Source organism: Ruegeria sp. CH5, from assembly GCF_056537025.1.
The window spans coordinates 1-54,159 of the sequence record NZ_JBQFQT010000006.1; the positions used below are offsets into that span (position 1 = coordinate 1).

The 54,159-nt window shown below is 62.5% G+C and carries 64 protein-coding genes (1 of these 64 only partly in view); 27 read left to right on the forward strand and 37 right to left on the reverse strand.

The features are described 5' to 3' along the window. From ACR0JC_RS16835 to ACR0JC_RS16845, 3 genes are all read right to left on the reverse strand, one after another. Positions 1-91 (reverse strand): GTP-binding protein (locus tag ACR0JC_RS16835; protein ID WP_215675807.1); only part of this gene is annotated, 91 nt, incomplete at its 3' end. 116 nt (positions 92-207) lie between these two features. Beyond that, a complete protein-coding gene (locus ACR0JC_RS16840) occupies positions 208-798 on the reverse strand; it encodes a hypothetical protein (RefSeq protein WP_170343448.1) in 591 nt (196 codons plus the stop codon). A 97-nt stretch (positions 799-895) separates the two neighbouring features. Next, positions 896-3,244, reverse strand: a complete 2,349-nt coding sequence (locus ACR0JC_RS16845; protein WP_170343447.1) for a DNA topoisomerase IV subunit A — start codon at positions 3,242-3,244, stop codon at positions 896-898. Positions 3,245-3,443: 199 nt separating this feature from the next. On the opposite strand from ACR0JC_RS16845, the gene ACR0JC_RS16850 reads away from it, so the two are divergent. The 6 genes from ACR0JC_RS16850 to ACR0JC_RS16875 all read left to right on the forward strand — a co-directional run bounded on the left by ACR0JC_RS16850 (position 3,444) and on the right by ACR0JC_RS16875 (position 7,822). Next, positions 3,444-4,070, forward strand: a complete 627-nt coding sequence (locus ACR0JC_RS16850; RefSeq protein ID WP_244952481.1) for an SH3 domain-containing protein — start codon at positions 3,444-3,446, stop codon at positions 4,068-4,070. A gap of 68 nt (positions 4,071-4,138) precedes the next feature. Beyond that, entirely contained in the window at positions 4,139-4,966 is an 828-nt protein-coding gene (locus ACR0JC_RS16855; RefSeq protein ID WP_170343446.1) for an SDR family NAD(P)-dependent oxidoreductase, read from the forward strand. 80 nt (positions 4,967-5,046) lie between these two features. Beyond that, positions 5,047-5,250 (forward strand): twin transmembrane helix small protein, encoded by a 204-nt coding sequence (locus ACR0JC_RS16860; protein ID WP_093965306.1) that lies wholly within the window; start codon positions 5,047-5,049, stop codon positions 5,248-5,250. Then, positions 5,251-5,823 (forward strand): cob(I)yrinic acid a,c-diamide adenosyltransferase, encoded by a 573-nt coding sequence (locus tag ACR0JC_RS16865; RefSeq protein ID WP_170343445.1) that lies wholly within the window; start codon positions 5,251-5,253, stop codon positions 5,821-5,823. It abuts the gene before it with no gap. 311 nt (positions 5,824-6,134) lie between these two features. Further along, positions 6,135-6,893 (forward strand): electron transfer flavoprotein subunit beta/FixA family protein, encoded by a 759-nt coding sequence (locus tag ACR0JC_RS16870; RefSeq protein ID WP_170342626.1) that lies wholly within the window; start codon positions 6,135-6,137, stop codon positions 6,891-6,893. Next, entirely contained in the window at positions 6,893-7,822 is a 930-nt protein-coding gene (locus ACR0JC_RS16875) for an electron transfer flavoprotein subunit alpha/FixB family protein (protein ID WP_170343444.1), read from the forward strand. The genes ACR0JC_RS16870 and ACR0JC_RS16875 overlap by 1 nt, the downstream gene beginning before the upstream one ends. 49 nt (positions 7,823-7,871) lie before the next feature. Here ACR0JC_RS16875 and ACR0JC_RS16880 read toward each other — a convergent pair whose 3' ends face one another. Further along, positions 7,872-8,699 carry a DUF6473 family protein gene (locus tag ACR0JC_RS16880; RefSeq protein ID WP_174822132.1) on the reverse strand — a complete coding sequence of 276 codons (828 nt, stop codon included), beginning with the start codon at positions 8,697-8,699 and terminating at the stop codon, positions 7,872-7,874. Positions 8,700-8,864: 165 nt separating this feature from the next. Between ACR0JC_RS16880 and ACR0JC_RS16885 the strand changes: the two genes are divergently transcribed. Further along, entirely contained in the window at positions 8,865-9,740 is an 876-nt protein-coding gene (locus ACR0JC_RS16885) for a 3-hydroxybutyryl-CoA dehydrogenase (protein WP_170343442.1), read from the forward strand. Between the two features lie 56 nt (positions 9,741-9,796). On the opposite strand, the gene ACR0JC_RS16890 is transcribed toward ACR0JC_RS16885, so the two are convergent. The 7 genes from ACR0JC_RS16890 to ACR0JC_RS16920 are packed head-to-tail and all read right to left on the reverse strand — an operon-like array spanning position 9,797 to position 15,218. Continuing rightward, the gene (locus ACR0JC_RS16890) at positions 9,797-10,696 is read right to left on the reverse strand and encodes a lysophospholipid acyltransferase family protein (RefSeq protein WP_170343441.1); all 900 of its coding nucleotides are present in this window, start codon (positions 10,694-10,696) and stop codon (positions 9,797-9,799) included. 41 nt (positions 10,697-10,737) lie between these two features. Continuing rightward, complete coding sequence (locus ACR0JC_RS16895) at positions 10,738-11,007, reverse strand: HPr family phosphocarrier protein (protein ID WP_170343440.1); 270 nt, start codon at positions 11,005-11,007, stop codon at positions 10,738-10,740. Between the two features lie 17 nt (positions 11,008-11,024). Next, entirely contained in the window at positions 11,025-11,417 is a 393-nt protein-coding gene (locus tag ACR0JC_RS16900) for a PTS sugar transporter subunit IIA (RefSeq protein ID WP_093965293.1), read from the reverse strand. Further along, positions 11,414-12,295, reverse strand: a complete 882-nt coding sequence (gene rapZ / locus ACR0JC_RS16905) for an RNase adapter RapZ (RefSeq protein WP_170343439.1) — start codon at positions 12,293-12,295, stop codon at positions 11,414-11,416. The genes ACR0JC_RS16900 and rapZ overlap by 4 nt, the downstream gene beginning before the upstream one ends. Continuing rightward, entirely contained in the window at positions 12,292-12,714 is a 423-nt protein-coding gene (locus ACR0JC_RS16910; RefSeq protein ID WP_254429027.1) for an HPr kinase/phosphorylase, read from the reverse strand. The genes rapZ and ACR0JC_RS16910 overlap by 4 nt, the downstream gene beginning before the upstream one ends. Before the next feature lie 51 nt (positions 12,715-12,765). Beyond that, a complete protein-coding gene (locus ACR0JC_RS16915) occupies positions 12,766-14,478 on the reverse strand; it encodes an ATP-binding protein (protein ID WP_170343437.1) in 1,713 nt (570 codons plus the stop codon). Between the two features lie 35 nt (positions 14,479-14,513). Then, the gene (locus tag ACR0JC_RS16920) at positions 14,514-15,218 is read right to left on the reverse strand and encodes a response regulator transcription factor (protein ID WP_170343436.1); all 705 of its coding nucleotides are present in this window, start codon (positions 15,216-15,218) and stop codon (positions 14,514-14,516) included. A gap of 346 nt (positions 15,219-15,564) precedes the next feature. Between ACR0JC_RS16920 and ACR0JC_RS16925 the strand changes: the two genes are divergently transcribed. The 3 genes from ACR0JC_RS16925 to ACR0JC_RS16935 all read left to right on the forward strand — a co-directional run bounded on the left by ACR0JC_RS16925 (position 15,565) and on the right by ACR0JC_RS16935 (position 18,404). Further along, positions 15,565-17,163 (forward strand): phosphoenolpyruvate carboxykinase, encoded by a 1,599-nt coding sequence (locus ACR0JC_RS16925; protein ID WP_170343435.1) that lies wholly within the window; start codon positions 15,565-15,567, stop codon positions 17,161-17,163. Positions 17,164-17,511: 348 nt separating this feature from the next. Then, positions 17,512-17,829 (forward strand): hypothetical protein, encoded by a 318-nt coding sequence (locus ACR0JC_RS16930; protein WP_254920234.1) that lies wholly within the window; start codon positions 17,512-17,514, stop codon positions 17,827-17,829. Between the two features lie 32 nt (positions 17,830-17,861). Next, on the forward strand, positions 17,862-18,404 hold the full coding sequence (locus tag ACR0JC_RS16935) for a hypothetical protein (protein ID WP_254430024.1): 543 nt from the start codon (positions 17,862-17,864) through the stop codon (positions 18,402-18,404). 4 nt (positions 18,405-18,408) lie between these two features. Here ACR0JC_RS16935 and ACR0JC_RS16940 read toward each other — a convergent pair whose 3' ends face one another. Beyond that, on the reverse strand, positions 18,409-19,173 hold the full coding sequence (locus ACR0JC_RS16940) for a sulfite exporter TauE/SafE family protein (protein WP_170343434.1): 765 nt from the start codon (positions 19,171-19,173) through the stop codon (positions 18,409-18,411). A 144-nt stretch (positions 19,174-19,317) separates the two neighbouring features. On the opposite strand from ACR0JC_RS16940, the gene ACR0JC_RS16945 reads away from it, so the two are divergent. From ACR0JC_RS16945 to ACR0JC_RS16955, 3 genes are all read left to right on the forward strand, one after another. Then, the gene (locus ACR0JC_RS16945) at positions 19,318-21,009 is read left to right on the forward strand and encodes an acyl-CoA dehydrogenase family protein (protein ID WP_170343433.1); all 1,692 of its coding nucleotides are present in this window, start codon (positions 19,318-19,320) and stop codon (positions 21,007-21,009) included. A gap of 246 nt (positions 21,010-21,255) precedes the next feature. After that, positions 21,256-21,783, forward strand: coding sequence for a hypothetical protein (locus ACR0JC_RS16950; RefSeq protein ID WP_170343432.1), 528 nt, complete (start codon positions 21,256-21,258; stop codon positions 21,781-21,783). A 25-nt stretch (positions 21,784-21,808) separates the two neighbouring features. Then, positions 21,809-22,201, forward strand: coding sequence for an META domain-containing protein (locus ACR0JC_RS16955; RefSeq protein ID WP_170343431.1), 393 nt, complete (start codon positions 21,809-21,811; stop codon positions 22,199-22,201). On the opposite strand, the gene recO is transcribed toward ACR0JC_RS16955, so the two are convergent. Then, positions 22,185-22,910 carry a DNA repair protein RecO gene (gene recO / locus ACR0JC_RS16960; protein ID WP_170343430.1) on the reverse strand — a complete coding sequence of 242 codons (726 nt, stop codon included), beginning with the start codon at positions 22,908-22,910 and terminating at the stop codon, positions 22,185-22,187. The two genes, ACR0JC_RS16955 and recO, sit on opposite strands and share 17 nt — an antisense overlap. 159 nt (positions 22,911-23,069) lie before the next feature. Between recO and trhA the strand changes: the two genes are divergently transcribed. Continuing rightward, positions 23,070-23,717 carry a PAQR family membrane homeostasis protein TrhA gene (gene trhA / locus ACR0JC_RS16965; protein ID WP_170343429.1) on the forward strand — a complete coding sequence of 216 codons (648 nt, stop codon included), beginning with the start codon at positions 23,070-23,072 and terminating at the stop codon, positions 23,715-23,717. A 7-nt stretch (positions 23,718-23,724) separates the two neighbouring features. On the opposite strand, the gene ACR0JC_RS16970 is transcribed toward trhA, so the two are convergent. Together ACR0JC_RS16970 and era are read right to left on the reverse strand one after the other, a co-directional pair. After that, positions 23,725-24,054 (reverse strand): DUF1491 family protein, encoded by a 330-nt coding sequence (locus ACR0JC_RS16970; protein ID WP_170343428.1) that lies wholly within the window; start codon positions 24,052-24,054, stop codon positions 23,725-23,727. Further along, positions 24,051-24,959, reverse strand: coding sequence for a GTPase Era (gene era / locus ACR0JC_RS16975; protein ID WP_170343427.1), 909 nt, complete (start codon positions 24,957-24,959; stop codon positions 24,051-24,053). The genes ACR0JC_RS16970 and era overlap by 4 nt, the downstream gene beginning before the upstream one ends. 160 nt (positions 24,960-25,119) lie before the next feature. Between era and ACR0JC_RS16980 the strand changes: the two genes are divergently transcribed. Then, positions 25,120-26,502 carry a multicopper oxidase family protein gene (locus tag ACR0JC_RS16980; RefSeq protein WP_170343426.1) on the forward strand — a complete coding sequence of 461 codons (1,383 nt, stop codon included), beginning with the start codon at positions 25,120-25,122 and terminating at the stop codon, positions 26,500-26,502. A gap of 102 nt (positions 26,503-26,604) precedes the next feature. Here the strand turns inward: ACR0JC_RS16980 and rnc are convergent, their stop codons facing one another. The 9 genes from rnc to folK all read right to left on the reverse strand — a co-directional run bounded on the left by rnc (position 26,605) and on the right by folK (position 33,708). Continuing rightward, positions 26,605-27,285: a ribonuclease III gene (rnc, locus tag ACR0JC_RS16985; RefSeq protein ID WP_170343425.1), complete on the reverse strand. Its 681-nt coding sequence runs from the start codon at positions 27,283-27,285 to the stop codon at positions 26,605-26,607. After that, on the reverse strand, positions 27,282-28,118 hold the full coding sequence (gene lepB / locus ACR0JC_RS16990) for a signal peptidase I (protein ID WP_170343424.1): 837 nt from the start codon (positions 28,116-28,118) through the stop codon (positions 27,282-27,284). Before lepB ends, rnc begins: the two co-directional genes overlap by 4 nt. Before the next feature lie 32 nt (positions 28,119-28,150). Beyond that, positions 28,151-28,597: a holo-ACP synthase gene (gene acpS / locus ACR0JC_RS16995; protein WP_093965271.1), complete on the reverse strand. Its 447-nt coding sequence runs from the start codon at positions 28,595-28,597 to the stop codon at positions 28,151-28,153. Then, positions 28,594-29,040: an ABZJ_00895 family protein gene (locus ACR0JC_RS17000; RefSeq protein WP_170343423.1), complete on the reverse strand. Its 447-nt coding sequence runs from the start codon at positions 29,038-29,040 to the stop codon at positions 28,594-28,596. The genes acpS and ACR0JC_RS17000 overlap by 4 nt, the downstream gene beginning before the upstream one ends. 37 nt (positions 29,041-29,077) lie before the next feature. Further along, positions 29,078-29,824 carry a pyridoxine 5'-phosphate synthase gene (locus ACR0JC_RS17005; protein WP_170343422.1) on the reverse strand — a complete coding sequence of 249 codons (747 nt, stop codon included), beginning with the start codon at positions 29,822-29,824 and terminating at the stop codon, positions 29,078-29,080. Beyond that, positions 29,817-30,515 carry a DUF2062 domain-containing protein gene (locus tag ACR0JC_RS17010; RefSeq protein WP_170343421.1) on the reverse strand — a complete coding sequence of 233 codons (699 nt, stop codon included), beginning with the start codon at positions 30,513-30,515 and terminating at the stop codon, positions 29,817-29,819. Before ACR0JC_RS17010 ends, ACR0JC_RS17005 begins: the two co-directional genes overlap by 8 nt. Before the next feature lie 16 nt (positions 30,516-30,531). After that, positions 30,532-32,664: a RelA/SpoT family protein gene (locus ACR0JC_RS17015; protein WP_170343420.1), complete on the reverse strand. Its 2,133-nt coding sequence runs from the start codon at positions 32,662-32,664 to the stop codon at positions 30,532-30,534. 26 nt (positions 32,665-32,690) lie between these two features. After that, positions 32,691-33,044, reverse strand: a complete 354-nt coding sequence (rpoZ, locus tag ACR0JC_RS17020; RefSeq protein ID WP_170343419.1) for a DNA-directed RNA polymerase subunit omega — start codon at positions 33,042-33,044, stop codon at positions 32,691-32,693. A 94-nt stretch (positions 33,045-33,138) separates the two neighbouring features. Continuing rightward, positions 33,139-33,708 carry a 2-amino-4-hydroxy-6-hydroxymethyldihydropteridine diphosphokinase gene (gene folK / locus ACR0JC_RS17025; protein ID WP_437342841.1) on the reverse strand — a complete coding sequence of 190 codons (570 nt, stop codon included), beginning with the start codon at positions 33,706-33,708 and terminating at the stop codon, positions 33,139-33,141. A 136-nt stretch (positions 33,709-33,844) separates the two neighbouring features. On the opposite strand from folK, the gene ACR0JC_RS17030 reads away from it, so the two are divergent. From ACR0JC_RS17030 to ACR0JC_RS17055, 6 genes are all read left to right on the forward strand, one after another. Next, on the forward strand, positions 33,845-34,417 hold the full coding sequence (locus ACR0JC_RS17030; protein WP_093965260.1) for a LabA-like NYN domain-containing protein: 573 nt from the start codon (positions 33,845-33,847) through the stop codon (positions 34,415-34,417). A gap of 200 nt (positions 34,418-34,617) precedes the next feature. Then, positions 34,618-35,568: a 4-hydroxy-3-methylbut-2-enyl diphosphate reductase gene (gene ispH / locus ACR0JC_RS17035; RefSeq protein WP_170343417.1), complete on the forward strand. Its 951-nt coding sequence runs from the start codon at positions 34,618-34,620 to the stop codon at positions 35,566-35,568. After that, a complete protein-coding gene (locus tag ACR0JC_RS17040) occupies positions 35,565-36,017 on the forward strand; it encodes a DUF3429 domain-containing protein (protein ID WP_170343416.1) in 453 nt (150 codons plus the stop codon). The genes ispH and ACR0JC_RS17040 overlap by 4 nt, the downstream gene beginning before the upstream one ends. After that, entirely contained in the window at positions 36,014-36,598 is a 585-nt protein-coding gene (locus tag ACR0JC_RS17045; protein WP_170343415.1) for a class I SAM-dependent methyltransferase, read from the forward strand. The genes ACR0JC_RS17040 and ACR0JC_RS17045 overlap by 4 nt, the downstream gene beginning before the upstream one ends. Beyond that, entirely contained in the window at positions 36,591-37,058 is a 468-nt protein-coding gene (rnhA, locus tag ACR0JC_RS17050) for a ribonuclease HI (protein ID WP_170343414.1), read from the forward strand. Before ACR0JC_RS17045 ends, rnhA begins: the two co-directional genes overlap by 8 nt. Continuing rightward, on the forward strand, positions 37,055-37,678 hold the full coding sequence (locus ACR0JC_RS17055; RefSeq protein WP_170343413.1) for a trimeric intracellular cation channel family protein: 624 nt from the start codon (positions 37,055-37,057) through the stop codon (positions 37,676-37,678). Before rnhA ends, ACR0JC_RS17055 begins: the two co-directional genes overlap by 4 nt. Here ACR0JC_RS17055 and ACR0JC_RS17060 read toward each other — a convergent pair. From ACR0JC_RS17060 to def (ACR0JC_RS17085), 6 genes are read right to left on the reverse strand one after another with little or no spacing between them, the layout of a single operon-like run. Continuing rightward, positions 37,675-38,235 (reverse strand): DinB family protein, encoded by a 561-nt coding sequence (locus ACR0JC_RS17060; RefSeq protein ID WP_170343412.1) that lies wholly within the window; start codon positions 38,233-38,235, stop codon positions 37,675-37,677. The two genes, ACR0JC_RS17055 and ACR0JC_RS17060, sit on opposite strands and share 4 nt — an antisense overlap. Positions 38,236-38,292: 57 nt before the next feature. Continuing rightward, on the reverse strand, positions 38,293-38,529 hold the full coding sequence (locus tag ACR0JC_RS17065) for a GlsB/YeaQ/YmgE family stress response membrane protein (protein ID WP_149776373.1): 237 nt from the start codon (positions 38,527-38,529) through the stop codon (positions 38,293-38,295). A 1-nt stretch (position 38,530) separates the two neighbouring features. Beyond that, positions 38,531-38,767, reverse strand: coding sequence for a hypothetical protein (locus ACR0JC_RS17070; RefSeq protein ID WP_005981317.1), 237 nt, complete (start codon positions 38,765-38,767; stop codon positions 38,531-38,533). Further along, complete coding sequence (gene fmt, locus ACR0JC_RS17075) at positions 38,767-39,687, reverse strand: methionyl-tRNA formyltransferase (RefSeq protein WP_170343411.1); 921 nt, start codon at positions 39,685-39,687, stop codon at positions 38,767-38,769. The genes ACR0JC_RS17070 and fmt overlap by 1 nt, the downstream gene beginning before the upstream one ends. 6 nt (positions 39,688-39,693) lie before the next feature. Beyond that, positions 39,694-40,188, reverse strand: a complete 495-nt coding sequence (def, locus tag ACR0JC_RS17080) for a peptide deformylase (RefSeq protein ID WP_170343410.1) — start codon at positions 40,186-40,188, stop codon at positions 39,694-39,696. Continuing rightward, on the reverse strand, positions 40,185-40,703 hold the full coding sequence (gene def, locus ACR0JC_RS17085; RefSeq protein ID WP_170343409.1) for a peptide deformylase: 519 nt from the start codon (positions 40,701-40,703) through the stop codon (positions 40,185-40,187). The genes def (ACR0JC_RS17080) and def (ACR0JC_RS17085) overlap by 4 nt, the downstream gene beginning before the upstream one ends. Positions 40,704-40,797: 94 nt before the next feature. On the opposite strand from def (ACR0JC_RS17085), the gene ACR0JC_RS17090 reads away from it, so the two are divergent. Beyond that, complete coding sequence (locus ACR0JC_RS17090) at positions 40,798-41,970, forward strand: MalY/PatB family protein (protein WP_170343408.1); 1,173 nt, start codon at positions 40,798-40,800, stop codon at positions 41,968-41,970. Positions 41,971-41,990: 20 nt separating this feature from the next. On the opposite strand, the gene ACR0JC_RS17095 is transcribed toward ACR0JC_RS17090, so the two are convergent. Beyond that, entirely contained in the window at positions 41,991-42,344 is a 354-nt protein-coding gene (locus ACR0JC_RS17095; protein ID WP_093965240.1) for a hypothetical protein, read from the reverse strand. Between the two features lie 214 nt (positions 42,345-42,558). Here ACR0JC_RS17095 and ACR0JC_RS17100 point away from each other — a divergent pair, with 214 nt between their 5' ends. Further along, on the forward strand, positions 42,559-43,548 hold the full coding sequence (locus tag ACR0JC_RS17100) for a glutathione S-transferase family protein (RefSeq protein WP_170343407.1): 990 nt from the start codon (positions 42,559-42,561) through the stop codon (positions 43,546-43,548). Here ACR0JC_RS17100 and ACR0JC_RS17105 read toward each other — a convergent pair. After that, on the reverse strand, positions 43,530-43,892 hold the full coding sequence (locus ACR0JC_RS17105; RefSeq protein ID WP_170342693.1) for a response regulator transcription factor: 363 nt from the start codon (positions 43,890-43,892) through the stop codon (positions 43,530-43,532). The genes ACR0JC_RS17100 and ACR0JC_RS17105 overlap by 19 nt on opposite strands. Positions 43,893-44,074: 182 nt before the next feature. Here ACR0JC_RS17105 and cobD point away from each other — a divergent pair, with 182 nt between their 5' ends. The 3 genes from cobD to ACR0JC_RS17120 are packed head-to-tail and all read left to right on the forward strand — an operon-like array spanning position 44,075 to position 47,135. After that, positions 44,075-45,040: a threonine-phosphate decarboxylase CobD gene (gene cobD, locus ACR0JC_RS17110; RefSeq protein ID WP_170343406.1), complete on the forward strand. Its 966-nt coding sequence runs from the start codon at positions 44,075-44,077 to the stop codon at positions 45,038-45,040. Next, positions 45,037-45,957, forward strand: a complete 921-nt coding sequence (gene cbiB / locus ACR0JC_RS17115) for an adenosylcobinamide-phosphate synthase CbiB (RefSeq protein WP_170343405.1) — start codon at positions 45,037-45,039, stop codon at positions 45,955-45,957. Before cobD ends, cbiB begins: the two co-directional genes overlap by 4 nt. Before the next feature lie 14 nt (positions 45,958-45,971). Then, a complete protein-coding gene (locus ACR0JC_RS17120; RefSeq protein ID WP_170343404.1) occupies positions 45,972-47,135 on the forward strand; it encodes a lytic murein transglycosylase in 1,164 nt (387 codons plus the stop codon). 4 nt (positions 47,136-47,139) lie between these two features. Here ACR0JC_RS17120 and ACR0JC_RS17125 read toward each other — a convergent pair whose 3' ends face one another. From ACR0JC_RS17125 to ACR0JC_RS17145, 5 genes are all read right to left on the reverse strand, one after another. Beyond that, complete coding sequence (locus tag ACR0JC_RS17125) at positions 47,140-47,637, reverse strand: P-loop nucleotide/nucleoside kinase family protein (RefSeq protein ID WP_170343403.1); 498 nt, start codon at positions 47,635-47,637, stop codon at positions 47,140-47,142. Between the two features lie 45 nt (positions 47,638-47,682). Next, positions 47,683-48,045: a hypothetical protein gene (locus ACR0JC_RS17130; protein WP_170343402.1), complete on the reverse strand. Its 363-nt coding sequence runs from the start codon at positions 48,043-48,045 to the stop codon at positions 47,683-47,685. 54 nt (positions 48,046-48,099) lie between these two features. Next, on the reverse strand, positions 48,100-51,555 hold the full coding sequence (locus ACR0JC_RS17135; RefSeq protein ID WP_170343401.1) for a chromosome segregation SMC family protein: 3,456 nt from the start codon (positions 51,553-51,555) through the stop codon (positions 48,100-48,102). A gap of 137 nt (positions 51,556-51,692) precedes the next feature. Beyond that, positions 51,693-52,097, reverse strand: a complete 405-nt coding sequence (locus tag ACR0JC_RS17140) for a hypothetical protein (RefSeq protein WP_170343400.1) — start codon at positions 52,095-52,097, stop codon at positions 51,693-51,695. A gap of 44 nt (positions 52,098-52,141) precedes the next feature. Continuing rightward, positions 52,142-53,335, reverse strand: coding sequence for an aminotransferase-like domain-containing protein (locus tag ACR0JC_RS17145; RefSeq protein ID WP_170343399.1), 1,194 nt, complete (start codon positions 53,333-53,335; stop codon positions 52,142-52,144). Between the two features lie 159 nt (positions 53,336-53,494). Here ACR0JC_RS17145 and ACR0JC_RS17150 point away from each other — a divergent pair, with 159 nt between their 5' ends. Beyond that, positions 53,495-54,159, forward strand: partial view of an FCD domain-containing protein gene (locus tag ACR0JC_RS17150; protein WP_170343398.1) — the 5' portion only. 112 nt of this gene lie beyond the right edge of the window; only the first 665 of its 777 coding nucleotides appear in the window; it begins with the start codon at positions 53,495-53,497; its stop codon lies off the right edge, out of view.

Genomic DNA, 54,159 nt, shown 5'->3' on the forward strand with positions numbered 1-54,159 from the left:
CTGCGGTCAGCGTCGTCTTGCCGTGGTCAACGTGGCCAATCGTGCCAATGTTGACGTGCGGTTTTGTACGCTCAAACTTTTCCTTTGCCATTCCTCAGGCGCCCTTTTGCGATTTGGGGGACCCTTGGTCCCGTGGTTACATCTGCGCGCGCGAGATATTTGGTTCAAAGCGGAAAATCAAGCACATCCTGAGGGAAATCCTCAAAACTATGCCGGGTTTTGTATCGCCTGCCCGGATTCAATCGGTTGGATCAGGCCGGGGCGCAGGTCGAACCAACCGTTGTCCTTGTGCTCGTCAGCCAGCCATTCCTCGACGCGGTCCGCCACTTTCAGTGCCAAACCGCTCATCTGCTCTTCCTTGGTGCGTTCGTTGCCCGAGCCCTTCAGAGCGCTGCCACCGGTGGTATCTTCGAGGACCTGGAACTGCTTGCCCTTGGCCAGAAACTCTTTCTTGCCGACATCATAGACGTTGACCAGAACGATCGCTGTGCTTTTGGGGTTGTAGATCACCGGAATACCAGGAGGCGCCAGCATATAGCCTTCGAGGCTGATCCCGACGTCATACTCCTGCGAGCCCTGATAGCGACCAAGGCGGATATCGACGGCCTTCTGGATCGCTTCGGTCCATTCCTGGGGCGTCGCGTCCCGAGACACCGGCCCCTGGACGGCCTTGTCGGCAAACGCATAGTTCACACGCAGCTTGAATTCGCCCAGATCTTCCGGCTCTTCATAGAGTTGCGTCTGCGTGCAGGCGCCCACCAGGGCCAGTCCGGTAATCAGGGTCAAAATGCGCAGCATTGTCTCGTCTCGATAGGCCTGTTTTTCTTTGATCTAGCGCACCGATGCAGCATGTGCCAAGCCGTATCGGCAGATTTCCACCGTGGTCGGCGCACGATCACGAGAACTTGTAATCGCGCGGGAACCCATAGGGCGGTTTTTTTCCGACGCTTGCGCGCTTTGCCAGCCATTGAGACATATCTGCCTCATGCCGTGTCTTGTCGCCGCCCATTGACCATTTCAAACCGTCCTCCCAGTTGAACGTCGTCAGGTCGGACAGGCCGCCATCCAGCTCCAGTGTACCCTGGCGCCCGCGCGCCATGTTGTATTTCTGGAGACGCACGCCCTTGCCCCGCGTCATCTCGGGCAGTTCAGAAACCGGGAACACCAGAAACTTGCCATTCTGTGATACCACAGCGACGTGATCGCCCTCGATCGGCTTGCAGATCACCGCGCGCTCGTCATCCTTGACGTTCAGCACCTGTTTGCCGTTGCGGGTCTGGGCCAGCACCTCGTCCTCGGGCACCATGAACCCGTTGCCCGCATCCGAAGCAACCAGCAATTTGCGCCCCGGCTTGTGGATCAGGATATCGACGATCTGCGCCTCGTTGGGCAGATCGACCATCAGGCGCAGCGGCTCACCCATTCCCCGGCCACCGGGAAGGTTCGCGGCGCTGACCGTGTAGACCCGCCCGTTCGATGCGAAGACCAGCAGCCGGTCGGTGGTTTCCGCATGGAAGATGAACCGCGGCCCGTCGCCGTCCTTGAACTTCAGCTCGCGGTTCAGGTCGATATGGCCGGTCATGGCGCGGATCCAGCCCATCTGCGAGCAGACGACCGTGATCGGCTCTTTGTCGATCATCGCTTCAAGCGGCACGTCCTCGACCTCGCCTGCTTCGGCAAAGCGGGTGCGACGCGCGCCGCCCTCATACTCCTTGCCGAAGGTCTTCTTGGTCTCTTTCAGCTGCTCGGCGATCTTGGCCCATTGCAGACCCTCATCCGCCAGCAGATCTTCAAGTTCTGCGCGCTCTTCCATCAGCGCGTCACGCTCGCGCACCAGTTCCATCTCTTCGAGACGACGCAGGCTGCGCAGGCGCATGTTCAGGATCGCGTCGACTTGAACTTCGGACAGCTCGCCCTCGCCCGGTTTGGGCGAGACATAGTCGGCCTCGCTGGTGGCGCGGACATGGTCGATGCCCCAATTCTCGCGCATCAGCGCGGCCTTGGGGTCGTCGTCATAGCGGATGATATCAATCACGCGGTCCAGATTCAGGAAGGCAACAATGAAGCCCTCCAATACCTCAAGCCGGTGGTCGATCTTGGCCATCCGGTGACGCGAGCGGCGCAGCAGCACCTCTTGCCGGTGGTCTAGGAAGGCGCGCAGCACTTCCTTCATCGAACAGACCTTGGGCGTCACCCCGTCGATCAGAACGTTCATGTTCAGGCTGAACCGCACCTCGAGATCCGAGTTGCGATACAGCATGTTCATCAACACCTCGGGGTCCACGTTTTTCGAACGCGGTTCGAGGATCAGGCGGATGTCGTCGGCGGATTCGTCGCGCACATCGCCCAGGATCGGAATCTTCTTGGTCTGGATCAGCTCGGCGATCTTTTCGATCAGCTTGGATTTCTGAACCTGATACGGGATCTCGGTGACCACGATCTGCCACTGGCCGCGGCCCAGATCCTCGACCTCGTATTTGCAACGCAGCCGGAACGAGCCGCGCCCGGTGCGATAGGCCTGCGCGATATTCTCGGTCGGTTCGACGATGACGCCGCCCGTCGGGAAATCGGGCCCCGGCACATAGTTCAGCAGCGTGTCGTCACGCGCGTCGGGCGTCTTGATCAGATGCAGGCAGGCGTCGCACAGCTCGGCGATGTTGTGGGGCGGGATGTTCGTCGCCATGCCCACGGCAATGCCTGAGGCGCCATTGGCCAGAAGGTTCGGGAACTGTGCCGGCAAGACGACCGGTTCGGTCAGCGTGCCGTCATAGTTGTCGCGGAAATCGACGGCGTCCTCGTTCAGCCCCTCCAGCAACGCCTCGGCAACGATGGTCATCCGGGCCTCGGTGTAGCGCGAGGCCGCCGGGTTGTCGCCGTCGATATTGCCGAAATTCCCCTGCCCGTCGACCAGCGGGTAGCGGACGTTGAAATCCTGCGCCAGACGCGCCATCGCGTCATAGATCGCGGCGTCCCCGTGCGGGTGATAGTTACCCATCACGTCACCCGAGATCTTGGCCGACTTGCGGAACCCGCCCGAGGAGCTGAGTCGCAGCTCGCGCATAGCGTAGAGGATTCGCCGGTGAACCGGCTTCAGCCCGTCGCGCGCATCCGGCAGCGCGCGGTGCATGATGGTGGAGAGAGCATAGGTTAGATAACGCTCGCCAATTGCCCGGCGCAGCGGTTCGGCCACCTCACCCCCGGCGTCGGGGGCCTCCATGTTGGGGTCGTCGATCGTGTCGTTCATAGATGATGTGATACGACGCCCGGCGCGCGTGGTAAAGCAACCAAGGCATATTTTGCTGGGGACAAGTCGGGGTTTTTGCAACAGGGGGAGCCAACCCGGCGATTTCCCCCGATTTTCGACTCGGGACCCGAACTATGGTAGGATCCCAACAATTGAATGCTGCCTTTTTCTTGTTGTTATGATTACCGGGGGATGCGCCATGACGCGCCTTATGCTTGTTACTTTTGCCATGCTCGGCTGGTTCTTCTACGTCATGAGCGGTGGATCCGAATTCGAACCGCGCGGAACCCGCGCCGAGGCACCACCCGTCGTTGCGGCAGGTGAGAAACCCGAGCCCAGGCCACTGGTCCCCTCCCCGGCAACCGAGCTTGTGACGAAAGTGGCCCTGCGCCCCGCCAAGCCGTCCGAACCTAAGCCGGAACCGATCCCCGCCGCCGATGCCGTCGATACCGAGGCGTTGCTAGCGCAGATCGCGGCCGGTCTGAATTCTGATCTGTCCAGTTTCGACAATACCGGCGGCACCTTTTCGCTGGCGTCGCTGGATGAAAACGCGGCCGTCCAGGTTTTGGACACCGACGCCGAACCGGAAACGGCAGCCGCCCCTGCACCCGCAGAGCCGCCGAAAGACATCCGCATCGTGTCCGGCACCCGCGTGAACATGCGCGACGGCCCCGGCACGATCTATCCGATCATCGGCAAAGCGCGGATGGGTCAGCAGGTCGAAGTTCTGAGCGAGTCCGGAACCGGCTGGCTGCGCCTGCGCGTGTTGCCCGAGCAACAGGTTGGCTGGATTTCCTCCTCGTTGATCCGAAAAAGCACAAATTGACGTGATGCCGTCATTGCCGGAGGCCGATCCTCGCAATAGTTTTTGCCGAGGACGACTTTGGGGCAGACATGCAGAAATCCATCCTCATCACCGGATGCTCATCCGGCATTGGTCTGGACGCGGCACACGGGATGCGTGCACGCGGATGGCGCGTGTTTGCCGCCTGCAGACATCAGCGCGATTGCGACAGGCTGAGGGCTCAGGGCTTTGACAGCCCAAGAATCGACTATACCGATGCCGAAACGATCACTTCGGGATTGGCCAGTGTTCTCGAAGCAACGGGCGGCACATTGGACGCGCTGTTCAACAACGGCGCCCATGGCCTGCCCGGTGCGATCGAAGATGTGCCCACCGACGGGTTGCGCCATATCTTCGAGACCAATGTTTTTGGCTGGCACGAACTGACCCGCCAGGTGATACCCGTCATGCGTGCACAGGGCCATGGCCGCATCGTGCAGAACTCGTCGGTACTGGGTCTGGTCGCCTTTCCCTGGCGCGGTGCTTACGTCGCCACGAAATACGCAATCGAAGGCCTGACCGATACGATGAGGCTGGAGCTGCGCGGCACCGGCATCAAAGTGGTGCTGATTGAACCCGGTCCCATCACCTCTAAACTGCGCGAAAAAGCCATACCGATTTTTGAACGGTTCATAGACTGGGAAAACTCGGCCCTGCGCGACAAGTATGAGGGGTCGCTGCTCAAACGTCTGTACGAAGACTCGGGCCCCGACCGGTTCGAGTTGCCTGCGTCCGCGGTAACCGACAAACTTGCCCGCGCGCTCGAGGCAAAGTCGCCCAAAGCTCGGTACTACGTGACCACACCGACCTATATCGCTGGTTATTTGCGCCGCATTCTACCAACGGGCACGATAGACCGCATCCTTTCGGGTATCTGAGACGAAATTACCCGTTCGCTTTCGCGGGCCGCCCCGCTAGATGGTGCGGAAAGGATACAACAAATGCGGACGGTGAGTTCATGGACCTTCTAATGGGCGTACTTCTTTTGGCCATGGCGGCGGTCGTCGTTGTTCTGGCCATCGGCATATCCAATTTCGGCAAGGGCGGTATGGCGGCTGCCAAGAAAAGCAACAAGATGATGCGGCTGCGCATCCTGTTTCAATTCATTGCCGTGGTACTGATCGTGCTCTACGTCTATCTGCGTGGACAGGGAGTGCAGTAGATGGTCGTTCTGAACAAGATTTATACCCGCACCGGCGACGACGGCAAAACCGCGCTGGGCAATGGCGAACGGGTTGCGAAATACTCGGGCCGCGTGGCGGCCTATGGCACGGTGGACGAGTTGAACGCATTTGTCGGCGTGGCCCGCACCGAGGCCGAGGGCGAGGTCGATGCGGCGCTGGCCCGCATCCAGAACGATCTGTTCGACCTGGGCGCTGACCTGTGCCGCCCCGACATGGAAAAGGATGCCGAGGCCGACTACCCACCCCTGCGGATCGCCCCGGCCCAGATCGATCGTCTGGAATCGGAAATCGACGCGATGAATGCCGACCTCGAACCGTTGCGCAGCTTCATCCTGCCGGGCGGATCAAAGCTGGCGGCGCATCTGCATGTCTGCCGCACGGTCTCGCGGCGCGCCGAGCGTCTGGCAGTCGAACTGACCAACATGGAACCGGTGAACGCGGCCGCGGTGAAATACCTCAACCGCCTCAGCGACTGGTTCTTCGTGGCAGCCCGCTGCGCCAACAACGGCGGCCGCGATGACGTCTTGTGGGTTCCGGGCGCGAACCGCTAAAAGCGGCGCAACGTCCAGCGGACGTTGTGGCGACCGGAAGGGCGAAGCCCCGGCCCGAAGGGCGGCCGCACACCGCCGAAACCCGAGCCCCTTGAATGCGATTTCGAACCATCCGGCGCGGCAAAACCGCCCATCGGCCGGGTAACAATATTTCGTTCCTTCACGTCAAAAAGCGTGAAACGCGACGTCCCCACGACATGACGTGACGATTTTGCCCTGTCCCGACGCCCCGCAAGGCGCTATCTAGGCCGACGAGAGCATTGGTGGAGTCGCATTGCGGCTTGCCGTTTTTGTAAGGAGCGTACGCAAAAATGAAGGTACTTGTGCCTGTCAAGCGCGTGATCGACTACAACGTGAAAGTTCGCGTCAAAGCGGACGGCAGCGGTGTTGATCTCGCCAATGTCAAAATGTCGATGAACCCGTTCGACGAGATTGCAGTCGAAGAGGCGATCCGCCTGAAAGAAGCCGGCAAGGCCGACGAGGTCGTGGCCGTTTCGATCGGCGTCAAGCAGGCGCAGGAAACGCTGCGCACCGCGCTGGCAATGGGTGCTGACCGCGCCATCCTGGTCGTCGCGGCGGATGACGTCCACCAGGACATCGAGCCGCTGGCCGTCGCCAAGATCCTGGCCAAGGTGGTCGAGGAAGAACAGCCCGGACTGGTTCTGTGCGGCAAGCAGGCGATCGACAACGACATGAACGCCACCGGCCAGATGCTGTCGGCGCTGCTGGGCTGGAGCCAGGGCACCTTCGCGTCCGAACTGGACATCGAAGGCGACACCGCCAAGGTCACCCGTGAAGTTGACGGCGGTTTGCAGACCATCAGCGTCAAGATGCCGGCCATCATCACCGTCGACCTGCGCCTGAACGAGCCGCGCTATGCGTCGCTGCCCAACATCATGAAGGCCAAGAAAAAGCCGCTGGACGAAAAAACCGCCGCCGATTACGGCGTCGACGTCACTCCGCGGCTCGAAGTCGTCAAGACCGAAGAGCCGCCGGCACGCGCCGCTGGCATCATCGTGGGCTCGGTCGACGAGCTGGTCGGGAAACTCAAAGAAGCGGGGGCTGTGTAATGGCTGTACTTCTGCTTGCCGAAGTCAACAATGGCGAACTGGCGATGGACGCGACCGCCAAGGCGGTCACCGCTGCCAAGCAGCTGGGTGACGTGACCGTTCTGGCCGCGGGCGGCTCGGCCGCCGTTGCCGGCGAAGCCGCCGCCAAGATCGACGGCGTCTCCAAGGTCCTGGTCGCCGAAGACCCGTCGCTGGGCCACCGCCTGGCCGAATCGACCGCCGCGCTGATCGTCAGCCTGGCCGACGGCTATGAGCATATCGTGGCACCCGCCACCACCGACGCCAAGAACGTGATGCCGCGCGTGGCCGCGCTGCTGGACGTGATGGTGATCTCGGACGCGTCGGGCGTGGTGGACGGCTCGACCTTCGAGCGCCCGATCTACGCGGGCAACGCGATCCAGACCGTCAAGTCGAACGACGCCAAGAAGGTCATCACCTTCCGTACGGCCAGCTTTGATGCGGCCGGCGAAGGTGGATCGGCCCCGGTCGAGACCGTATCGGTCGGTGAAAACCCCGGCCTGTCGGAATGGGTCGAGGACAAGGTCGCCGAAAGCGACCGTCCGGAACTGACCTCGGCCGGCGTCGTTGTCTCGGGCGGCCGTGGTGTTGGCTCGGAAGAAGACTTCAAACTGATCGAAGCCCTGGCCGACAAGCTGGGCGCGGCGGTTGGTGCCAGCCGTGCGGCAGTCGACTCGGGCTATGCCCCGAACGACTGGCAGGTGGGTCAGACCGGCAAGGTCGTTGCACCCGATCTGTACATCGCGGTTGGTATTTCGGGTGCGATCCAGCACCTGGCCGGCATGAAGGATTCGAAGATCATCGTCGCGATCAACAAAGACGAAGAAGCTCCGATCTTCCAGGTCGCGGACTACGGCCTGGTCGCGGACCTGTTCCAGGCCGTGCCGGAACTGACCGAAAAGCTGGGCTGATACGTCCAGACTTCGAAACGATCAAGGCCCGCCAATCGGCGGGCCTTTTTCATTCGAGGTATCGGATCGCAGGCAGCAAACGTTCTGCAATAGCCCGGTGCGTGGCCGGTCCGATCATATATTCCGCCATCGGTTGCTGCATCGTGCCGAACAGCATGTCTTCAAGATCATCCGAAGCACCTGAAGGGCGCACCGTCATCTTCACGGTTGGCACCCCTCCATCCGACACCCCATCAATCATGGCCTGAGTAATTGGCACCGGATCAGATACCCCCCGCGCATCCAGCCCGACTGCCGGGCTGTGATCCCAGTCCAGCCACAGCAGCAGAACCCGGCTGGTGACGTTGTCCAACAGGGTGCGAAGCGCCTCTGCCCAAGCCCGCCGCAACTCGGCGGCCACCACTTCGAACCGTGCGTCCGAAAATGCCGACAACCTGGACATAAGGTGCCGCACAAAGTGCACTTCGGCAAAATCAACTTTGGGGTACAAGGTGGAAAGGTCCGAGGTCGCCTCGAGCACTCGATCATTGCGTCGGGGATGAACACGGTAGAACCGGTTGGACTGATTCAGCGCCGAGGGCAGTTGCAGAACGCAAACCTCGGCGCCATTCATCAGGCTCAGAATTTCCGGATCCCGCGCCAATCCCTCGGCACCCGTGAACAGACTGCCCAGATTCAGACACTGCATTTCCAGCCGCTGCTCCAACGCTGCGGGAAACGGAGAATCGACGAACCGACCGAATGTCTCGGTGCCGCCGACGCAGGCCACATATGGTACCTGCAACGCACGCTTTGGCCCGCGAAACCACAGTTTTGACGCCCCGTACCGGCAGACGGATTCCTCGACACCGGTCGCGCCCGACTCATGATAACTCATGTCAGCCACCCATTTTCTTCACCCAATTGCCATTCTGCGGCCTTAGGTGTTTAGAAAACTCTAATGTGCGCATTTGAAGCGAATTGGACCGGTCCCAACCCCTTGCCGCCCAACCCGGACTGCCGATAATGTCCCCCTGAACCTTGATGCGGAAGGCAGTTCAATATGGACGTGAAATCAGTCGGAGTAATCGGCGCGGGCCAGATGGGCAACGGAATCGCCCATGTGATGGCGTTGGCAGGGTATGACGTTCTGCTGAACGACATCAGCCAGGATGCGCTGGATGCTGCCATTGAAACGATCAAGGGCAACCTGGCTCGTCAGGTGTCACGCGGCAAGATCGGTGACGACGAGATGCAGGCCGCATTGCAGCAGATCAAGACCACGCTGAACCTTCCCGAGATCGGCCAGACGGACCTCGTGATCGAAGCCGCGACCGAACGTGAGGCCATCAAGCAGGCGATTTTCGAGGATCTGCAGCCGCATTTGCAGGCCCACACGATCCTGACGTCGAACACTTCGTCCATTTCGATCACACGGCTTGCCAGCCGGACGGATCGGCCGGAGCGTTTCATGGGGTTCCACTTCATGAACCCGGTTCCTGTCATGCAATTGGTCGAGTTGATTCGCGGTATCGCCACCGACGAAGAGACCTTTGCCACCTGCAAGGCGGTGGTGGATCGGTTGGGCAAAACCGCCGCCAGCGCCGAGGATTTTCCGGCCTTCATCGTGAACCGTATCCTGATGCCGATGATCAACGAGGCCGTCTATACCCTGTATGAAGGTGTCGGCAACGTTCAGTCGATCGACCAGTCGATGAAGCTGGGCGCCAATCACCCCATGGGTCCGCTGGAACTGGCCGATTTCATCGGGCTGGACACCTGTCTGGCCATCATGAACGTCCTCCATGATGGGTTGGCGGATACAAAGTACCGCCCCTGCCCGTTGCTGACGAAATACGTCGAGGCCGGCTGGCTGGGCCGCAAGACCGATCGCGGGTTTTATGACTACCGTGGCGAGGTTCCGGTCCCGACGCGCTAAACCGTCAAGGGACCGCCCCGCTCGCTTGCGATGTTTTCGCGCCAATGAACGGTGGATCAGGCTTGTGGTGACTGCCCCAAGCCCAGCGTGTGTTTTCTGAGCCAGGTCATGAATCCGCGCGGGTCGCGTTCGAGCAGTTTCATGTCCTCGTCCGAAATCGGCTCTCCGATCACGGGGCCGACCGGTTTGTTGCAGGACCGGACGATCTCGTGCAGCAGAAGTCCCTGACGCAAAATTGCCGATAGTTTGTTGGCAATCTGGTACCAGCGCGAATTGCTGCCGGGGAAGTAGATGGGCAGAACCTTGGCACCGGATCGCCGGATCATCTTGGCGGTAAACACGTTCCATTCGCGTTCCTGAGCCGGGCCGAACCACGTGTCCGAAGACATCACCACCCCGGATGGGAACAGCGCGACGACACCACCGTTCTTGAGGTGCTCCATCGCTTTGCCCCGCATCTCAAGCATCTTGCTCTGGGCTTCGGGGTCATGTGGAAACGGGACCGGGATCATGAACGAGGTCGCGGCTTCATCCAGCCCGGTCAGAACCGAGCGGGTCAGGATGCGATAGTCCTGGCGCACTCGTCCGATCAACTCGGCCAGGATCATGCCGTCCACCATCCCATGCGGGTGATTGGCCACCACCACAACGGGCCCCTCTTTCGGAATGCGCGCAATCTGGTGTTCGGGCGTGGTCAGGTCGATTCCCATGATACCAAGGGCACCACCCCAGAATTTCTGGCCGCGATACTTTTCATTCTGCTTTTCGAACTTGTTGACCATGCGCAGAATGGTCAGCTTGCCTGTGCACCATTCGATCGCCTTGATGGCCGTCGAGGTCCACGCGTCGTCAAACGAATTTGCGTAGGTCAGCGTGCGGCGGTCGTAGATTTCGCCCGCTTCCGCGGTCTCGGCCACCACCGTGTTGGTCTTGGTATCGTGCGTGGTTTCCGCCAATTCCTGGTCTTCCCGTTCTTGTTTCGTGGCAGTGCCCTGCGTCAGAAACCTTCGCCGAACTTGTCGTTCACCAATGCTTCCAGCGCGTCTGCCAGCGCCTCAGCATCCGGCCCGGACGTTTCGACGTCAATAGTCGTTCCACGCGAAGCCGCCAACATCAAAAGGCCCATAATGCTGTCACCCGACGCGGACATGCCGTCTTTGGACACTTCGGCGCGGGCGTCAAACCCTTCGACCACCTCGACCAATTTGGCTGAAGCGCGCGCGTGCAAGCCCTTTTCGTTGATGATTTTCAAGCTTTTGGTGGCCATATTCAATCGATCCGATGTCAGTCCAATGTCACATTTTGCGCATTGATGTACTTTCGTCCAGCCTCCATGGCCCTACGGACGGCGTCCCCGACCGGAAGTTGGCGGCTTTTGGCCAGTTTGATCAGCATCGGAAGGTTGGCGCCGTAAAGAATTCTGCGGTCCTGCGGCGCACAGGCGCGCAGGCTGAGATTCGAGGGGCTGCCCCCGAACAGATCGGTCACGACAACAACTCCGTCGCCGACATCCACAGCATCCGCGGCCCGGCAGATTTCGGCCTGCTTTTCCTCGCGATCATGATCAGCGTCGATCGACACTGCCACAAGGCCGGGTTGCTTGCCCACGACGTGTTGCATGGCCGCCAGGTATTCCTGGGCCAATCCGCCATGCGCCACGATTACAATTCCGATCAATCCGGCCTCACATTCAACGATCGACGTTCCATCTCGCGGTGTCTAATTGCCACCGGCTGCCCCTGCTCTGCAAGGGCTTTTGCGACCGCTTCGGCCATCGCGACCGAGCGGTGCTGACCCCCGGTACAGCCGAAGGCGACCGACAGGTGCGTTTTGCCCTCGGCCTTGAAGGCGGGCAGCAGAGACAGCAACAGCTCCACCACTCGTTCAAAAAAGGCGGCATAGTTCGTGTCAGCCTGAACATAGGACGCAACGTCCGGATTTCGACCATCAGCCTCGCGCAGCTCCGGACGCCAATATGGGTTGGCCAGAAATCGGCAGTCGAACACCATGTCGAGGCCCAGCGGCAGCCCCCGTTTGTAGGAGAAGGACTCGATAGAAACGGCCAGATGCCGGCCTCCTTCCGGGGCGAACCAGCGTTCGACCTCGGATCGCAGCTGGTGCACGTTGAGCACGCTGGTGTCGATCAGGGTGTCGGCGATCTCGCGGATCGGCTCCAACAATTCCTTTTCCTGGCGGATGCCGGTTTCGGGGCTGGCATCGGTTGCGACCGGATGACGGCGTCGGGTTTCCGAAAACCGGCGCAACAGCACGTCGTCGCTGCAATCCAGATAAAGCGTGGACAGGTCCACCTGGCTCATCCGGCCCAGTTTGGCGACCAATTCGATAAAGCCGATGGTCGAGAAATCACGATTGCGAGCATCGATTCCCAGCGCCATCGGCCGGGATGGATCCGCGCCCTCCATCAGGCGCAGCAAGAGGCCCATCGGCAAGTTGTCGATGGCCTCATAGCCCAGATCCTCGAGCACATGAATCGCCGTCGACCGGCCCGCGCCCGACGGACCTGTCACCAGAACGATGCGCGTTTGTGCTGTCATATGCTTGGCCATTGCGGATCGACGCGTCCCATTTTCATCAGTTGAACAAGTGCTGATGCCAAGTTGGGCACGCCGGCGGCTCGAAGCAAGGGAACAGGATGTCCCAGCACAAGAACCTGTCGCGGTTCCGGCAGTCGCTGGGATTCCACTTGATCCAGATCCACGATCCATTCCAACGGAACGGGGCCGCAGGCCGTGGCGCGCAGCAGGCCGACGCCGCGGGCCTCGACCAATCCTCGGATCTGAGGGACCGCATCCGCAATCACCCGGTCGCCCGACAGGGTTAGGTTTACACGATCATCGGCGACCATGTCCGCGCCGAAGCCCATCATCTGCAATGCAAGTGCCGATTTTCCGGCCCCGGACGGCCCCGAAATCAGGGCGCCGCGGCCTGCAACGGCAACGCATGTGGCGTGCATGCAGACCGGATCATCGCTAGGTTTTTCGGGAAGGCGCAAAGCGCACATCGCTCAAAGGGGAAGACCCACGACAAACCGCGCACCTTGCGGGTCCGACGTGATGTCCGCCTCGGTCGGGCGGATGTTCTCGGCCCAGATGACGCCGCCGTGGGCCTCGACAATCTGTTTCGAGATCGCAAGTCCAAGGCCCGAGTTGTTACCGAAATGCTCGGCCGGGCGCTGCGAATAGAAGCGCTTGAACACCTTGGTCAGGGCCTGATCCGGAATACCGGGGCCAGTGTCTTCAACAACAACCAGAACCCGGTTTTCGCGTTGGCGCACCCAAACGCGGATCGCGTCGCTTTCCTCGCAGAAGGAGATGGCATTTGTAATCAGGTTCACGAAAACCTGTGCCAGACGGGCCTCGAGCCCGTTTATGACGATGGGCTTGGACGGCAAATCCGTGATGTAGTCGATCCCCTTCGATCGGGCATCTTCGCCCAGGTACTGACTGATATTGCCGATCAGCTTCAGAAGATCGAAGGGCTGCTCCTGCTCTTTGACCAGTTCAGCGTCCAGGCGGGACGCATTCGAGATGTCGCTGACAAGGCGGTCCAATCGGCGGACATCGTGCTCAATAACGCCCAACAATTTCTCGCGCTGATCGTCACGCTTGACCATTCGCAGCGTACCGACGGCCGACTGCAGGCTGGCCAAGGGGTTCTTGATTTCATGCGCGACGTCAGCCGCGAACTGTTCGTTGGCGTCTATCCGGTTGTAGAGCGCCGTCACCATTCCCCGCAGCGCACGGCTTAGCCGACCAATCTCGTCCGGGCGAGCGCTCAGATCGGGGATGCGGATACGGCCGGGATTGACCCCAGTGCCACGGTCCTTGCCCATTTCCGCCGCAGCGGCCAGATCCGCCAGCGGGTTCGCGATGGTTGAGGCCAGCACAAGGCTGAGACCCACCGAGACCAGCAGGGCAACGACAAACATCTGCAGAATGCGTTCCTGCTCTTTCCGAGCCAGTGCGTCGATTTCTCCGGCGGGACCGGCCATTGCGACAGCCCCCACAGGGGCGCCATCCAGAACGATTGGCGACGCCGCCACAATCACAGTGTCTCCGGCCGCGTCAGACACGGCGTGAACCTGCATGTGGCCGTCCAGCGCGTTTGGTATGATGTCCTGAACCCGCTGTGCCAGCGTCGGTGCCTCGGCTTCAGATCCGGTGGTGAAAACCGAATACAGACCATTCCAGACGGCGGTCAGGGCATCAGAGATCAACGTGCTGCCGGTCGGAGCATCCGCTTCGGCCTGAATCAGGCCCGGCAATTCCGCCACGGTCGAGGAACCGCGAGTCCAGCCGATCAACGTGCCGGTGCTGTCATAGACGAAGACTTCGCCGCCCTCGGGGATGCTCAGCCCGGCAAGGGTCGCCTTGACGTTCAGGTCAGAAGCGTCCCGCGATCCGGCGACCTGGCGCAGTTGTGCCTCGAAGACGTTGCTGACCAGTTGCGCATCGCCAATGAGGTCTCGCGCCGTTTGCTGGACCCTCTCTTTTCGGGTGTCGTCCAGGTACAGCAGACCTGCGACCAAGATCACCAAAGCAATCAGGTTGAACGTGATGATCTTGCGCGCCAGCGGCGAGTTGCGCAGCGTGAACAGAGTACGCCGCGATCGCCGCGCGCGCAGCTCGGCCGACTCGGGGTCTTGCGGGATGACCCAATCATCGCCCAGAACGACGTCACCGTCGCGCAACTCGCTGGATTGCTCGGTGTCACGCACGAAACAAATTCACCTTTGCAGAAAGCCGGCCCGGCTTATTCCTCGTTGTAACGGTACCCGATACCGTACAGCGTTTCGATAGCCGAAAACTCGGGATCAGCAGCACGCATCTTCTTGCGCAGACGCTTGATGTGGCTGTCGATGGTCCGGTCGTCGACATAGACCTGATCGTCATATGCGACATCCATCAGCTGATCGCGGCTTTTGACGAAGCCGGGGCGTTGCGCCAAGGCCTGCAGCAGCAGGAATTCCGTGACCGTCAGCGAAACATCGTTCCCCTTCCAGCTGACCGCGTGACGCAGGGGGTCCATGCGCAGATCGCCGCGCTCCATCACCTTTGCGTCCCCGGTGGTTGCAGCCGACGCATCCCCGTCGGTCGCTTCCTGACGGCGCAGCAGCGCACGGATGCGCTCGACCAGAAGGCGTTGAGAGAACGGCTTTTTCACGTAGTCGTCCGCGCCCATCCGCAGGCCCAGAACCTCGTCGATCTCATCGTCTTTGGACGTGAGGAAAATCACCGGCATCTGGGTTTTCTGCCGCAGCCGCTGCAGCAGATCCATGCCGTCCATGCGGGGCATCTTGATGTCCAGAACCGCCATATCCGGCAGTTTCTTGTTGAACGCGTCAAGGGCTGCCTGCCCGTCATTGTAGGTTTCGACCTCGAACCCTTCGGCCTCGAGCGTCATGGATACGGACGTCAGAATGTTCCGATCGTCATCCACCAGTGCAATCTTAGACATAGGGCTGCCCCTTTACCTGCTCACTCACGATATATTTTTGCTTTTTGTAGGGCATTCTTGGCTTTTTTAAGGCCGCGAATCAATCCGGATGTACGAATCGCGCCACATTGTTCACGATCCTGCGACAAAAAGGTCGTCCTGCGCTTCCGAAAGTGCCCGGGTTTTCCGACCGGAAAAACTTGGTTGCGCTAAACCCGGCCTTGGTTGCGCTAACTGTGCCAAACCGTCCTGTTCATGCCCTAAACGGCCGTGATATGAGGCCCTTATCCGCCGGACTAACCGGCACTACGCCTCATGAGCGCAGACGGCCCCAACCGCCGCAGCGCCGCCACAGGAGAAGACACGAATGACATTTGGACGGGTAAACCCGCAGTTCCGCCTCGAAGATCAAGGCATCGAGGGGCTGGGCAATGTCTATTACAACTTGATGGAGCCGGCGCTGATTCAGAAGGCGCTCAAGCGGAATGAAGGCATGCTGGGCAATGGCGGAGCGTTTCTGGTGTCCACCGGCAAGTTCACGGGCCGGTCACCCAAGGACAAGCACGTCGTCCGGACCGAAAGCGTGGCGGACAGCATCTGGTGGGAGAACAACGCGGAAATGAGCCCCGATGGCTTTGACGCGCTGCACACTGACATGCTGGCCCATATGAAAGGCAAGGACTATTTCGTTCAGGATCTGGTTGGCGGCGCTGATCCTGCCTATGCGATCAATGTGCGCATGGTTACGGAACTGGCCTGGCACAACCTGTTCATCCGGCACCTGCTGCGTCGCCCGGACCGCGAGGACCTGGACGAATTCATCGCAGATTACACCATCATCAACTGCCCCAGTTTCCAGGCGGACCCGAAAAAGCACGATTGCCGCAGCGAAACGGTGATCGCGCTGAACTTTGACCGCAAACTGATTCTCATCGGCGGCACCGAATACGCGGGCGAGAACAAGAAGTCCGTGTTTACGCTTCTGAACTACCTGCTGCCGGAAAAAGGCGTGATGCCGATGCATTGCTCGGCCAACCATGCGGTGGGCAACCCCGTCGACACCGCCGTTTTCTTCGGCCTGTCCGGCACCGGAAAGACCACGCTTTCGGCTGATCCGGCACGTGTTCTGATCGGCGACGACGAGCACGGCTGGTCGGATCGCGGGACCTTCAACTTCGAAGGCGGATGCTATGCCAAGACCATCAATCTGAGCGCCGAAGCGGAACCCGAGATCTACGCGACCACGTCGAAGTTCGGCACGGTGATCGAGAACATGGTCTTCGATCCCGAGACTCTGGAACTGGATTTCAACGATGACAGCCTGACCGCGAACATGCGGTGCGCCTACCCGCTGGAATACATTTCGAACGCCTCCAAGACGGCGCTGGGCGGGCACCCGAAAAACATCATCATGCTGACCTGCGATGCCTTCGGCGTCCTGCCGCCGATCGCACGGCTGACCCCGGCGCAGGCGATGTACCATTTCCTGTCGGGCTTCACTTCGAAGGTTGCCGGAACCGAACGCGGCGTGACTGAGCCGCAGCCCACCTTCTCGACCTGCTTCGGGGCCCCGTTCATGCCGCGCCGCCCCGAGGAATACGGCAAGTTGCTGCGCGACAAGATCGCCCAGCACGGCGCAACCTGCTGGCTGGTCAATACCGGCTGGACCGGCGGCGCATACGGCGTTGGCAGCCGGATGCCGATCAAGGCCACGCGTGCCCTGCTGACGGCCGCACTGGACGGGTCGCTGGCCGATGCCGAGTATCGCAAGGACGCCAATTTCGGCTTCGACGTTCCGGTGACGGTCCCCGGCGTGCCCGAAGTTCTGCTGGATCCGCGCCGTACCTGGGACGATCAGGCCGCTTTCGACAAACAGGCGGAAAAGCTGGTGCACATGTTTGCCGAGAACTTTGAACAGTATTTGCCGTTCATCGACGAAGACATCAAAGCCGTCGCAATCGGCTGAACCGACATGCAGGGGCGCGGTTGCGGGCCCCTGCGCGCACAATAACGGGTCCTTGCAGTTATTTGTTCTTCCTGCAGTTGTAATGTGACATTGGCATGAACAAATTCGTTGCCCGCCTAAAAATCATGCAGTAAATCAAGGGCCCATTACAAGGAAATAGCCCGGCGCAAAATGCACCGGGCCAAGACTGAAAAAACCTTTGGGCAGCTCGCGCGCGGACACTCACACTCGCAAGATGAGCAGCCTAATCAAGGCGGTAGTGTATTATCAAGGGGATGAGTGTCAACATGAGATATGTCGCGTGATAGGCGACTATCATGGGTCATTTGACCAAGCGGATATCAACTGGTGGCACTGGTAAAATCAGGAATGGAAATGACCGAGATCTCGAAACTGGCGGAACTGCGCAAGTTGATGCAGAGCATGGAACGCACGTTGGGGCTCGAAGAGCTTTCTCCGGTAGAGCGTGACATTTATTACGCGGCCGAAGAATTGTCGAAAGACACGCGCGAAGTCCGGACCTATGGCCTGATCGAGCACACTTTGGTGCAAAGCGTTTCGCGCCCGACCTTCTTCCGCGCTCTCAAGTCGCTGGTACAGAAGGGCTACTTGTCCCAAAGCGGGAACGCCAACCGGGGACGGTATGTCGTCAACGCCCCGCGTTGACCGCTGAGCAATCCTGAAAGAAGCATGACGTGATGCGATCGTGGGCCTCTGACACGTTTTACGCTTCTTTGGCCTATATCGGCGCATCGTTTCTGACATTTTGGGTTTTGATGCCCATGCAGAACGTGTTCTTTCCAGAGTACCCCAGCCGCGCCAGCCTGTTGTTTCTTCCGCACGGCGTGCGGGTCCTTGCGGCGTGGCTCTTGGGGTGGCGTGCGATACTGGCCATGCTGCCCGGTGTCTTTCTGGTTTTCGCGACACTCGGTGGCTCGGACGTTTTTCTGACAAGCCGCCTGTTGGCCATCTTGATTGCGGTCACGACGGCGCCGGCCGTATTCTATTTGTTGAAATGGCTAGGATGGGATCTGTTTCCCGCCGCTGATCGGGCGCCCTGCTGGGCCTGCATCATGGGGGTCGGGGTCATCACGTCAATCCTGGTGTCCGGCCTGACCAACCTGGCTTTTGGCAGCGCGACGGCCGAGTATTTTGCCTTTTTGATCGGCGATCTTTCGGGACTGCTGTTCCTGATGTTCGGACTGTTTTTTGCCTTCCGCTATTTTGAACGTAAGGGTTGAGCGTTCAACCGAACACCCCCCTGCGCAGCAAGTTCGCACCTGCGATCATCAGAACCAACAAAGTCGCCTTGCGGAACGTGGCCTGATCAATCCGATCATGCATCTGCAATCCCAGCCACATGCCGGCCAAAGCCGGAAGGGTCAGCGCAGCCGAGAACGGCACGGTTTCAGCCCGCAACACGCCTGATCCAATATGCGCCACGACCAGAGCCAAGGCTCCCAAGCCATAGATCACACCCTGTATGCGCAATTGTTCAGATTTGGGTGTATTCAGCGCAGTCAGATAGGCAACGGTCGGAGGTCCCCAAACGCCTGATATGCCGCCAATGAACCCGGTAACGGCACCGACTGCGGCCTCGATCTTCGGCGATTGTTCAGACAGGCTCAGTTTAACGCCCAGCAGTTGGATCGTGGCAAAGAACGTGACGGGAATTCCGATCATCAGAAGGAAAGCCCGCGATGGAACCAAGCTGATCAGCTGAGCGCTCCCCAACAGAAAGACCAGCCCGACAGAAAGAAAGACCCGGAACTGCCGGATCGAAGACATCGCTGCCGCGCTTCCTTCTCTCAAGGCCTGGATCCCGTTCGTCACAACCGTTGGCAGGATCAGCCCGGCCAGCGCAAGCTGGGGCGGCAGCATCATGCTGAGCCCTGAAATCAGGACCATCGGCATGGCGAAACCGACCATGCCTTTCACCGCTCCGGCCAGAAAGGCGACCGCGAACGCAAGGCAGAGTTCGGGCAGGGACATCAATGAAAAAAGATCCATTGCCCCTACATATCACCGCAGATTTTCTCTGCATCGCAAAATTCTCTACGTAATTTTTGGACTTTTTCGACGCTATTTGCGTATTTTTGTTGCGCTGCACGTGCAGCATGATATGACCAGACGACCCAGCAAAGGACGTGATTCATGGCCCATGACGGACAAGATATGACGAACATGACTTCTCAGCCGGTTCTGCCTGATCTTCTGACCCTGACGGGGGCCGCGCTGCCGGCGGTTCAGTCCGTCTTTGACCGGGCGCGCGATGCGGTGCGCGAGATGGTCTCGGCCGAAGGTCGCGTCTCGGGCGCTTTGGTCGAGGCGAACCAGACCGCCGCGCATGGGCTGGCCTGGCTGGCGACCTACAACCAGTCGCTGCAGCAGATGCAGAAATGGGCCGAGGCGCTGGACGCACAAGGCAAGTTCGGCGAGATGGAGCAGCTGCTGCACCAGATCGCCTTTGGCGAATACCTGCACCAGGTCGCCGGCGGCATTCCGATGAACCAGGGCGAGGTCGTGCGCCTGCAGGATCTGGGGCTGGGCTGGGATGCGCTGTCGGGCTTCCAATGCGCCGAGGTGCAGACTCTGATGGCACAGGCCAACAGCCAAGCCGCGCGCAGCCGTCTGGTTCAGCTGATGCAAGACCAGTCTGGGGCCACGATGTTCGGCGCCTCGGGCCTGGACGAAGAGCTTGAGATGATCCGCGAGCAGTTCCGCCGCTATGCGCTAGATCGGGTCGAGCCAAACGCCCATGAATGGCACCTCAAGGACGAGCTGATCCCGATGGAAATCATCGAGGAACTGGCCGAGATGGGGGTCTTTGGCCTGACCATCCCCGAGGAATATGGCGGGTTCGGCCTGTCCAAGGCGTCGATGTGCGTCGTCTCCGAAGAACTGTCGCGCGGGTATATCGGCGTCGGCAGCCTTGGCACCCGGTCCGAGATCGCGGCCGAGTTGATCATCGCGGGCGGCACCGACGACCAAAAGGCCCAATGGCTGCCCAAGATCGCCAGCGCCGAGATCCTGCCGACGGCCGTATTCACCGAACCCAACACCGGGTCGGATCTGGGCAGCCTGCGCACCCGCGCGGTCAAGGACGAAAACGGCGACTACAAGATCACCGGCAACAAGACCTGGATCACCCATGCCGCGCGCACCCATGTGATGACGCTGCTGGCGCGCACCGATCCCGAAACCACCGACCATCGCGGATTGTCGATGTTCCTGGCCGAAAAGACGCCCGGCACCGACGACGACCCCTTCCCGACCCCCGGCATGACCGGCGGCGAGATCGAGGTGCTGGGCTATCGCGGCATGAAGGAATACGAGCTGGCCTTCGACGGCTTCCACGTCAAGGGCGAGAACCTGCTGGGCGGCGAGGAAGGTAAGGGCTTCAAGCAGCTCATGGAAACCTTCGAATCCGCGCGTATCCAGACCGCCGCCCGCGCCATTGGCGTGGCCCAAAGCGCGCTGGACATCGCCATGCAATACGCACAGGAGCGCAAGCAGTTCGGCAAGGCCCTGATCAACTTCCCGCGCGTGTCCGGCAAGCTGGCGATGATGGCGGTCGAGATCATGATCGCGCGCCAACTGACCTATTTCAGCGCCTGGGAGAAGGACAACGGCCACCGCTGCGACCTCGAGGCCGGGATGGCCAAGCTGCTGGGCGCGCGCGTCGCCTGGGCCGCAGCCGACAACGGGTTGCAGATTCACGGCGGCAACGGTTTCGCGCTGGAATACAAGATCAGCCGCGTTCTTTGTGATGCCCGCATCCTGAACATCTTTGAAGGTGCCGCCGAGATTCAGGCGCAAGTCATCGCGCGGCGTCTGCTGGCCTGAGCGCCCGCCCGTCGCGGTTTCCCCAACTTGACCCGGCCCAGCGCCGGGTCTTTTCTTTTCTGGCAAGCCAAAAGCGCCGAGTGACCAGATCTGCCCTGTTCATTTCACCCAACCGGACCCACCGGACACATTGGCCGGGAAAATTCCCCCTTGGGTCCCGGCACAGGTTTCGGCTAAGTAGCGGTCGAACCGCATCATGCTGCGCCGCGGCTACGCAGATGCCGAACCGATCTTTGCGGAGTGACCATGGTGCGCCTACTGATCCTTGTTCTTGGCCTCCTGTTTGCAGGATGTAGCACGCCCTCCGGCTCGACCTCGGGCGATGTTGCCGGTCTGACCCGCGCCATTCAGAACCTCAGCCCCGATGTCGATCCGCAGGAAGCCGCCCGCGCGGCGCAGATCGCCCATGACTATGCGCTGCAGCTGAGGGCCGAATACCGGGTCACCGATCCGGCGATCATCCACAACGCCAAGGTCATCAACGGTTTTCGCGAGCGCGGGCTGTGCAATGACTGGGCCGAGGACATGCTCAAGCGGCTGCGGCAACAGAACTTCCGCACGCTGGACCTGCACTGGATCACTTCGCCGCCGACCCCGTTCCGGATCATCCACCACTCAGCAGCGATCAGCGCCAAGGGCGAGGGGCCTTATGACGCGATCGTTCTGGACGGCTGGCGCAACGGGGGTGACCTGTTCTGGGCCCCGGTGCGCGAGGACACACGCTACAACTGGCGCCCCCGGATGGAGGTGCGCGCCGAACTGCTGGAGCAATGACGCCAAGTCGGGATAGAAAGCCCTCATGCTGCGCCTGAGCCTGATCCTGCCCGCCCTTGCCCTGCTGCAATGTGACCGCGACGAAAGCGTCGCCGCCTATGGCGCAGCCGACCGCACCTGGGTGCTGCAGGAGGTGAACGGCCAGCCCTATGACGCCAGCGCCCTGCTGCGCTTTCCCGAAGACGGCAAGATTGCCGGAAACGCGCCCTGCAATAGCTACTCGGGCACATTGAACGCGCCCTATCCGTGGTTCGAAATCACCGACCTCACCGCCACACGCGCCGCCTGCGCCGGGCTTGAGGCCGAAGGATTCTATTTCGCCGCGCTGCTGGCGATGACGCAGTCCGAGGTGTCGGGCGACGTGTTGATCCTGCGCAACGAGGACGGGCACGAGATGGTGTTCAAAGCCGCCGAGTGAATTGATCGACAAAGCGGGCGCGGGCTTCGGGCAGCGGCGTGTGACCCAGCGATGGCGCCACGCGATGCGCCAGAAAATAGCCGGTCGTGCGCAGCCCGGCGGCGATCTCGTCATCCGGGGCAGCCCCCTGCCCGCGCAGCACCGGCGGCAGAGGCAACAGCCGGTCGGCCCAATCCCCGGCGCCTTCGGCGCTGACCGCCCGGCCGGTCTTGGGCGAGACATAGGCCAGCCCCTCGGTCGTGCCGGTCACGGCGCATCGGGTCAGGTCCAGCCCAAAACCCAGTTCTTCAAGCAGGGCCAGTTCCCAGCGCAGGTAAGCCAGCGGCCAGATCTCGTCCTGGCCCAGCAGATCCATCAGCTGTTCCGTCTGTCGATAGATGCCGGGGTGCGGTTCGCGTTCGGGCAAGCAGAAGGACAGCAGCGCCACGACCGCGTTCAGCCCCGACAAGGCCAGCCGCCCCGAAAACGCCGCCGCCGCGCGCGAGCGCAACGGCTCGACCTGGAAGGTGCCGATATGTTCCTGCAGCCGCGCCCGCCACAGCACGTCCAACTGCGCGCCGGGTTGCAGGATGGGCGCGATCTTGCGGCTGGCACCCCCGCGCACCACGCCCGCATGTCGGCCATGGGTTTCGGTGAAAACCTCGATGATGGCCGCGGTTTCGCCGTGGCGGCGGGCGGTCAGAAGAATGCCATGGTCGCGCCAGTCCATGCGGGGCCCTTGGGTTGCCTTGAGATCGCGTCGGACCGCGACGGTACGGCGCGGCGCGGAAAGAAGCAAATTCAATCGGAAGACGCCGGCTGACGTGCCGGAATTGTGGACTTGGACCCGGGGCGATATTACCCAGAACGGGCAGCCACGAGACCAAACATGACCGACGCAACCTTTCCCAGCATTTCTCCAGCCTTCCGTCGCGCGGACATGACGGTGCATGCAGTGGGCCTGGCGTTGATATTGATAGCGGGCGGCTTGCTGGTGGCTAAGGCGGCAACCCATCTGCAAGCCGCGTTGGTGGCCGCCGTCGTGGTTTACGTCTTGTGTGCGCTGGCGTCGAACCTGGCGTCCTGGGCCTATCACTTTCTGCCGCTGCACGAGCGGCGCACACTGCTGCGGCGCATCGACCACGCGGCGATCTATCCCAGCATTACGGGCACCTTCACACCGTTCTTCGTACTGGCTGGCACGACCTGGACCCTGGGCCTGCTGGTGGTGTGCTGGGCGCTGACGGCGGTGGCGGTTTGGAACAAGATCACCAACGAGACAGTGAAATCGCGCTGGTCGACGGCATCCTACCTGGGGTTGGGCGCGCTGGGGCTGCTGGCCCTGCCCGATCTGCGGGGCGTACCGGTGGCGACGCTGTGGTGCATCCTGGCCGGGTCGGGTTGCTATGTGATCGGAACCGCGTTCTACGCCCGCAAGACGCTGCCCTACCGCTATGCGATCTGGCACATCTGGGTGAACCTGGGCGGGATCGCCATGTTCGCGGGCGTCTGGCTGGCACTGTCGCCTTTGTGGTAAGGCAGGCCTAGTCCAGCCCTTCCTCGTTCAAGAGATGCCGGCCTTGCCGGTCTTCGACCTCGATCACCCAGAGGTCGGGGTCAAAGCTGCGCTGACGGGCAATGGCCTCGTCCACCTCGGCCTCGGGACCTTTGGCGAGTTCGATCCATTTGCGTGCGCCGCTGAGCAGGTCGAAGCTGCGCTGAAAGGCGGTGGCACTGCCGTCGAGCGTGTTGAGCTTGACCAGAACCGCGCCGGCAGTGTCGTCGCCATGGGCTACGACAAAGGCGGGGATCTCGTGCAGGCGCAGCCGGGCCAGATAGGCGTGGACCCAGAACTCGGCCGTCAGGCGGGTCATGCGTTGCCGTCTTTGAAGTCCAGCCCCATTTCCGAGTAGCGCTCGGCCTCTTCCAGCCAGTTGGGCCGGACCTTCACCTGCAGGAACAGGTGGACCTTGCGATCAAGGAATTCCTCCAACTCGGCCCGGGCGGCCTGGCTGACGGCCTTGATCGTCTCGCCGCGCTTGCCCAGCACGATGCCCTTGTGACCGTCGCGCATGACATAGATGATCTGGTCAATCTTGGCCGAACCATCCTTGCGCTCCTCCCAGTTCTCGGTCTCGACCGTCAGCTGATAGGGCAGCTCCTGGTGCAGGCGCAGGGTCAGCTTTTCGCGCGTGATCTCGGCCGCGATCATGCGCAGCGGCAGATCGGCGATCTGGTCTTCGGGATAAAGCCAGGGGCCTTCGGGCAGATGCTGTGCCAGCCAGGCACGCAAGTCCTCGACGCCGTGGCCCTTTTCGGCCGAGATCATGAAGGTTTCAGCAAAGGGGAAGCGGTCATTCAGGTCGCGGGTCAGTGACAGCAGCGCGGGGGCTTCGACCCGGTCGATCTTGTTGATCGCCAGCGCCACCTTGCGGCCCTGCGCGATCTCGGACAGGCCATCCAGGATGCGCTCGACACCTTCGGTGATACCGCGATGCGCTTCGACCATCAGCACGATGATGTCGGCATCGGCCGCGCCGCCCCAGGCCGCCGCGACCATCGCGCGGTCAAGCCGGCGGCGAGGTTTGAACAGGCCGGGCGTGTCGACGAAGACCAGTTGCGCATCACCCTCCATGGCGACGCCGCGGATACGGGCACGCGTTGTCTGCACCTTGTGCGTCACGATCGAGACCTTGGCCCCGACCATGCGGTTCAGAAGGGTGGATTTGCCTGCGTTGGGCTCTCCGATCAGGGCGATGAATCCGGCGCGTGTCGTCATTGTGTGGTGATCCTGTTCTCAAGTGCGCATCCCTATCGCAGAAAGGCACAGCGGGCCAGAGGCATTTGTCGCATTGCCGGGCCGGTACAGGAATGGCAGGACAGGCGCACAGGCCAAGCCGATCCCAGCCAGGCCGCGACCCGCATCTTGAGGATCAGGCATGAAACGACGGGAGTTTCTTTTATCGGGCGGCGCCGCAATGGGGGCCGCGGGCTTGGGTGGACTTGCATTCGCGTCCAATAGCTCCGATCAGGAGATGGTGGTTCAAAGCGCCAGCTACCTGTTTCGGGACCAGCCTACGCACGGAATGGTAAGCCTGAGCCCCGACGCTCCTCCGCCCGTCCTTTTTGGACGTCAGGGTGAAGCGATGAGACTGACGGTCAAAAATACTCTGTCCGACTATACTTCGATGCACTGGCACGGGATGCGCATCCGCAATGATATGGATGGCGTGCCTTATCTGACCCAGATGCCGCTGGGACAGAACGAAAGCTTCACCTACGAGTTCACACCCCCAGACGCCGGAACCTACTGGTATCACCCGCATTGCATGACGATGGAGCAGATGGCGCACGGTCTGACCGGAGTGATGGTCATCGCCGAGCCTGAAGACGTCGGGTTCGACAGCGAGCAAGTGATCAACCTGCGGGACTTTCGCCTGGACGAGACGGGGGCATTTCTGCCCGCCTACACCCAGCGGGGCGCGGCCAGAGCCGGAACTTTCGGCAATGTGCAGACCGCGAACTGGCACCAGCATCCAGTCTATGACCACTCCGCCGGCAGCCTCGTGCGACTGCGACTGCTCAATTCGGACACGACCCGGATCTACAAATTGCACCTGACGGGCGGAAACGCGCAGATCATCGCGTGGGACGGACACCCGGTCACCGCCGAACTGCCGATGCCGAGTGTAGATGATCCCTTGCAGGTGGGCCCCGGTCAGCGTGTGGATTTTGCCGTTGCGATGCCGGACGGCGAAGGGGCGCAGGTCGATCTTATGGCCAAACTGCCCGGTCAGCCCTTGAGGACGATGGCCAGCCTGCGCTCGGTCGGACAATCCGCGCACCGGGACCTGAGAGAACTGAAGCCTTTGCCGAAGAACCCGGTCGCCCTGCCCGATCTCGGCAACGCGCAGGTGCACGAATTCGTCTTCGGCTGGACGCCAGAAGGTGGACTGCCGGACAATGGGTTCTGCGGGTCTCTTGGATACAATTTCTGGTCGATCAACCGGGTTCCCTGGCCCGGAGATGCTGCCGCGGACGTCGGGCCACTGGCGACGCTGGAACTGGGCAAAAGCTATGTCCTGAGGCTGCGCAATGAATCTCCGAACCTGCATCCGATCCATCTGCACGGGCTGGTCTTTATGCTGTTGCGATCAAACCTGCGAGAGTTGCCGCCGCTGGTGACGGACACCATGCTGCTGTTGAAAGACGAGGTCGTCGAAATCGGGCTGGTCGCGGACAATCCGGGTGACTGGGCCTTTCACTGCCATGTGATCGAACACCAGAAGACCGGGCTGACCGGGTTCTTGCGGGTCGTTTGAGCGGCAAGGTCTAGCGGTTGCAGACGCGGTTCGTGATAGGTGGACAGCCCTCGCGGACATTCCCGGACAGATCAAGAGCAGGTAACGCCGCGATCGAAGAGATCAGCTTGTCACACGATCCAGCAGAGCCTGCGCAGCCGCCTGTTCCGCCTGACGTTTGGAGCCGGCGGTTGCCTGGGCCTCGGATCCGTCCTGCAGCCGGGCCGCGATGGTGAAAACGGGGGCGTGATCCGGGCCGCTGCGCGAAATCTCGACATAGGCGGGCGGTTTCTGCCCGCGCGCCTGCGCCCATTCCTGAAGCGATGTCTTGGCATCGCGCGCATCCGCTTCGACCGTGTGGATCCGGTCGCCCCACAGCGACAGGATCACTTTCTGCGCCGCCTCAAAACCGGCATCGCGATAGACCGCAGCGATAACTGCCTCCATGGCGTCGCCCAAGAGCGCCTGCTTGCGGCGCCCGCCCGACAGCATCTCTGACCGGCCCAGCTTCAGAACCGCGCCGATATCGATCTGGCGGGCAACGTCGGCACAGGTTTCCTTGCGCACCAGTGCGTTGAAACGGGGGGCCAGTTGGCCTTCGGTGGCCTTCTGATCGGCCTCGAGCAAAGCGGTGGCCATCACAAGCCCCAGCACACGGTCACCCAGAAACTCGAGCCGCTGGTTGTCCGGGCGTGTCGAAGACGAAACCGACCCGTGCGTCAGCGCCCGAACCAGTAGTTCGGGATTGGCGAACCTGTGTCCAAGGCGTTTTTCGAACGCCTTCATGTCGGTCGACAGCTTCAATTGACCGCCTTGAAGAACCGGTCACCGCGCCAGGTCCAGAAAAACAGCATCGAACGCCCGGCGGACGAGAACATGATGCGGTCGGCTCGACCGATCAGGTTTTCGTAAGGAACGTAGCCGACGCCGCCTGCGACCTGCGGCACGCGGCTGTCACTGGAATTGTCACGGTTGTCGCCCATAAAGAAGTAGTGCCCTTCCGGCACGGTGTAGACACCCGTGTTGTCGGTACTCTGGTTGCCGATATTCAGGATTTCGTGTGACACGCCGCCCGGCAGCGTTTCGATCATCCGGGTCTTTTCACAGGTGCCGCCCACGCCGACCGGACCATTTTCACAGCGCGGCCGAAGACGTTGAGGCCCTTGCGGCTCGGCGATTTCGGAAAAAGTGCCATCCGGGGTCTGCTTGGCTTCGGTACCGTTGATGTAGACCACGCCATCCTTGATCTGGATCTTGTCTCCGGGCAGGCCGATCAGGCGCTTGATGTAGTCGCGCCCCGAAACCGGATGGCGGAACACGATGACGTCGCCACGCTCGGGCTCACCGCCCAGCAGTCGGGTATTGTCGCCCCCCATCCAGCCGCAGATGTCCTCGGCATCGACATCGAGGCCGACGCTGGGGATGATCAGACTGGGGCAGGACGCGTAGGAATAGCCATAGGCCATCTTGTTGACGAACAGGAAATCACCGATCAGCAGCGTGGGTTTCATCGACCCCGACGGAATCCAGAACGGCTGAAAGAACAGAGTGCGGAAAACGCCCGCGATCAGCAGGGCATAGACGATGGTCTTGATCGTCTCCCAGATGGCGTTTCCGGATTTGGCTTGCTCGGCCATACTGCTCTCCAGTCCTTGCTCGGCTCGGGGGGTTACATGCGGCGCGGTCGCGGGGGTGTCAAGGCCGCTGCGTCGGGATCACCAAGCGGGCGCGCTTCGATCACCACGAAGGCCTGCGCCCATGGATGATCGTCGGTCAAGGTGACGTGGATGATCGCCTCGTGCCCTTCGGGCGTCATTTCCTTCAGCCGTTCCGCGGCCCAGCCGGTCACATGCATGACGGGCTGACCGGTGCGCAGATTGGTAACTGCCATGTCCTTCCAGGCGATGCCCATACGCAGCCCCGTGCCCAGCGCCTTGGAGCACGCCTCTTTTGCGGCCCAGCGCTTGGCGTAGGTTCCGGCCGTATCCCGCCGGCGCTCGGCTTTGCGCTGCTCGGTCTCGGTGAAGACACGGTTGCGGAACCGGTCACCGAACCGATCGAGCGTGCCCTGAATGCGCTCGATATTCGCAAGATCCGTACCGATGCCGAGTATCATGAGTGCGTCTCTTTCTTTGCCCTTTCAAGAGCCTTGAACGCAGACCGGGCGCCCACCCACAGGAATAGCCGCGAAATGAGAAACGCCACGACAAAGGTGATCGTGAAACCGATTACCAAAAAGTTCACCGGGATACCGGCCAATCCCTCGGACATGCCTGGAACGACAAGAAAAAACAGCCCAGCCATGACAAGGTTGGTCAACATCCCGACGATGCCCATCCATAATGCGGCGCTCCACATGTCGCCGCTGCCCGGCATGGTCTGGTGTGTCTGAACCTGTCGGTGTCCTTCGAAAGTCGCGGCGGCCAAAAAGGGGATGAACGGCAGGAAACTGCTGGACAAGTCAATTCCGAACACCGCCGAAACGCCAAACAAAATAGCCGGGACCGCGATCGAGGTGATCACGAAGACGACAAGAAACCTGGGAATGTTCAAGCGCATCGGGAGATCCAGAAGAAGGAGGCTTCAAGGCAGTGGCTCATTGGCGCGCCTCATCCATCAGGCGGCGCATTTCCTGAATGGCCGGGGTGAGGCCCCGGAAGATGGACTCGCCGATCAGGAAATGGCCAATGTTCAACTCGCGCACTTCGGGAAAGGCGGCAACGGGCTGGACCGTGTCATAAGACAGGCCATGGCCGGCATGCACTTCGAGGCCCAGCGAATGGGCAAAGGTGGACATCTTTCGCAGCGCCTCCAGTTCGCGTTGCGCGTCGTCCACCCGACCCTCGGCATGGGCGTCGCAATAGGCACCTGTGTGCAGCTCGATCACTTCGGCGCCGATGCGGTGGGCGGCCTCGATCTGCTTGGGGTCTGCGGCGATGAAGATCGACACCCGGCAACCGACGTCACGAAGCGGCGCGATGAAATGCGCCAGACGGTTTTCCTCGCGCGCGACTTCCAGGCCACCTTCGGTGGTACGTTCCTCGCGCTTTTCGGGGACGATGCAGACCGCGTGCGGCTTGTGGCGCAGAGCGATCTTCTGCATCTCATCCGTAGCCGCCATTTCAAAGTTCAGCGGAACAGTCAGAACCTCCATCAGCCCGTCGATATCCGCATCCGAGATATGCCGCCGGTCTTCGCGCAGGTGCGCAGTGATGCCGTCGGCCCCGGCCTCTTCGGCAAGCTTTGCGGCGCGAAGCGGGTCGGGATAGGCGCCGCCACGGGCGTTGCGCACGGTGGCAACATGGTCGATATTCACGCCCAGGCGCAGAGGGGTATCAGACATCCTTCGAATCCTTTTTGTTCGCGTCGCCCGAGCCTATCGGGTTTGGTCGGGGAACGGCAGAGCTTGCTTCGGCCAAGCGTTTGATTTCTTCGAACTTCGCCTTGATCTTTGCGCGGCGGCGCATCTGATAGGTTCGGATCACCGGCAGGCTGATATGGGTGCAGATCACGCCGGCCACGATGCCGGGAATGATGCCGCCAATCATGTAGGGAAAGAACACTTCGTCATAAAATTGCGACAGCCCGTGCCAGTCAGCGACCCGATCGGAGAACATCGCCAGGAAGTTATCCTTGAGGTCCCCCATCGCGCTGGCAAATTTGCCCATCAGCCCCTTGGTGTCGCCCTCTTCGTATTCGGTGCCCAGCAGGAAATGCCCAGTTTGCAGGCAGACCACGCCGATCGGAACGTAGGTCAGCGGGTTGCCGAAAAACGTGCCGCTCAACGCGGCAAGGATGTTGCCGTTCAGCATCCGGGCCAAGACCGCGGCAACCAGAAAATGAAGGCCGTAGAATGGGGTGAAGGACGCGAACACCCCGGCCCCTACCCCACGGGCAATGCGTTCGGGCGAGTCCGGAAGACGACGGACGCGGTGTTTGACATAGTGGAAGGCGCGGGTCCAACCGCCGCGAGGATAGACCAACTCGGACAGGACCTGGAGTACCGAGCGGCGATCACGGCGCTTGAAAACCACTCCTGATCACCCCTTCTCAGCCAGCTGCGACCGCAGCGCTTGTCATGTCCCGATACCGTTCGACCGCAGCCACGTCACTTTCCGCCTCGAGCATCAGCATCAGCGAATGCAGCTGTTCAAGATCCCGCACCTCGATACTGATAAGCAGACGATAGAAATCTGGCTTCCGGTCCACGAATTCCAGGTTCGAGATATTGGCCTTTTTCTCGCCGATCAATGTGCAAATACGTCCCAGCACGCCGGCGTCGTTGCCGATGGTCAGCTCCAACGTGGCGCCATAAGCGGCCGGGTGCGTGCCGGTATGCCAGTGAAGGTTCACCCACCGTTGCGGCTGATCCTCGAATTCGGCAAGGCGATCGCAATCGATGGAATGCACCACCACGCCCTTGCCCCGAGACGTGATGCCCACGATACGTTCGCCCGGCAAAGGCTGGCAGCATGGCGCGCGTTCAAACCCCTGCCCCGGCTCAAGCCCGATCACGGCGCGACGCAAGGGGATTGCTTCGCCCTCGTCGCGGGTCAGGTCGGGATAGACCGCGGCCACCACATCATGGGCGGTCAGTTCGGCACTGCCGACGCGGGCCAGCAACTCATCGCTGTTCTTGATGCGCAGGTGTTTGGCGGCGGTTTCCAATGCTTTGTCGGTCGCCTTGCGGCCGACATGCTCGAACCCCGCGCGGACCAGCTCGCGCCCCAGTTTGATGAACCGTTCACGATCAACCTCGCGCAGGGCGCGGCGGATGGCGGTGCGGGCCTTGCCGGTCACGGCAATCTCAAGCCACGTCACCTGCGGAGTCTGGCCGTCGGCCGTGATGATGTCGACCGATTGGCCATTCTTGAGCCGCGTCCACAGCGGCACGCGGATACCGTCCACCTTGGCCCCGACACAGGCATGGCCGATGCGCGTATGAATGGCGTAGGCGAAATCGATCGGGGTCGCCCCGCGCGGCAGTTTCACCACGTCGCCCTTGGGCGTGAAGCAAAAGACCTGGTCCGAATACATCTCGAGCTTGACCGCCTCGAGGAAATCTTCGTGGTCTTCCTCTGTATCGAACTGCTCGGTCAGGTTGGCGATCCACTTCGCCGGATCGACCGCAAATGGGTTTTCCGTCCGTACACCGTCACGATAGGACCAGTGCGCGGCCACACCTGTCTCGGCGACGTCATGCATCTGACGGGTACGGATCTGCACCTCGACCCGCTTGCCGTCACGACCCGAGACCGTTGTATGGATCGAGCGGTAGCCGTTCGATTTCGGCTGGCTGATATAGTCCTTGAACCGCCCCGGCACCGCGCGCCAGCGCTGGTGGATGGCCCCAAGGGTGCGATAGCAGTCTTCTTCGGTCTGGGTAATGATGCGGAAGCCATAAATGTCGGACAGGCGCGAGAAGCCCTGATCCTTCTCCTGCATCTTGCGCCAGATCGAATAGGGTTTCTTGGCGCGACCAAAGACTTCGGCCTCGATCCCCGCTTTCTCAAGCTCGTGCCGCATGTCTCCGGTGATCCGGTGAATCACGTCGCCGGTTTCGCGTTGCAGCGTGATGAAGCGGCGGATGATCGACTGGCGGCCTTCGGGATTGAGGACGCGGAACGCCAGGTCCTCAAGCTCTTCGCGCATCCACTGCATACCCATCCGGCCGGCCAGCGGCGCGTAGATGTCCATCGTTTCGCGCGCTTTCTGCACCTGCTTTTCAGGGCGCATCGCCTTGATCGTGCGCATGTTGTGCAGGCGGTCGGCCAGCTTGACCAGGATCACCCGCAGGTCCTTGGACATGGCCATGAACAGTTTGCGGAAGTTCTCGGCCTGCTTGGTTTCGCGACTGGACAGCTGCAGGTTGGTCAGCTTGGTGACGCCGTCGACCAGCATCGCCACCTCGTCACCGAACAGTTCGGCGATCTTGGAATAGCTTGCCTTGGTGTCCTCGATCGTGTCGTGCAGCAGCGCGGTGATGATCGTGGCATCGTCCAGGCGCTGCTCGGTCAGAATGGCGGCAACTGCGACGGGATGCGAAAAATAGGGCTCGCCCGAATGCCGGAACTGCCCTTCATGCATCTGCATTCCGAACTCATAGGCCCGGGCGATGCGATCGGCATTTGTCTTGGGGTTGTAGTTGCGGACCAGCGCAATCAGGTCTTCAACAGAAATCATCCGGTCCGCACCTTCGCTTGCAGGGCTTACCCCTGCCCCTGGGCCTCCATCAGGGCACGCAGGAGTTTCTCTTCGGACATGTCGTCATCTGCGGGCTTGTCCGACTCTGCACCCATCAACAGCGCCATCTGATCTTCTTCGGGCTCGTCGACCTCGATCTGGGTCTGGTTGGCCTCGATAAGACGTTCACGCAGCTCGTCCGCCGTCTGGGTTTCTTCGGCAATCTCGCGCAGAGCCACGACGGGGTTCTTGTCGTTGTCGCGGTCAACGGTGATCGATCCGCCAGTGGAAATCTCGCGCGCACGATGGGCGGCAAGCATCACCAGTTCGAACCGGTTCGGTACCTTGTCTACGCAGTCTTCGACCGTCACGCGGGCCATGAGGCGCTCTCCACAAATGAATCCGTGTCAGGAAGGGGTTTATCTAAGCGCGATTCTCTGCCTTGACAAGCGGGAAATGCCCAGCATTGGCGGCTCAGAGGGGGGTTACGGCGGCAACCTCGTCCGCAGGCAGCTGTCCGATCATTTCCCGGACGGTCAAATCCAGCACGGGATGGCGCCAATCGGGCGCGACGTCAGCCATTGGAACCAGCACGAATGCCCGGTCCTGCAGGCGCGGGTGCGGCACGATCAGTTGTTCGGGCGCGGATTGCACCTGCTGCTCCATCGGCAAATCCAGCCAGCGGCGGTATCCGTCCAGGTCCGGCAGAACGCGGTCGTCCCAGCAGACAAGATCAAGATCAAGTGTGCGCATACCCCAACGCTGAACCCTGGCGCGGCCGAACTCGGCCTCGACCTCGTGCAGCAGGTCCAGAACACCGCGCGGATCCAGTTCCGTCTCGATCAAAGCGGCTGCATTCACATAGTCCGGGCCGGCGCCCGCAGGGAAGCAGGGGGTCGAAAACAGCCGGCTTTTGGCCCGAATCACCAGCCCCTTGGCCTCCATGACCTCGAGAGCCTGCGCGAGTGTCACCTTGGGCCCGTTTCCTCTCAAGGTGAGATTTGCCCCCAACGCCACGACCACTTTTGACATGGATTTGACCACTTTTATCCCCGTATTCCGTTCAGAGAATACTTGCGATACAGGTCAAATAGCCTATTTTAAAGGCATCAATGCGCGAATTTATTTTTTTCACTCACAGACACCTCCGCGCGTTGAGCGATACCGGAAGGACAAATTAATGTTTTACAAGGACGAACGGCTTGCGCTGTTCATCGACGGCTCGAATCTGTACGCCGCCGCAAAAGCACTGGGGTTTGACATCGATTACAAGTTGCTTCGCCAGGAATTCATGCGTCGAGGCAAGCTTCTCAGAGCCTTCTACTACACAGCGCTGCTAGAAAACGACGAATACTCACCGATCCGTCCGCTTGTCGATTGGCTGCATTACAACGGTTTCACCATGGTAACCAAGCCGGCCAAGGAATACACCGACAGCATGGGGCGCCGTAAGGTCAAGGGGAACATGGACATCGAACTGACTGTCGATGCCATGGAGCTTGCGCCGCGCGTGGATCATATCGTGCTGTTTTCGGGTGATGGGGATTTCCGCCCGCTGATTGCCAGCCTGCAACGTCAGGGCGTGCGCGTGTCGGTCGTCTCGACCATCCGCAGCCAGCCGCCAATGATTTCGGACGAGCTACGTCGTCAGGCCGACAATTTCATCGAGCTTGACGATCTGCGCGACGTGATCGGACGCCCTCCGCGGGACGTGTCCGATGAACCGCGTACGGTAGCCGTCGCAGGAAAATAAAAACTCCGCCATCCACCACTCACACATGTGGAGCAATCGCGCGGTCAGGACTTCGTGTACTGGCCGCGCTTCTTTAATCAAGAACCCGTGCTCAAACGGGTATTGGCTAAAAGGACTTCGTGTCAGCATCATGACAAGGCTGTCCTGACTGGACCAACAGGTGGAAAAGCCTTACCTGTCCCTTTCAAGGAGACAGACGCATGACCAAGCCCCCCCTGACCCTGTATCTGGCCGCCCCGCGCGGGTTCTGCGCCGGCGTGGACCGCGCGATCAAGATCGTGGAAATGGCCCTGCAGAAATGGGGCGCCCCGGTCTATGTCCGGCACGAGATCGTGCACAACAAGTTCGTCGTGGACGGGCTGCGCGCCAAGGGTGCCGTCTTTGTCGAAGAACTGGACGAATGCCCCGATGACCGGCCGGTGATCTTTTCCGCCCACGGCGTGCCCAAATCGGTGCCCGCAGCCGCAGCCGCGCGCGAGATGATCTATGTCGACGCCACCTGCCCGCTGGTGTCCAAGGTCCATATCGAGGCCCAGCGCCACGCCGAGGCCGGGTTGCAGATAATCATGATCGGGCACAAGGGCCACCCCGAAACCGTCGGTACCATGGGCCAGCTGCCCGAGGGCGAAGTTCTGCTGGTGGAAACGCTTGACGACGTGGCCGGGGTACAGGTCCGCGACCCGAAAAAACTGGCCTTCGTCACCCAGACCACCCTCTCGGTGGACGACACGCGCGACATCGTGGCCGCGCTGCAGGACCGGTTCCCGGCCATCGTCGGCCCGCACAAGGAAGACATCTGCTATGCCACCACCAACCGGCAGGAGGCGGTGAAGACCGTCGCACCCAGGTCGGATGCGCTGCTGGTGGTAGGTGCGCCCAACTCATCGAATTCGCGCCGCCTGGTCGAGGTGGCGTCCAAGGCGGGCTGCACCTATGCACAGCTGGTGCAGCGCGCCACCGACATCGACTGGCGCGCGCTCGAAGGGATTTCCAGCATCGCCATCACCGCCGGCGCCTCGGCGCCCGAAGTTCTGGTGAACGAGGTGATCGACGCCTTCCGCGACCGCTTTGACGTGACCGTCGAAACCGTCGAAACCGCCACCGAGAATGTCGAGTTCAAGGTGCCCCGCATTCTGCGCGTGCCCGCATGAGCGGCATCCCCCGCGCACCTTTGGTTCTGGGCCTGGCCGGTCTGATCCCCTTTGTCTGGGGCGCGCTGACCTACCTGAGCGGAGACCTAAGTAATTGGGGCAGCCGCGCGCTGGGCCCCCGGTTCGTGGGGCCCTATGTGCAGCTGTTTTATGGCGCTGTGATCCTCAGCTTCATGTCCGGCGTTCTGTGGGGTTTTGCCACCAAGACTTCGGGCAACCGGGCGGCGCTTTGTTATGTGCTGTCGGTCCTGCCGGCGCTGTGGGCGTTCTTCACCACCGGCGGCGGGTCGGTCGACGCGGGCACCAACCTAATGATCGGCTTTGCCGGGCTACTGGTGCTGGACGCGCTGTTCTGGTCCTGGGGCCTGACCCCGCGCTGGTGGATGAAACTGCGGCTGCTGCTGAGCGCCGTCGTGCTGGCCTGCCTGGCCGTTGGAGTATTCCTGTGAGCGACAAACGAACCATCGACGCCTACACAACCCGTGTGGACGACTATCTGAAAGTGCCGCTGCCGCCCGAGCAGATCGAGGCGCGCGCAGCCTTTGCGCAGGCGGTCGGCGATGGGCTGGTGCTGGATCTGGGGTCGGGTCCGGGGTCGGACAGCGGTTTCTTTCTGCGCCAGGGGCTGCGGGTTCGGGCGCTGGACGCCACACCGGCCTTTGTCGAACACGCCCGCGCAAATGGCGTGGACGCGCATCTGGGCACGTTCGATGACGTGACCGAAACGGCCGAATACGATGGGGTCTATGCCAGCTTCTCCCTGCTGCACGCCCCGCGCGCCGATTTCCCGCGACATCTGGCCGCCATCCAGCAGGCCCTGAAGCCGGGCGGCGTGTTCTTTCTGGGCCTGAAACTGGGCACCGGAGAGCATCGCGACGAACTGGACCGCTACTACACCTATTTCACGCGCCCCGAGATCGAGACCGCGTTGGTTGAGGCCGGGTTCGTCATTGACCGTGTCACCACCGGTACGGGAAAGGGGCTGGCCGGATCGTATGACGGTTTCATTCTGGTGCTGTCCCATGCCTGATCTGTTTGCCTATACCGATGGTGCCTGTTCCGGCAATCCCGGCCCGGGGGGCTGGGGAGTGCTGCTGCGGGCGATGGATGGAGAAACCGTCCTGAAAGAGCGCGAGCTGAGCGGCGGCGAGGCCGAGACCACCAACAACCGGATGGAGCTGCTGGCCGCGATCAGCGCGCTCGAAACACTGGAGCGGCCCTCGAAAATTACCATCGTGACTGACAGCGCCTATGTGAAAAACGGGGTAACGGGCTGGATCCACGGGTGGAAGCGCAACGGCTGGAAAACCGCCAGCAAGAAGCCCGTCAAGAACGTGGACCTGTGGCAGCGGCTGGACGAAGCCCAACAGCGCCATGACGTGACCTGGGAATGGGTCAAGGGCCATGCCGGCCACCCCGAAAACGAACGCGCAGATGAGTTGGCACGCGCAGGCATGGCCCCGTTCAAGCCGAAAAAGGCCCGCACATGAGCGGTCTGGCCCTGCTGGACTATGCCTCGGTTCTGGTCTTTGCGCTGACCGGGGCGCTGGTGGCCAGCCGGGCGCAGCTGGATCTTGTGGGATTTGCCTTCATCGCCTGTCTGACGGCGGTGGGCGGTGGCACGGTGCGTGATCTGCTGCTGGATCGGCACCCGGTCTTCTGGGTGGGCCAACCTGACTATATCCTGATCGCGGTGGCGGCGGCGGTGGTCGTGTTTTTCACCGCGCATCTGGTCGAAAGCCGCTACAACTGGTTGGTCTGGCTGGACAGTTTCGCGCTGTCGATCGCCGCGGCCGCGGGAACTGGCGCGGCGCTGGCGCTGGGTCAGTCGGGCGTGATCGTGGTGTTGATGGGTGTGACCACCGGTTGCCTGGGCGGGCTGATGCGCGACGTGGTCTGCAACGAGGTGCCGCTGGTGCTGAAACAGGGCGAGCTCTATGTCTCATGCGCCTTCACCGGGGCGCTTGTGGCCGTGTTGGCCACCCGTCTGGGGCTGGAGACGCTGCTGGCGCTGGGCCTGTGCGCACTCTCCTGCTGGGCATTGCGGGCCGGATCGCTGCTGTTCGGCTGGCAGTTGCCGGTCTACAAGGCACGCCCGCCGCGGAGCTAGAGGCCGCGCCAGACCTCTTCCTCGGTCAGGTTCAGAGATGTGAAATCTTCGGCCCGCAACGATCTGTCAGCCTCCCACTCCATGAAGAACTCATCCAATTGCGGCGGAGCGATCATCGTGTCCGAAAGCATCGAATGCACTTGCCCCCGATGGTGAATCTGGTGCTGCAGCAAGTGCAGGATCGTGCGGTCGTACCGCTCGACTTGCACCAATTCCCCACGTGGAATCCTGACGCGTGCAGTTTCATCCAAAACCTTCTCATCGCGGCAAACATCCACGAAACGTCGGTCGATGGCGCGTTGGTGCGCCGAAAGCTCGGGCAAGTCGGGATAGGGAGTTTCCGGGTCGAAGGCGTCCAATCCCATTGGCCGGCCTTCCAGAGCGGTGACGTAGAAAAGATCAACCGTATAAATGTGATTGAGAGTCTCGATGATGGACGGGAAGAAACCAGTACGGTGCTTCGCCAGTTCCTCGGGGGGCAATTGCGCGCAAGCGTCCAGAATTCGGTGGTTGGCCCATGCGTTGTTATAAGCTTGTGGCAAGAAATAGTTTTTCATTGCCGATGCCTAGTTGATTGCCAAGGCACTGTCTAGCGTGGCCTGCGGCCTGCCGCATCAACGCCGGAAATAGGTCTTCCAGATCCAGATCAGCAGCAGCGCGCCCAGCACCGCGCCGACGAATCCGGGCATCCAGCCCATGACCGTCAGCAAGGCGCGCATGATCAGCCCGCCCACCACAGCCCCGGCGATACCGATCAGCAGGGTGGTGGGGATGTCCGCCTCGATACGCATCAGGCGGGTGGCCAGAAATCCGGCCGCGGCGCCGATGACGATCAAGGCAAGGACGGGCATCTCATTTCCTCCAGTGCGTGGGCACGATGATCAAGGCCCCCACTGACGAGATCACCGCATCCAGCCCCGGCGGTCCAAAGCTGATGCCGAACATGATGCGGATGAAATAGAACAGGAACGCCCCGCCCACGCAGATGATGATGGATTGCAGATACCCGTTGTGGGTAAAGCCCGTCACCTCGGACAGGTAGCCGACGATGCCGGCAATCACGACGGTGCCCATCATCACCATGAACATCAGGACGTCTCCGAGTCGAGGCGGGTCCCGGCCGGGATCGGCCAGCCCCGCAGGAAGGTTTCCCTATCCTGCGCCGCCTTGCCCGCCCGTTGCAAGCGCAGCAGTTCGACCGCGCCGGTGCCGCAGGCCACGCGCAGCGCGTCGTCCAGCACCTCGCCCGGCACACCCTGCCCGTCCGACAGGCGCGAGGCGAGCAGCTTGACGCGCTCGCCCTCGATCTGAGTCCAGGCACCGGGAAAGGGCGACAGGCCGCGGATCTGGCGATCGACCTCGACGGCGGGGCGCGACCAGTCCACGCGGGCCTCGGCCTTGTCGATCTTGGCGGCATAGGTCACGCCGACCTCGGGCTGCGGCTCGGGGGTCAGCTCAGGCAGGCGGTCCAGAGCCTGCACGATCAGATCGGCGCCCATCGCCGACAGACGGTCATGCAGCTGGGCGGTGGTTTCCTCGGCTCCGATCGGGGTGGCCTGACGCAGCAGGACGGGGCCGGTGTCCAGACCGGCCTCCATCTGCATGATACAGATCCCGGTCTCGGCATCGCCCGCCATGACCGCCCGGTGGATCGGCGCGGCCCCGCGCCAGCGCGGCAGCAAGCTGGCGTGGATGTTTAGGCAGCCATGCCGGGGCGCGTCCAGAATCGGCTGAGGCAGGATCAGCCCATAGGCCACGACCACGGCCACATCGGCCTTCAGCGCAGCAAAGGCAGCCCGTTCCTCGGGCGATTTCAGCGAGGTGGGATGGCGCACCGGCAGGCCCAGCGCCTCGGCGCGGGCATGCACCGGCGTGGGCCGGTCCTTCTTGCCGCGACCGGCCGGACGCGGGGGCTGGCAATAGACGGCGGCGATCTCGTGCCCGGCCCTCACCAGCGCATCCAGCACTGGCACCGAAAACTCGGGCGTTCCCATGAAGATGACGCGCATGCCGCCCTACCCCGCCTTTTTCGCCTTGCGCAGCAGCATGTCGCGTTTGACCTTGCTGAGACGGTCAAAATACATCCGGCCGTTCAGATGGTCGATCTGGTGCTGCACGCTGGTGGCTTCGATGCCGACGAAATCGCGTCTGTCGATCTCGCCTTTTTCATTGAGGTATCGGACCGTCACCGCACGCGGACGTTTGATCTTGGCCGACACGCCCGGCAGGTTCGGGCTCGCCTCGTTATGCTCGCGCAGCTCGATCGAGCTGTGCAGGATTTCGGGGTTGGCCAGGCGCACCGCGCGGCCACGCTCGGCCGAGCCGTCCACGACCGCCAGCCGCAGCATCACGCCGATCTGGGGCGCCGCCAGACCGACGCCGGGCATCGCCTCCATCGTGTCGATCATGTCGTCCCAGATGGCGCGGATTTCGTCGGTGATCTCGGTCACCGGCTCGGCCTTGGTGCGCAGGCGCTTGTCGGGCCACGGCAGGCAGGGACGGACGGTCATGCGCGGGCCAGCTCGCGCTTGAGCTTTACCATCTTGCGGGTGATCATCTGACGTTTCAGCGGCTTGAGATAGTCGATGAACAGCTTGCCGTTCAGGTGGTCGATCTCGTGCTGCACGCAGGTGGCCCAGAGTCCGTCGAAGGTTTCGCGCTGCGCCTTGCCGTTCTGGTCCATCCAGGCGACCTCGACCTCGGCCGGGCGGGTGACCTCGGCGAACTGATCGGGGATCGACAGGCAGCCTTCATCGTAGACGCTGGTTTCGTCCGAGGCCGAGATGATCTCGGGGTTGAACATCACCAGCGGGCGGGGGGTGGCGCCTTCTTCTTTGACGCAATCCAGCACGATCAGCCGTTCCAGCACGCCGATCTGGGGCGCGGCCAGCCCGATGCCCGGCGCGTCATACATGGTTTCCAGCATGTCGTCGGCCAGCGCGCGCAGCTCGTCCGACAGGTCGTCCACGGGCGCACAGACCTTTTTCAGGCGGGGATCGGGATGGATCAGGATGTTGCGTTTCATGGGGCTGATTTATGTCATCGCGCGCGTGGCCGCAACGCCCCCCTTGCGCCGGGCGAATTTCCCGATAGCTTTCGGGTCAACGAATGGAGCAGACATGACTTTCAACGACCTGATCGACCGCCGGGGCACCTTCAGCTCGAAATGGGACAAGATGGAGCAGCTGTTCGGCGTCTCGCCCGAGGACGGGCTGGCCATGTGGACCGCCGATTCCGACTATGCCACCGCGCCCTGCGTGATCGAGGCGGTGCGCCGCGCGGCCGATCACGGGGTGTTCGGCTATTCCTGGCAGCACCCGGCCTATCTGCAGGCGGTGCAGTGGTGGATGCAGAACCGTCACGACTGGGCGATCGACACCGATTGGATCCTGACCTCGCAAGGTCTGGGCAACGCCATCGCGCTGAGCCTCGATGTGTGGACCGAGCCGGGGGACGGGGTCGTGATCTTCATGCCGGTCTACCACGAGTTTGCGCATAAGGTGAACAAGACTGGCCGCCGGGTGGTCGAATGCCCCTTGGTGCGGGCCGGCGACACCTATGAGATCGACCTGGACGACGCTCAGTCGCGGCTGGACGGGTCGGAACGGATGTTGATCTTGTGTTCGCCGCAAAACCCGTCGGGGCGGGTCTGGACACCGGACGAGCTGCGTGCGGTGGCGGCCTTTGCCGAACGCAACGGGCTGATCCTGGTCTCGGACGAGATCCATCATGATCTGGTCTATCCGGGGCACAAATTCGTGCCGATGGACGTGGCCGCGCCGGATGCACGGCCCTGGACGGTGACGCTGACTGCGGCGTCCAAGACCTTCAACATCGCAGGCCAGCGCACCGGTAACATGATCATTCCCGACGACACGTTGCGGGCGCAGATGCGTCACCGGCTGAACACGTTGGACTATGACCCCAGCGCACTTGGCGTGGCGATGATCACCGCTGCCTACACGCCCGAAGGCGCCGAATGGGTGGATGCCCAGATCGACCACCTGAAGGGCAACCGCGCGATATTCGATGCTGCGATCTCCGAAATCCCCGGTCTGTGGTCGATGCCCTTGCAGGCAACCTACTTGGCCTGGGTCGATTTCTCGGGCACCGGCATGGATCACGCCGAATTCGTGCGCCGTTTGCGCGATGATGCGCGGATCGCAACGTCATCCGGCCCAGGTTTTGGAACGGGAGGCGAGACCTTCGAACGGTTCAATCTCGCTACTCAGCGGGCGCGGGTCGAGGACGCGTGCGCCCGTTTGAAACTTGCTTTTTCCGACCTTCAATAAGGCCGCGTGAACGATCTGCCCTAGTCGTCTTTGCCGAGAAGGGCGATTGGGGCATCCGGCGCGCGATAGAAATCCAGTGGCGCCTTGTCCGCCGCGACGGTGCTGCGCTTGAACTCATATCGCATCTGGCCGCCGTCTTCCTCGTCAGCGACGATCAGGCATTGATACAGGTGGTTGGCGCCATCAAAAATATCGACCAGTCCACGCAGACGCGGTGTTGTCTCGGCCTCGACGGCGAAACCATCCTTCCACAATTTGAGGATTCTGTAGGTATTGTCGCCCATTTCCACCCGCAGGCGGCTGGACTTTTTGAGCGATGCGATTCGGGCCGCATCCAATTCGGCGCTAATTTCCTTGGAAACATAAGTACTCATCAAAATTCCCCCCAAGCTATGCCATCTATTGTGGGGGTATCTTCGTAAAAATCCAGTGAAGCCCGACCGTTGACGCGGATCTGTGGGCGATTTGTTGCACAGACATCCCGGGTGGCACTGTGCGACTGCGCAGAGATGCTGCGCGCCTTCGGCGATGTGAACTGCGGCGCTGTCGCACTAAGCTTTGTCCGGAGACGGAAACGGAGGATCCAAGATGGGCCTGTTGGTCGACGGCACCTGGCACGACACCTGGTATGACACGAAATCCACCGGCGGAGCGTTCAAACGTTCGGCTGCCCAGTTTCGAAACTGGATAACGGCCGATGGCAATGCAGGTCCCTCCGGCAAGGACGGTTTCAAGGCCGAAGCCGGGCGATATCACCTGTATGTCAGCCTGGCCTGCCCTTGGGCACATCGGACGTTGATCTTCCGCCAGATCAAGGAACTTCAGGACCTGATCACCGTCTCGGTGGTTCATCCGGACATGCTGGACCACGGTTGGACTTTCCAGACCGACGATCACGGCGCCACCGGCGATGCTTTGTATGGGCTAGACTATGCCTATCAGGTCTACACACGCGCCGACCCGAACTACTCGGGCCGGGTGACGGTGCCCATCCTGTGGGACAAGGTACAAGAGACCATCGTGTCGAACGAAAGCTCGGAAATCATCCGCATGTTCAATTCGGCCTTCGACCAAATCACTGGCAACACCGACGACTACTGGCCCGCCGAGATGCGCGACGCGATCGAAGAGGTCAATGCGAGGGTCTACTCAAACGTGAACAACGGCGTCTACAAATCCGGCTTTGCCACCTCGCAGGAGGCCTATGACGCGGCCGTGCACCCCCTGTTCGACACGCTGGATTGGCTGGAAGATCGGCTGTCCACGCACCGATACCTGATGGGGGATCGCCTGACCGAGGCCGACTGGCGCCTATTCACGACCCTGATCCGGTTCGACCCGGTCTATCACCTGCATTTCAAGTGCAACCGCAGGCGGCTGATCGACTATCCCAACCTGTGGGCCTACACGCGCGAACTGTATCAATGGCCGGGCGTGGCGGGCACGGTAAACATGCACCATATCGTGCGGCACTATCACTACAGTCACGACAGCATCAATCCGCACCGGATCATCCCGATCAACCCCACCCTGGACTATTGGGAGCCGCACGGACGCGATCAACGCCCCGCGGCGTAGTGTTCGACCATCGCCGCCAGATCCTCGGGCGGCGTTCCGCTCTGGACATAGGCGCAGGCGTTGGGGCTGTGCGCAAAGATCGATCCGTCGGAAAAGAACGTTGTGTTGGTGACGAAGATCACCCGGGCATCCGGGCGGCGATAGCTGGCGAAATCGGCGACCGCCAACGCGCTGCCTGAATCCAGAACCAGGTCCAAGATTATGATGTCGAAGGGCGTGCCATACAGTGCAAGGATCGCTGCCTCCTGGCTTTCGACCAGAGAAACCTCAGCCCCCTGCCGTTCCAGGTGCCGCTGCCAGACCCGACCCAGGTCGGGGTTACTCTCAACAATCAGAACTTTCATTTGCAACAACCTCGGCACTTGATAAGGTGAGTGGTGCCGACCCCCATAAGCTGTGATCACGTTATTTCGTTAACAAAGGGTTAACGGTCGCCCCAGCGCTCTTCAAGGAACCGGATTTGCTTGTAAAAACGGCGTAAATCCGCTTGAAGCGGGGTAATTTCGGCGTTTTGGACGATTCCGGCATGACTGACCGCACTGACGACTTGAACCCGCGCGGCAAGCGTGACCACGGCGGAGGTTTGGACGACGCCATTGCCCGTCATGGCGGCGCGCGAACGGAATGGATCGACCTGTCGACCGGTATCAACCCACACCCCTATCCTGTGGCGGACCTTACGTCTGAGGATTGGACCGCCCTGCCGGATCACGGGGCATTTGCCCGGCTGAGCAATGCGGCCCGTCGCTTCTGGGGTGTGCCGGAGAGCGCGGCAATCCTACCCGCACCGGGGGCCTCGGCCCTGATCGCGCGGATCCCGGCGCTGGCCCCCGTTGGTGCGGTCCAGATCACCACGCCCACCTACAACGAACATGCCGCTGCCTTTGCCGCGCAGGGCTGGACGGTGCAGCCCGGCGGCCCGACGCAGGCGCGGGTGATCGTGCATCCCAACAACCCCGACGGCCGAATCTGGCAGGCTAAGGACGCCGATGCGCCGCTGACCGTGATCGACGAAAGCTTTTGCGACGTGACGCCCGATGCCTCGCTGATCAGCCTGTCCGAGCGCCCCGGCGTGATCGTCCTGAAAAGCTTTGGCAAGTTCTGGGGTCTTGCGGGCCTGCGGCTGGGCTTTGCCATCGGGCATCCCGACCTGATCGCGAGGCTGAACGATCTGACCGGTCCATGGGCGGTGTCCGGCCCGGCCCTGCGCATCGGCGCGCAGGCCCTGAATGACACGACCTGGGCTGAAACCACGCGCGCGCGACTGGCCCGTGATACGGAACGGCTGGATACGCTGATGACCGGCAAGGGCGCGCATTTGGTCGGCGGCACCACGCTGTTCCGCCTGTACGAAGTGGACGATGCCGCCGCCTGGCAGGACCGGCTGGCACAGGCCCATATCTGGAGTCGCATCTTCCCCTATTCCGATCGGTTCCTGCGGCTGGGCCTGCCGCCCGAGCATGGCTGGTCGCGGCTCGAGGCGGCGCTGTGAGCACCGCCCTGACGCTGGCCCTGGCGATGCTGCTGGACGCCGCATTGGGCGAGCCCGACTGGCTGTGGTCGCGCCTGCGGCACCCGGCGGTTTTGATGGGCAACGCCATCGCCTGGCTGGACCGCCGCCTGAATCACGGCAAGCATCGACGCGCCAAGGGCGTGTTCGTCGCCCTTCTGCTGGTCCTGGGCGGCTGGGTGGTCGGCACGGCGCTGGGGTCGCTTGGCTGGGTGGTCGAGGTCGTGGTCTGCGCGATCCTGTTGGCACAGAACTCTCTGGTGGCGCATGTCCGCGCCGTGGGCGTCGCGCTGCGGCAATCCCTGCCCGAGGGGCGCGCGGCGGTGGCAATGATCGTGTCGCGCGACACCTCGCAGATGACCGAGGCACAGGTGGCGCGCTCGGCCATCGAGAGCGCCGCCGAGAACCTCAGCGACGGGGTGATCGCCCCGGCCTTCTGGTTCCTGCTGGGCGGCTTGCCGGGGCTCCTGGTCTACAAGGCGGTGAACACCGCCGACAGCATGATCGGCTACCGCAACGACACGTACCGAGACTTCGGCTGGGCCGCCGCTCGGCTGGACGATCTGCTGAACCTGATCCCGGCACGGCTGACTTCCCTGATGATCGTGGCCCTATCGGGACAGTGGCGCCAATGGCGAGCCATAGTGGCGGACGCGCAGCGCCACATCTCGCCCAATGCCGGCTGGCCCGAGGCCGCCATGGCCCGCGCGCTGGACGTGGCACTGGCCGGGCCGCGCAGCTATGACGGGCAGATGCGCGATCTGGCCTGGGTCAACGGCGAAGCCCGGCGCACGATCGGCGCAACGGAGGTTTTCCGCGCATGCGGAGTGCTTTGGCAGGTTTGGGGGCTTGCGTTGGCGGGGCTGACGGTGTGGGTTGGTCTGAACACGGTTTTCTGAGGATGGTTTTCGTCATGCGCTTTGTCTCGGGCCTTGTGGCCGCTTGCCTGTTCGCCGCCCCGGCCCTTGCCCAATGCGGCGGCGGCTTCAACGCCTTCGTTCGCGGACTGAAGGCCGAAGCGGCACAACAAGGCTTCGACGCGGCCACGGTCGATGCGTTCTTCAACGGTGTGCAGCAGGACCCCAAGGTGCTGAAGGCCGATCGCGCGCAGGGCGTCTTCCAAAAACCGTTCATCGAATTCTCGCGACGCCTGATCTCGCAGGACCGGATCAGGCGCGGCCAGGCGATGGCGCAGCAATACGATGCCGTGTTCGACCGGATCGAGGCAGAATACGGTGTGTCGCGCGGGGTCCTGCTGGCCTTCTGGGCGTTCGAGACGGATTACGGCGCGTTCCAGGGCGATTTCAACACCCGCAATGCGCTGGTGACGCTGGCCCATGATTGCCGCCGCCCCGAGCTGTTCCGGCCGCAGATCTTTGCCGCGATCGAGCTGTTCCGGAACGGCGATTTCGACCCGAACCGCACCACCGGCGCATGGGCGGGCGAGATCGGCATGGTGCAGATGCTGCCCCGTGACATTCTGGAAAACGGCGTGGACGGTGATGGCGACGGCCATGTGCGGCTGAAAACCTCGGCCCCCGACGCGCTGATGTCCGGGGGCAAGATGCTGTCTCATCTGGGCTGGCAGTCCGGTCAGCCCTGGCTGCAGGAGGTCACCGTGCCCGCACAGATGGACTGGTCGCTGAGCGGGCCTGGCAAACCGCGCCTGGTCTCGGACTGGCGGGCGATGGGCGTGCAGGCGCGCAGCGGGTCATTGGCCAACCTGCCAGCCTCGCTGATCCTGCCGCAGGGGCGCAAGGGGCCGGCCTTTCTGGCCTATCCGAATTTCGATGTCTATTTCGAGTGGAACCAAAGCTTTGTCTACGTCATGACCGCGGCCTATTTCGGAACGCGCCTCGAGGGCGCACAGGTTTATGCCGCGGGCAACCCCGATCCGGGCCTGACCGGTGCCCAGATGAAACAGCTGCAGGCGAAACTGCAGGCGCGCGGCCACGACGTGGGCAAGATCGACGGCATCCTGGGGGCCGGAACGCGCGCTGCAGTACAGGCTGAACAGGCCCGGCTGGGACTGCCTGCGGACGCATGGCCGACGGCTGACTTGCTGAACCGGCTCTAGCCGCTCAATCCGTTGGGTCGTGGAACACCAGCGTGAATCCTTCCTTAGGCGTCGGTACGGCGTAATGCCTGGAAAACCGACGGAACTGTTCTTCGGTCGCGGCAAAGGCGTGGTTGCCCGCTGCGTTTCGTGCTTGCAATCGGGCCAGGCAGACAGCGTCGGGCGTGGTCAGCACATGCATCTGATGCGCTGTACCGGTCTGATCCAGAATTTCGCGCATCCAGGCGCGGGTTTCGACCGTGTTGACTGGGAAATCCAGAACAATCGACATGCCCGCCTCAAGCAGAGTCGTGACATGCGGACCCATCGCCGCCCGCAGACGCGTGGAACAGCGCAGATAGTCGGCACCTGTCACCATCTGATCGGCAAAAAGCGGCTTCAGCCAGGCGTCCTCGGAAATCAGAACTGTGCCGGGCTGCCTCGCGAGCTGGGCGGCAAGCGTCGATTTTCCCGCGGCGATCTTGCCGCAAAGCATGTGCAGGGTCGGAGCGGGTCGGGTCATCGGTCGGTTCCTGGTTGGGCACGGCGGGTGAAGGGCAGGCCACGATCATTCGGGTCGCACCGGGTAACGTTCGCCTTTTTCGGTGATCAGGATCAACCGGCCATTGTTGCGCACGTACAGATCGCAGCGGTCGAACCCGTTGCGGTACTGCACACAGATGCTGCCATCAGCGGCGATCGAGTAGGTTCCGAAGGCCGTTCCGCCGCCATTGACCGCCGAATAAGTATAGGAATAGGCCCCACCGGCCGAGTATTTCGACTGCCCGTCGTCATAGAAGGTCAGCGTTCGCCCGGCCAAAGCGTCCAGTTCAGCGGGGCTCAGGGGGGTATCACCGGGGCGGGTGGCCCATTCGGCAGCCCAGAGAGGCGAGGCGGCGCAGGCCGCGGCGATCAGCAACAGGTGTTTCATGCAGCCAGCCTAGCCCGGCCCGGCCCGATCGCGGAATAACGTTGCGGTGAGCGGTCAGGCGACCATCTGCTCGGCCTTCTTCAGATCGACCGAGACCAGTTGGCTGACGCCCTGTTCCTGCATGGTCACGCCGAACAGACGGTCCATCCGGGCCATGGTCACCGCGTGGTGGGTGATGATCAGGAACCGCGTGTCGGTCTGGCGGCACATCTCGTCCAGCAGATCGCAGAACCGGGTCACGTTGGCGTCGTCCAGCGGTGCGTCGACCTCGTCCAGAACGCAGATCGGCGCCGGGTTAGCCAGGAACACGCCGAAGATCAGCGCGGTGGCGGTCAGAGTCTGTTCCCCGCCCGACAGCAGGCTGAGAGTCGACAGCTTTTTGCCCGGCGGCTGGCACATGATCTCGAGCCCCGCATCCAGCGGGTCGTCGCTCTCGACCATCACCAGGTTGGCCTCGCCGCCACCGAACAGATGCTTGAACAGCATGGCGAAGTTCGCGTTGACCTGTTCGAAGGCGGTCAGCAGACGCTCGCGGCCCTCGCGGTTGAGGCTGGCGATGCCGCTGCGCAGCGCCTTGATTGCCTCTTCCAGATCGGATTTTTCACTGTTGAGCGTGTCGAACTCCTCCTGAACCTCCTTGGCGTCCTCCTCGGCGCGCAGGTTCACCGCACCCATCGCGTCACGCTGGCGCTTGTGGCGGTTCACCTCAGCTTCCAGGGCATCGGCGGCGGGCATGTCATCGGGGTTCACGTCCAGCTGGTTCAACAACTGGTTCGGGGTCAGTTGCTGATCCTCGGCGATGCGCTCGGCAGCGGCGGCGACACTTTCCTTGGCCGCCTCGAACCGCGCCTCGGCCGCGGCGCGGGCTTCGCGCGCCTCCGAGGCCTTGCGCTCGGCCTCGCGCTCGGCCAGCACGGCCTCGCGTTGCAGCGCTTCGGCCTGGGCCAGCTTGTCGGCGGCCTCGGCGCGGCGGGCCTCGGCGGCCTCGATCATCTCGTTCAGCTCTTCGCGTGCCTCGGCGATCTCGGCGGGCGCGGCCATCGCTTCGGTCAGCTCTTCCTCGGAACTGGCTTTGCGCTCGGCCAGCTCGGCGATGCGCTTCTCGGCTGTTTCCAGACGGTGTTTCCAGCCGCTCAGGTCCTTGGCCACCTCCTGTGCGCGGCGGGTGCGGGCCTCGCCCTCGCGGCGCAGCTCGTCATGGGTCGAGCGGTGCGTCAGCATGGTGATACGCGCGGCCTCGACCGTCTGCTTGATGTCCTCGACCCGGGCGCGGGCGGTGTCCAGATCGCCCAGCTCGGCCAGAGCGGCCTCGGCCTCGCGCAGCTGGGCGCGGGCCGCCATCGCATCCTGCTTATGGCGGTCGACCGCAAGCGTCAGGTTCTCCAGCTTGCCCTGCGCCAGGTTGCGGTCGGCCTCGGCCCGGCTGAGCGCGCGGGCGGCTTCGGCCATGCGCTGATCGGCGGCGCGGCGGGCTTCTCGGGCGCGACGGTCGGCCTCGGTCACCTCGGCCAGTTGCCGCGACAGGGCCTCATGCGCGGCGCGAGCGCCATCGGCCTGCGCTTCGACCTGCGCCAGCTGCTGTTTCAGCGCCTCAAGCTTGTTGAGCTGCTCGAGCCGCAGCGCCGCAGCGCTGGGGGCATCTTCTGCCCAGGCGCGGAACCCGTCCCAGCGCCACAGATCGCCCGAGCGCGATACCAGCCGCTGGCCGGGTTTCAGCAAGGGTTGCAGCCGCGCGCCCTGATCCGCGTCAATCAGGCCGATCTGCGCGATGCGACGGCTGAGGCGGTCCGGCCCCGAGACGTGCAGCGCCAGCGGCTCGGCCCCGTCCGGCAAGGGCTGATCGGCATCATAGCCCGGCACCTGCACCCAGCCCGACGGGCCATCGCCTTCGACCAGCGGGGCGCGGAGGTCATCCGCCAGCGCAGCCCCCAGCGCCTTTTCAAAGCCCGGCTCGACCCGCAGCAGGTCCAGCACCTGCCCGCCCTCGGCGGTGTCGCGCTCGACCAGCTTGGCCAGCGCGGTGGTCTCGGCCCGGATCGCGCCCAACTCTCCCTCAGCCTCGGAGCGTTGGGCACGGGCCTCGGCCTCGCGCGCCTGCGTTTCACCGCGCAGCTCGTCGGCGGCGGCCAGCGCTTCTTCGGCGGCTTCGGCGGCCTCGCGCGCCTCTTCCTCGGCGACATGCGCGGCCTCGAACGCTTCGTCGGCGCGGGTCAGGGCGGCGCGGGCCTCGGCAACAGCTGCGCGGGCCTTTTCCTCTTCGGCCTCGGAGCGTGCCAGCGTCTTGCGGCTGTCCTCGACCAGGCGCTGCGCCGATTGGTGACGCGCGACCAGGCGGGCGGTGTCCTCGGTCTCCTGCGCCAGCAGATCCTCGCGCTCCTGCAGAACCGCGGCGGCTTCGCGGGCGATTTCGGCGGCTTCGGCCAGCTTGTCGTCATGGCCCTCGGCGGCCTTGGCCAGTTCGCGGGCCTCCCATTCCAGCCGTTCGATCATCTCGCCGGCGTCGCGGTTCAAACCGGTTTCACGCTCGATGTCGCGGCCCAGTTGCTGGATGCGGGCGGTCAGGGTTTCGATGGTCTGGCGCGCGCGGGTTTCCTGATCGGACAGCTGATCGCGCTGTACCTGCTGGCGCTGCAGGACGGCGGCGGCGATGGCCTCCTCCTCGCGCAGCGGCGGCAGGGTTTCTTCGATCTCGGCACGTTTCGCGCTGGCGGCGCGGGCCTCGGCCTCGGCGCGCGCGGCTTCGGTGGTGCGGTCGCACAGACGCTCTTCGGCCTGCTGGCGGGCCATGTCGGCCTCTTTCCAGCGGCGATACAGCAACATGCCCTCGGCCTGGCGCAATTGCTCGCCGATCTCACGATACCGCGCGGCCTGACGGGCCTGCCGCGCCAGCTGCGCCAACTGGGTGCCCAACTGTTCCAGCACGTCATCGACGCGGGTCAGGTTGGCTTCGGTGCCCTTGAGCTTCAGTTCGGCCTCGTGCCGGCGCTGGTACAGGCCCGAGATGCCGGCGGCCTCTTCCAGAATGCGGCGGCGGGCGCGGGGTTTGGCGTTGATCAGCTCGGCGATCCGGTTCTGCCCCACCAGAGCGGGTGAATGCGCGCCGGTCGAGGCATCGGCGAACAGCATCTGCACGTCGCGGGCGCGCACGTCCTTGCCGTTGGCCTTGTAGGCGCTGCCCACGTCGCGGGTGATGCGGCGCACGATCTCGATCTGATCGCTGTCATTGAACCCGGCCGGGGCCAGACGTTCCGAGTTGTCCATGGTCAGGACAACCTCGGCGAAGTTGCGCGCCGGACGGGTGGCGGCACCGGCAAAGATCACGTCCTCCATCGCCCCGCCGCGCATCGATTTGGGGCGGTTCTCGCCCATCACCCAGCGCAGCGCCTCGAGCAGGTTGGACTTGCCGCAGCCGTTGGGCCCCACCACACCGGTCAACCCGTCCGCGATGATCAGATCGGTCGGGTCGACGAAGCTTTTGAAGCCGGTGAGTTTGAGTTTGGTGAAGCGCAAAGGCCGATTTCCATGATTCCCGTTCCCTGAAAGTCTGGACAAGGGAAGGCCCGCGAGTCAACGAAGTTGCGCAGGATATGGGATATTGGGCCGAGTTATCCACAATATCTTGCTGATTTGGGCGGAAATGCCCAGAGTCAATACGGCGAACACTCGAACACCTGGTACCCGTTGTCCGACCCGCTGTCATAGGTTCCGAAGTCAATGCATTCATAGTTGGTCGGCGTGACCGCAGCCAGCAACAGCCGGTCCGACGCCCTGCGGTCGCAAGCGAGGATGCCCACGGTCACCGCCGCATCGCCCAACACGTCGGCGACCGGACAGCCCGAGACCTGCGCCATGGCCAATGCGGCCCGATCCCGGATCGGCCCCAGCCGCGGGGCATATTGGCTGTTGACGCGGACCGCCTCGGCCAGGTCACCGCGCAGGCGCACGTCGAACACGCTGCCGTTCACGGCCACGCGGGTTGCGGGCAGGTCGCGGAAATGGGGCGTGCCGGCCGAGCAACCGGCCAGCAACAGCAAAGCGAGGAACCGGATCATGCCGCAGTTTTGCGGCAAAATGGTTAACGAAAGCTTTCCCGCGCTCAGCCGCGCAGGACCGTGCCCAACCGGGCAATACCCTCGGCAATCGTGGCCATGTCCGAGTTGGAGAAACTCAGCCGGATCGTGTTTGCACCGCTGCCATCGGGATGAAAGGCCTGTCCGGGCACAAAGGCGACCTTGACCGTCTCAAGCGCGCGGGCCAGCAACTGCGCGCCATCTGATCCGGGCGGCAGGGTCAGCCAGATGAACATGCCACCCTCGGGCCGGGTCCAGTGCACACCTTCGGGCATGTGCCGATCCAACGCCGCCAGCATCGCGTCGCGGCGCGCACGGTAGGTTGCGCGCACCTTCGGGATGTGGCTGTCGAAACAGGTTTGGGCCACCTGATGCACGGCCATCTGGTTGATGGTGGCCGAATGCAGGTCGGCGGCCTGTTTCATCAGCACAAGCTGCGCGATGACGGGCCGCGCCGCCACGACCCACCCCACCCGCAACCCGGGCGACAGAGTCTTGGAAAAACTGCCGCAATAGATCGTCCTGCAGGCTTGCAGATCGCCCTTCCGCGCCAGTTCCAGAGCGAGGACCGGCGGTATCGCCTGCCCGTCATAGCGCAGGGCCTGATAGGCGCCGTCCTCGATCAGGGCGCAGTCCAACTCCTCGGCCAGATCCAGAAGGGACTCGCGCCCTTGCCGATCGACGGTCTCGCCGGTCGGGTTGGCAAAGTCGGGCGACAGATAGGCGTATTTGACCGCCCCCGACCCCGCCGCGGCCCGGTATTGCGCCGCGCCCGCGATGCCGCCTGCGCGCAACCGGTCGAAGCGCGGCTCATAGGCGTTGAAGGCCGCCAAGGCGCCCAGATAGGTCGGCCATCCAACCAGCGCCGTGTCGCCGGGCGACAGAAACAGCTTGCCCAGATAGTCCAGCGCCTGCTGCGAGCCCGAGGTGATCAGAACGTCGTCGGGGCCGCAGTCGATGCCGATCTGGCGCATGTGGCCGGCGATCCATTCCCGCAGCGGCATATACCCTTCGGATACGGAATACTGCAGCGCCTGCGCCCGGCTGTCGGCGCCAAGCGCCTGTTGGAATGCGTGGGCAAAGGCCTCGGCCGGAAACAGCGCCGGGTCGGGGATGCCGCCGGCAAAGGAAATGATGCCGGGTTGATCCAGCAGTTTCAGCAATTCGCGGATTTCAGACGCCTTCATTCGCGCGGCGCGCGTTGCAAATAACTGGTGCATGGGCCGAGCCTCCTCCGCTGGGTCGGACTGACGCTATGACCCCTGCGCTTAAAGTCAATAATGCTGACCTAGTGTTTCAGCCAATGTGATCGCGGCCCGTTCTTGCGCGGGCCGGGCATGTGTGGTCATATGATTTGACCAATTTTCAGCGATGATCCGATGCCCTTTCAGAAAGTCCAGACCGAGAAACTGTCCCTGGCCGTCGTCAAACAGATCGAGCTGCTGATCCTGCGCGGGATCCTGCGCCCTGGTGAGCGCCTGCCGTCCGAACGCGAGTTGGCCGATCGGCTGGGCGTGTCGCGCCCGTCGCTGCGCGAGGCGATCTCGCAACTGCAGGAGCAAGGCCTTCTGACCGCCAAGGCCGGGTCAGGCATCTATGTGGCCGAGGTTCTGGGCTCGGCCTTTTCGCCGGCGCTGATCCGTCTGTTCAGCAGCCATGACGAGGCCGTGTTCGATTACCTGTCGTTCCGGCGCGACATGGAAGGGTTGGCGGCCGAACGCGCCGCGCGGCTGGGTTCGGACAGCGACCTGAAAGTGATCCAGGCGATTTTCGACAAGATGGAGGCCGCCCATGCCCGCAACGCGGCCGATGACGAGGCCCATCTGGACGCGCAGTTCCACATGGCGATCATCGAGGCCAGCCACAACGTGGTGATGCTGCACATGATGCGGTCGATGTTCGATCTGCTGCGGCAGGGGGTGTTCTACAACCGCCAGATCATGTTCCACCAGCGCACGACGCGAGATGCAATCCTGAACCAGCACAGGGCGATCAACGCAGCCCTTCAGGCCCGCGACCCCGAAGCCGCCCGGCAGTCGGTGGA

Bases quoted from the DNA above. Each gene is read 5' to 3' on its own strand.
- ACR0JC_RS17060 (WP_170343412.1), bottom strand. From the start codon at position 38,235: ATGAAAAACTATTTCTTGCCACAAGCTTATAACAACGCATGGGCCAAC.
- ACR0JC_RS16885 (WP_170343442.1), top strand. From the start codon at position 8,865: ATGGACGTGAAATCAGTCGGAGTAATCGGCGCGGGCCAGATGGGCAAC.
- ACR0JC_RS17065 (WP_149776373.1), bottom strand. From the start codon at position 38,529: ATGCCCGTCCTTGCCTTGATCGTCATCGGCGCCGCGGCCGGATTTCTG.
- ACR0JC_RS16880 (WP_174822132.1), bottom strand. From the start codon at position 8,699: ATGAGTTATCATGAGTCGGGCGCGACCGGTGTCGAGGAATCCGTCTGC.
- ACR0JC_RS17100 (WP_170343407.1), top strand. From the start codon at position 42,559: ATGGGCCTGTTGGTCGACGGCACCTGGCACGACACCTGGTATGACACG.
- ACR0JC_RS17140 (WP_170343400.1), bottom strand. From the start codon at position 52,097: ATGATCCGGTTCCTCGCTTTGCTGTTGCTGGCCGGTTGCTCGGCCGGC.
- ACR0JC_RS17040 (WP_170343416.1), top strand. From the start codon at position 35,565: ATGAGCGGCATCCCCCGCGCACCTTTGGTTCTGGGCCTGGCCGGTCTG.
- ACR0JC_RS17030 (WP_093965260.1), top strand. From the start codon at position 33,845: ATGTTTTACAAGGACGAACGGCTTGCGCTGTTCATCGACGGCTCGAAT.
- ACR0JC_RS17000 (WP_170343423.1), bottom strand. From the start codon at position 29,040: ATGCGCTTGAACATTCCCAGGTTTCTTGTCGTCTTCGTGATCACCTCG.
- ACR0JC_RS17015 (WP_170343420.1), bottom strand. From the start codon at position 32,664: ATGATTTCTGTTGAAGACCTGATTGCGCTGGTCCGCAACTACAACCCC.
- acpS (WP_093965271.1), bottom strand. From the start codon at position 28,597: ATGATACTCGGCATCGGTACGGATCTTGCGAATATCGAGCGCATTCAG.
- ACR0JC_RS17105 (WP_170342693.1), bottom strand. From the start codon at position 43,892: ATGAAAGTTCTGATTGTTGAGAGTAACCCCGACCTGGGTCGGGTCTGG.
- ACR0JC_RS16875 (WP_170343444.1), top strand. From the start codon at position 6,893: ATGGCTGTACTTCTGCTTGCCGAAGTCAACAATGGCGAACTGGCGATG.
- cobD (WP_170343406.1), top strand. From the start codon at position 44,075: ATGACTGACCGCACTGACGACTTGAACCCGCGCGGCAAGCGTGACCAC.
- lepB (WP_170343424.1), bottom strand. From the start codon at position 28,118: ATGGCCGAGCAAGCCAAATCCGGAAACGCCATCTGGGAGACGATCAAG.
- ACR0JC_RS17120 (WP_170343404.1), top strand. From the start codon at position 45,972: ATGCGCTTTGTCTCGGGCCTTGTGGCCGCTTGCCTGTTCGCCGCCCCG.
- ACR0JC_RS16860 (WP_093965306.1), top strand. From the start codon at position 5,047: ATGGACCTTCTAATGGGCGTACTTCTTTTGGCCATGGCGGCGGTCGTC.
- ACR0JC_RS17090 (WP_170343408.1), top strand. From the start codon at position 40,798: ATGACTTTCAACGACCTGATCGACCGCCGGGGCACCTTCAGCTCGAAA.
- recO (WP_170343430.1), bottom strand. From the start codon at position 22,910: ATGGACTGGCGCGACCATGGCATTCTTCTGACCGCCCGCCGCCACGGC.
- ACR0JC_RS16925 (WP_170343435.1), top strand. From the start codon at position 15,565: ATGACATTTGGACGGGTAAACCCGCAGTTCCGCCTCGAAGATCAAGGC.
- ACR0JC_RS17070 (WP_005981317.1), bottom strand. From the start codon at position 38,767: ATGTTCATGGTGATGATGGGCACCGTCGTGATTGCCGGCATCGTCGGC.
- ACR0JC_RS16955 (WP_170343431.1), top strand. From the start codon at position 21,809: ATGCTGCGCCTGAGCCTGATCCTGCCCGCCCTTGCCCTGCTGCAATGT.
- ACR0JC_RS16865 (WP_170343445.1), top strand. From the start codon at position 5,251: ATGGTCGTTCTGAACAAGATTTATACCCGCACCGGCGACGACGGCAAA.
- rapZ (WP_170343439.1), bottom strand. From the start codon at position 12,295: ATGACAGCACAAACGCGCATCGTTCTGGTGACAGGTCCGTCGGGCGCG.
- ACR0JC_RS17005 (WP_170343422.1), bottom strand. From the start codon at position 29,824: ATGTCTGATACCCCTCTGCGCCTGGGCGTGAATATCGACCATGTTGCC.
- ACR0JC_RS16870 (WP_170342626.1), top strand. From the start codon at position 6,135: ATGAAGGTACTTGTGCCTGTCAAGCGCGTGATCGACTACAACGTGAAA.
- ACR0JC_RS17055 (WP_170343413.1), top strand. From the start codon at position 37,055: ATGAGCGGTCTGGCCCTGCTGGACTATGCCTCGGTTCTGGTCTTTGCG.
- ACR0JC_RS17130 (WP_170343402.1), bottom strand. From the start codon at position 48,045: ATGAAACACCTGTTGCTGATCGCCGCGGCCTGCGCCGCCTCGCCTCTC.
- ACR0JC_RS16970 (WP_170343428.1), bottom strand. From the start codon at position 24,054: ATGACCCGCCTGACGGCCGAGTTCTGGGTCCACGCCTATCTGGCCCGG.
- ACR0JC_RS16850 (WP_244952481.1), top strand. From the start codon at position 3,444: ATGACGCGCCTTATGCTTGTTACTTTTGCCATGCTCGGCTGGTTCTTC.
- ACR0JC_RS16910 (WP_254429027.1), bottom strand. From the start codon at position 12,714: ATGCACGCCACATGCGTTGCCGTTGCAGGCCGCGGCGCCCTGATTTCG.
- trhA (WP_170343429.1), top strand. From the start codon at position 23,070: ATGACCGACGCAACCTTTCCCAGCATTTCTCCAGCCTTCCGTCGCGCG.
- ACR0JC_RS17125 (WP_170343403.1), bottom strand. From the start codon at position 47,637: ATGACCCGACCCGCTCCGACCCTGCACATGCTTTGCGGCAAGATCGCC.
- ACR0JC_RS16920 (WP_170343436.1), bottom strand. From the start codon at position 15,218: ATGTCTAAGATTGCACTGGTGGATGACGATCGGAACATTCTGACGTCC.
- ACR0JC_RS16980 (WP_170343426.1), top strand. From the start codon at position 25,120: ATGAAACGACGGGAGTTTCTTTTATCGGGCGGCGCCGCAATGGGGGCC.
- ACR0JC_RS17145 (WP_170343399.1), bottom strand. From the start codon at position 53,335: ATGCACCAGTTATTTGCAACGCGCGCCGCGCGAATGAAGGCGTCTGAA.
- ACR0JC_RS16855 (WP_170343446.1), top strand. From the start codon at position 4,139: ATGCAGAAATCCATCCTCATCACCGGATGCTCATCCGGCATTGGTCTG.
- ACR0JC_RS17095 (WP_093965240.1), bottom strand. From the start codon at position 42,344: ATGAGTACTTATGTTTCCAAGGAAATTAGCGCCGAATTGGATGCGGCC.
- ACR0JC_RS16950 (WP_170343432.1), top strand. From the start codon at position 21,256: ATGGTGCGCCTACTGATCCTTGTTCTTGGCCTCCTGTTTGCAGGATGT.
- rnhA (WP_170343414.1), top strand. From the start codon at position 36,591: ATGCCTGATCTGTTTGCCTATACCGATGGTGCCTGTTCCGGCAATCCC.
- ispH (WP_170343417.1), top strand. From the start codon at position 34,618: ATGACCAAGCCCCCCCTGACCCTGTATCTGGCCGCCCCGCGCGGGTTC.
- rpoZ (WP_170343419.1), bottom strand. From the start codon at position 33,044: ATGGCCCGCGTGACGGTCGAAGACTGCGTAGACAAGGTACCGAACCGG.
- ACR0JC_RS16895 (WP_170343440.1), bottom strand. From the start codon at position 11,007: ATGGCCACCAAAAGCTTGAAAATCATCAACGAAAAGGGCTTGCACGCG.
- def (WP_170343409.1), bottom strand. From the start codon at position 40,703: ATGAAACGCAACATCCTGATCCATCCCGATCCCCGCCTGAAAAAGGTC.
- ACR0JC_RS16940 (WP_170343434.1), bottom strand. From the start codon at position 19,173: ATGGATCTTTTTTCATTGATGTCCCTGCCCGAACTCTGCCTTGCGTTC.
- era (WP_170343427.1), bottom strand. From the start codon at position 24,959: ATGACGACACGCGCCGGATTCATCGCCCTGATCGGAGAGCCCAACGCA.
- ACR0JC_RS16945 (WP_170343433.1), top strand. From the start codon at position 19,318: ATGGCCCATGACGGACAAGATATGACGAACATGACTTCTCAGCCGGTT.
- ACR0JC_RS16840 (WP_170343448.1), bottom strand. From the start codon at position 798: ATGCTGCGCATTTTGACCCTGATTACCGGACTGGCCCTGGTGGGCGCC.
- ACR0JC_RS16935 (WP_254430024.1), top strand. From the start codon at position 17,862: ATGCGATCGTGGGCCTCTGACACGTTTTACGCTTCTTTGGCCTATATC.
- fmt (WP_170343411.1), bottom strand. From the start codon at position 39,687: ATGCGCGTCATCTTCATGGGAACGCCCGAGTTTTCGGTGCCAGTGCTG.
- def (WP_170343410.1), bottom strand. From the start codon at position 40,188: ATGACCGTCCGTCCCTGCCTGCCGTGGCCCGACAAGCGCCTGCGCACC.
- ACR0JC_RS16845 (WP_170343447.1), bottom strand. From the start codon at position 3,244: ATGAACGACACGATCGACGACCCCAACATGGAGGCCCCCGACGCCGGG.